We start from the raw sequence: 49987 nt of genomic DNA, 5'->3' as shown, positions 1-49987 counted from the left end.
GCAGTCCACCCAAGCTCTAACAACTCCAACGCATACTCACGCACAGCCGAACCAGACCACCTACCACCCAAGAGCGCAACTCCCTTCCAAAAAAACGTTGCACTCATCATCTGACACCGCATATATGGCAGTGCGGGCCGTTTTCTCCTGGGTTAGGACTCGTAATCTAGAACCCCGCGCCCAGAACCCGTACCTACCGCGTAGAGGGGCGCTCCGGATTCGACACGTCCACAACCTTCACGCCTTGCACCGTGAACAACAGCTTCGCGACCTGGGCTTTCTCTACAGAATCCTTGGAGTTCCCCCAAATCAGCTCCCTCCCGTCGCGCATCGCGAAGGTCAACTGCGCGGCATCTTGGGAGGTGACGGCCTCGATTTCGGCGCGCAGCTCTCCGGGCATGTCCCCCAGCGCACTCAACGCCGCAACCACGAGTTTCTCGGTTTTCCCGCCGAGCTTTTCCACGTCCACATCCACTCTAGGCAGCCCGTCCACATCTCCGGGAGCGACCTCCAAGATGACCGAGTCTCGGTCAATGCCGACGACTTTCCCGTTTTGCCTCACGGTGGCAACCGGAACTCGCTCCACGACCTTGAGATCGATGCCTTGGAGCCAACTGCGACTCATTTTCACGTCCTGCAGGGCCGGAACCGCTTTCAAAACGGCTTTCTCGACCGGACCTGCCGCCAAGCGCGTCAAAGGCGTGCCTTCAAAACCCGCCGTCGCCTGGCAAATCGCCGCTACATCCGTTGTCTTCGCCCCGTTCACGACGCATTTGTCTAGGTGGTAGGCAAAAAGCGGGGAGAAAAACACCACGAAAGAAACCACCCCTACCCCAAGGAGGATTCCGACCAAAGTTGCCACCCGAATGTGACGAGCGTGGCGGCGCAGGAACTCCCGTTCCTCCAGACGATCCATGAGTTCTGTGTTTACCTTCGAGCTAGTGCCGGTATAGATATCGGCACCAGCACTCGAGGACCCGAGAGCTTCCGAGGACTCCGAGGAACCTCCGGAGGCCAAGGCATCCGTAGCCCCAGAACCCTGAGAAATCGTCGTTTCACTAAGGGATTCTCCTGAGGCGGAAACCTTTGCTGCACTGTCAGTTGGCTCATCCCCCGCCTTCGCGCTGGGATCCTTCTTCACCGGCTCCTGGGTTTTCGGATCCACCACGGGACGGCGACGCTTTGAGCGATGTGCCCCTGATTCCGCGTCGCTGCGGTTTTCTGGTCTCCCGACATGGGGCCTGGTGGGTGGCTTCAAGCGCAATCACCTTCTCCGAGTCCCGCGGCGAGTTTATGAGCGACGTGAGTGATTGAACCCGCCCCCAAGAACAGCAGGAGATCCCCGGGTTGAGCCGCTGCGAAAGCCACGTCTCCGGCCGCAAACATGTCTTCCACAAAACGCGCCCGAGCACCCATCTTTTCCGAGATAGTATTCCCGTTCACTCCCGGCAGGGGGGCTTCCCGCGCCGCATAGACTCCGCAAATCACCACTTCATCGGCGAGAGACAAAGCCTTCGCAAACTCGTCTTGGAAGGTAAAGGTGCGTGAATAGAGATGCGGTTGGAAACAGACCAGCAAGCGTCCTTCTCCGGCCAGTGCGCGAGCCGCTTCTAAGGTGGCTTCAATCTCGGTGGGGTGGTGGCCATAATCGTCATAGATTCGCACCCCTTCGACCTCACCCACAAATTGCATCCGCCGGTTCGCGCCGGAGAATTTCCCTAGCGCCGCCGCGAATTGTCCAAGATCGAGCCCCAGAGCGCTTGCCACCCCGAGGGCCCCGGCAGCGTTGAGGAGCATGTGTTTTCCCCCCACGGCGAGGCGCAGTTCCCCCGAATAGACGATTTCACCGGTTTCACCAGCGGCATGGTCTTCCCCAATCTGGCCCGAATTGGCTCCGTGGCCTTTGCTGACCTCTACCGGTGCCACAGCAATCCCCGCGCCCAGACTCGGCTCCCCCAACTTCACCACCAAATCCGCTCCCGGAAGCCCCGACCCGAAGCCGTAGGAAATCCGCCTGGCCGCGGGATTAAACCGCCCCCATAACCGCTGCACTCCCGGGTCATCCCCGCAGGCCACGACAGTGCCACCGTCCCGCAACCTCTCGGTGAACTCCACGAAAGCCGCATCAAACGCCGCTTCGCTCCCCCAATGATCCAAGTGGTCGGCCTCAATATTCGTCAAAACCTCCACTAGCGGCGCATAGTTCAAAAACGACCCGTCCGATTCATCGGCCTCAATCACAAAAGCGTTTCCCTTGCCGAGCCGCGCGCCCGTTCCGAGAGCGGCAATCACTCCCCCGATTGCGAAACTCGGATCCGCGTCGCTGGCGAGTAAAGCCGCCGCAATCATCGCGGAAGTCGTGGTTTTCCCATGCGCGCCGGCCACCGCCACGAGGTCGTGGGAGCGAGTGCAGAAGTCGAGGGCTTGGGAGCGGTGCCAAATCTCCAACCCGAGCTCTTCGGCGCGCACTACCTCCGGATTGTCTTCACGAACTGCCGAAGTCACTACGAGAATCGCCCCCGCGGGAACCTGTTCGGCGCGGTGTCCCACGTAGACCTTCACCCCGAGCTCCCGCAACTCCGGCAGAGTGTCCGCCTCTTGCCGGTCAGATCCGGAAACCGCATATCCCATGTCTTGCAGCAAATGCGCCACGACGCTCATGCCGGCTCCGCCGATTCCCACCAGGTGAAACGCCTGGTGGGCCGGGACCTCGTGGGCTGAAGTCACATTGGAAAGATTTGAAGAACTGTCTTTCACAGTACCTCCTTGATGAGTTCGGCCAAGTTGGCGGCGCCCCTAGTCGTCCCCGCCACCGCGGCCGAGGCTCGCATCGCGGCGTTGCGTTCGGGGTCAAGCATGGCAGCGACACTTTCCGCCACGGCAGTCGGGTCGGCTTTCTTCTGGTTCAACAAGAAGGCTCCGGAAGCTTCTACCACACCGCGAGCATTCAGCGCCTGTTCCCCGTTCCCGACCGGGAGCGGAACATAGAGGGCCGGAATTCCGAGAGCAGAGTTCTCCGCAACCGTCGCGGCTCCGGCGCGGCACACGACTGCGTCAGCCAGGGCTAGTGCATGGTGCATCTCGGTGAGATAATCCAAGACTTTATAGCGGTCTCCCAGCCCTGACTCCGTGACAAAGTCGCTTACTTCCGCGGCTTTACCTTTTCCGGTGAGGTGGACGACCTGGAGGTCGGGTACGGTTTCGGAAACTTTCAACAAGGCGCTGGGGAGGGTCTGGTTCAAGAAGAGAGCCCCCAGGGAGCCTCCGGTAACCAGGACCGTGGGACGCCCCGCGTCCAACCCGAAAAATTCCGCGGCAGCCGCGCGAGCCAAAACCCGAGCTTCCGAGTCTCCCAGCCGTGCGGCGAGGTCCAAGATCTCCGGACGCAGCGGCAAACCGGTCACTTCCGTTTTCCCATGCAAAGCCTTTAGCGGGGTGCCGGGGAAGGTCAGAGCCACGGTGTTTGCCCAGCGGGCGCCGAGCTTGTTGGCCATCCCCGGGCGGGCATTTTGTTCGTGGACGAGGAACGGAATTTTCAAGCGTCTGGCTGCCATGTAGGCGGGAGTCGAAACGTATCCGCCGAAACCAACCAGGGCTTTGACTCCGCGTTCGGCAAAAAGCTCTTCGAGGTCTTTTACAGTGCGGCGCAGCCGGACGGGAAGTCTCACCAAATCGGGGGAAGGACGGCGCGGCATCGGCAGCCGCGGAATGGTCAAGAATTCCAAACCGGCGGCGGGAACCAGCTCGGACTCCAGGCCTTCTTTGGTGCCGAGAACCAAGGGAACGAACTCCAAACCGGTGTTTTTGAGCGCCGCGACGGTGGAAAGAAGCGGATTGACGTGGCCGGCGGTGCCGCCGCCAGCGAAAACTACAGCCGGTTGGTTCACGATTCTAAGCCTAACGGTTTTTCTTGCGGGTCTTGGGAGTGCTGGGGCGAGAGGAGGATAAAACTGCGAGGGAACGCTTGAGGGGGCGACGCCGAGCCTGCCAGGCCGCTTGGGCTCCCGGCTCGTGACGGGCGAAACACAGCGCCAAACCGACGGCCCCCATGATGGACAAGAGGGAGGAGCCACCCGAAGAAATGAGTGGCAGGGGCACCCCGATAATCGGGAGGAGCCCCACTACGGCGCCAATGTTGATCAGGGTTTGGGAGAAAATCCAGCCGATGATTCCCCCCACGACGATGGTCTGGAATTCGGAACCGGAGCGTTGCATGATACGGATAAACGTCAAACACAGCACGGCGAACAGCCCCAATACGAGGAAGGTTCCCATGAGGCCGAATTCTTCACCCAGAATCGCGAAGATATAGTCTGTGTCGGCCTCGGGAAGATAGGACCATTTTTCGCGGCTCGCTCCCGGCCCGACTCCGGTCAGGCCGCCGGTCGCGAGGCTCCACAAGCCGTGTTGACGCTGGTAGCCGATACCGGTGGGGTCGGTGGTGGAAGCATCCATGAAGCCAAAAACGCGGCGACGGCGGTTTGGTGAACTCATCACCGCCACCGCGGCACCGAAAGCCCCCACCAGGACAATCCCCAGAAAATAGCGCATGGGGATTCCCGCCACAAACAGTGCTACTAAAATGAGCGAGGCCATCACCATGGCGGTTCCGAGGTCACGACCGGCCATCACCAGACCGAGCGAAGCCAGCACCGGCAGGCCGACCATTATGAACCACTGTTTTTTATCCCCCGCGCGGCGCAGGTCGGGGTCAGAAAGCATTCTTCCGAGGAATACGACCAGAGCGAGTTTCATAAACTCAGAGGGTTGAATCGAAAAGCCGGTTCCGGGGATGACCAGCCAGTTCGTGTTGCCCCCCGCGGCCGCGCCGTGAAAACCGGGAAGGAAAACCAGGGTTTGCAAAACCCAAGAGGCGATGAGAAACACCCAGGCGAGCCGCTTATAGAATCTCGGTTTGAGACGAGACGCCACAAACATCACGACCAGCGACGCCACGTAGATTAGCGAGCGTTTCCCGAAAGAGAGAAACGGATCCGCGTTATTATCCAACGCAGCAATGGTCGAGGCGGAAAAAACCAGAATTAGACCGATGATGAACAACAGCAGGGTTGTCACCAGCAAAAGGTAATAACTCAAAACCGGCTGGTTTTTCATCTCCGCCAAAAAATCTTCGAGACGCGAGGATTTTTCGGTTTTTTCTAGTGGCGGCGCGCTGTCAGTCTTTGCGGAATTTGTGGGGGCGGAACTGGAAGGGAAGGCGATAAGTTTCGCTGGACGCGTTTGCGCCGCAGTATCACCCGAGATGCTCCTCGCCATGTTGTCCCTCCGCTAACTGCCTCGCGGCGCGGGCAAAAAGTTCGCCGCGCTCCCCGTAGTTTTTGAACTGGTCCCAAGAGGCACAAGCCGGAGCGAGCAAAACCACATCCCCCGGAACCGCCAAGGCGGCAGCCGCTTGAACCGTTCTCTCCATAAGATTGTCCCCCGGATTGATGCGTTTCAGCGGAATTTCGGGGGCGTTTTGGGCAAATGCTTCCTCAAAAGGCTCCGGGTCGAGTCCGATGAGGACCGCCGCCTTCACTTTCGAGGCCACGACCTCGACGAGAGAATGGAAATCTTGGCCTTTCGGGTCTCCCCCGACAATCCACACGGCGTGTTTTTCCGCCACGTCGCGCAGGGAGGCTGCGGCCGCATGGGTGTTGGTGGCTTTGGAGTCATCAATATAGGTCACCCCGTTAACAACTCCCACCACGGCGCGGCGGTGCTTTTCGAGTTCGAACTCCTGGATGCCGCGCCGCACCCACTCCGGCTGGAGCCCGTAGGCTCTAGCCAAACCGGCAGCCGCCAGCGTGTCTTGGAGAATCGCGGATGTTGGGGTCTCTTGGCCGGTAAGGTGCTGGAGGTCAGTGAAACTTGCCAACTCCAGCGCCTGTTTTTCGGGATTTTCCCCAAAGGCACGGTCAACAATCAGGTCCTCAATCACTCCGAGGAAGCCAGGAGCGGGAATCCCAGGCGTGAGTCCAATCATGATTTTCGGGTCGAGACCGGACTGGGCGAGAACCTTGGTCGGGAGCTCTTCGGTGGCGGGATAGAGCGCGGCGCGCTGAACTCCCTTATAGATCTTTGACTTGTCCCAAGCATAGTCATCAGCCGAACCGTGCCAATCAATGTGGTCAGGAGCGAAATTCAGCCACACGCTCGCCCAGGGCGCCAGTGTATACGTCGAGTGCAGTTGCGCACTGGAAAGCTCCACCGCCAGCGCATCGACCGCACCTTCGGCGGCCACCTCAACAATCGGAGTCCCGTAGTTTCCGACTGCCGTCGCGACCACGCCTCCGGTGATGAGCATTTGCGCGAGCATCCCGGTCGTGGTGGTTTTCCCGTTGGTGCCGGTGATACAAAGCCACTTGCAATCCCGATTCGGCCCTTCGGCTTGGATTTGCCACGCAAGTTCCACTTCGGACCACAGCGGCGCGGCGGTTTCGGGGAGACGGTAGAGTGGGTTGCGCGGGGGGATGCCGGGGGAAACGATAAAGAGTTTGTGGTCACCTCCCGCGGCTTGCTCGGCTTGGGCTTCTTCCCCTTTCGCGGGGCAATACGCGGCGCGATCACCAAGAGCCTCCCGTGCCCTCACGAGTGCCTCTTCGGAGGCGTCATAGCAGGTCACCTTGGCGCGGAGGGAACTCAGAACCTCGGCCGCAGCAATCCCAGATTTGCCGAGGCCAAGCACCCCAATCGAAGCGCCAGCAAATTGTGAAGTCATTAGAGTCTCGCCACCCAATCGAAATAGAACAGGCCCACTCCCGCCGCGGCCATGATGCCGGCAATAATCCAGAAGCGAATCACGACCGTAATCTCTTTCCATCCCAACAGTTCAAAGTGGTGGTGGATGGGAGCCATCTTGAAGACGCGTCGATGCGTGGCTTTGAAGAAACTGACTTGGATGATGTCGGACAGGACTTCCACCACGAAAAGCCCGCCAATGATCACGGCGAGAAACTCGGTGTGAGTGAAAATCGAGATCCCGGCGAGCGCTCCGCCGAGAGCCAGCGAGCCGGTGTCCCCCATGAAGATTCTTGCCGGAGAAGCATTCCACCAGAGGAAACCGATGAGTGCCCCCACAATCGCGGCGCAAACAATCGCAATGCCAAGCGGATCACGGGTCTCGGAGTAACACGCGCTCGCGACCGCGTCAGTGGCCTGGCAGGATTGGGAGGATTGCCAAAAGGACATGAGTCCGTAGGCTCCGAAAACGAAAATCGAGACCCCCGAAGCGAGCCCATCGAGCCCGTCCGTGAGGTTCACTGCGTTAGACCAGGCTGCTACCAGGAAGTTGGCCCAAATCAGGAACAGCACCACCCCGAGCCCGATTCCGGCAAAAGCCAAGTCGATTCGCGTGTCGCGAATGACGGAAATGTGGGTGGAGGCCGGCGTAAGCCCGCGTTCATTTTCGAAACCCAGGGCCAGGCCAGAAAAGACCGAGGCCACCACGAGTTGCCCCAAGAGTTTTCCCGTGGGATTTAGTCCGAGAGAACGATGTTTCGAAATTTTAATCCAGTCATCGAGCCAACCGATAAAACCCAGTCCCACGAGGAGAAACAGAAGCAGAATCTCGGAGGCGGAGGGCCCGCGGTGGGTCTGGATTCCGATTTGGAGATGCGCCGCTCCCCAGCCGAGAACCACCGCGGCTATAATCATGACCCCGCCCATGGTCGGGGTGCCGCGCTTGGTAAAGTGGGCGGTAGGTCCGTCTTGACGAATGAACTGGCCGAATTGCTTCTTGACGAGCCAGTTGGCGTAAGCCGGAGTGGCGAACAAAGTCACGAGGAGCGAAACCATGCCGGCAAGGAGGACGGCAGTCATCGCACGCGGCCCCTTTCCTCAATTGCCTGGGCCAGTTTCCAAAGATTCGAATCATTGGAGCCTTTGATGAGAATCAAGTCGCGGGGGCGAACCACTTCTTGGAGCAGCCTCCCCGCCGCGACTTCATCCAAAGTGTGGTGGTGTTCCCCGTCGCGACGCAGCGCCGAATAAGCCGATTCAATATTTTTCGCCAAGGGCCCGACCCCAATCAGGACGGGAATCCCAATCGAAGCGCAGTAACGTCCGATTTCTCCGTGCAGTTGCGGAGCAATCGGGCCGAGTTCCAGCATGTCACCGAGAACTGCCACAACGCGACGCTGCGAAGCATATTTGGCTAGAACATCCAGGGCGGCCTTTACTGAATCCGGATTCGCGTTATAGGCATCATCAATAAGATCCACTCCGTCTGCCAGGTGCATCAGGTGCATCCGGTGTTCAGACTGGGGGGTGGCCTCGTTCAAAACCGCAGCAATCTCGGTGGCGTTCATTCCCGCAAGATGGGCAATCGCTGCCGCCGCAAGCGCATTAGAAATATGGTGGGCACCAATGAGTTTCAACGCTACCGGCGCCTCTCCGGTGGGTGTCGTCAAAGTGAAAGCCCCGCGAGATTCCTCGTCCACTTTGACATTGGTGGCGCGAATCGGGGTGGCTTTCCGGTTGGAGAAATACATAAGTCTCCCAGACGTTCTCCCACTCATCGCCTCGACTCTCGAGTCATCGGCGTTCAAAACGGCGACTCCGCTCGGGCCCAGGCTTGCCACAATCTGGGATTTTTCCGCAGCCAAGGCTTCCACCGAATCGTAGGACTCCAGGTGGGCGGTGCCGACCATCAAGACGGCAGCCACATCGAGGGTCGCAATATTGGTCAAATATTCGATGTCACCGGGCTGAGAGGCTCCCATCTCCAAAACGAGATATTCCGTGTCGGGGTCGGCTTTCAGAACCGTCAAAGGCAGACCGACTTCGTTATTGAAAGAAGCCTGCGGAGCCACGGTGTTGCCTTTGGTGGACAGAAGCTGTTTCGTGAGGTCTTTCGTAGTGGTCTTGCCTGCCGAGCCGGTGATTCCGACTACAAGTTTGAGTTTGCCGTTTCCGTTGCGGGTTCGGCGGCGCAACTGGTCGAGGTGGGCTTTGGCGATTTCGCCCAGCGCAAGTTGGGTATCAGGCACTTGAATCAGCGTCAGCTCGCTCAATTCCTCCGCAGTAGCCCAGCCAGCCTCCACGATTTCTTCGGGAGGAGTCGTGATGAAAGCAACTTTCCCGCCGCGGCGTGCTACTGAACCGAGGAAGTGGTGGCCATCCGTGTTTTCTCCCGGCAGGGCGACAAAGACATCACCGGCCCCCACCAGGCGAGAATCCGTGAAGACCCCGCCTTGCACTCGCGTCGAATTTGTGCCCGGCTCGAGCCCCACGATTTCTCGCAGGGCATCAATCGTCATGTCGATCAAGGGTGGGCTCCTTCAAAAAAATTTTTTTGCAAATAACGCCTTTTATCTTATCCCAAGTCTCGCTGGGCCAGAGCTTTGCGGGCCACCACGCGGTCATCCAGGTCATATTGCCCGTCGGGGGTGAACATGATTGGTTCTTGGCCGCGTCCCGCAAGCACGACCGTGTCTTCCGGTTTTGCTTCGAGAATTGCCTGTTCAATGGCCTTTTCACGGGGTGCGACTTCCACGAATTTTTCTTCAAAACCCTTGAATCCGGCAATGACATCGCGGCGGATTCCTCGCGGTTCTTCTTCGTGAATATCCCCGTCCGTCACGTAGGTAAAATCGGCCAGCTCCGCCGCAATCCGCCCGAGAATCGGACGCTTGCCTTGATCCCGCTCGCCATCAGCGCCCATCACCAAGAGCAATCGTCCCTTGGTGGAGGTTCGTAAAGTCTCCAACAGCACCTGGGTAGACCCCGGGTTGTGGGCAAAATCCACAATCACTCGCGGAGAATCCGCCAGCAGCTCCATTCGCCCGGGAACCTCAAGTCGGATCGGGTTCGCAGTGAGGTGGCGCAACATGTTGCCATCCACCTGGCGAGGACTCGGGGACAGACCCGTGACGACCATGACTATGGCCAACGCCGAGTTGATGGCATTGAAAGTCCCCGGCATCAAGACCTGGACTTTTGCCTCTTTCCCGTCAAAACACTTCAGGTGGAGCTCGGTGAAACCGCCGTCGAGTTGCTGAATGTCCGCCCGCCAATCTGCGGGGGTGCCATTGGTTGACAAGGTGACGAATTCGTGTTGGCCCTGACGATCCAGTTGTTCTGCGAGGCGCTTGCCCCAATCGTCATCAATGATGATGACCTGACGATCCGAGCGTTTTTCCGAGAACAGCGAGGCCTTCGTCTGGAAATAGTCCTCCATCGTGACGTGATAGTCCAAGTGGTCTTGAGACAGGTTGGTGAAACCGACACAAGCAAAACGCAGCGGATCCACCCGCCCCATGGCGAGCGCGTGGGAAGACACCTCCACCACCATGTGATCCACATTCTCTTGGACGGTGGAAGCCGCAAATGCCTGGAGTTGCGGAGCTTGCGGGGTGGTGATGAACGCCGGAGAAGTCTTCTTGCCGATAGCGGCCTCCACCGTTCCGACCAGGGAAGACAGCTTGCCGACCCGATGCAACATGTGGCGAACGAGATAGGTGGTGGTGGTTTTCCCGTTCGTTCCCGTCACGCCCCAGGTCTTGAGGCTATCTGCGGGATTCCCGAAGGCGATAGCGGCGGCTCGTCCCGCCGCGTGTCCCACGTCCGGAACCACGATAACCGGAAGGTTCAGTCCCTCCAGGAGGGCCAATCCCGCGGCATCGGTGAGAATCGCCTGGGCACCGCGCTTAGCCGCATCGACCCCGAATTTGGCGCCGTGAACGTGGAACCCGGGCATGGCTACAAAGAGCTCTCCGCCTCGAACCGCTCGGTTATCTACCACTGCGCCGCGAACTTTTCCATTGGTTCCGTGGAGAGTCCCCCCCACTGCGCTCGCAATCTCGAAGGTATCTACCCAGTTCAGGCGCTCCAAATCGGGCGCATAGGGATCAAAGGCTACATCCAGAGCCATATTATTTATTCTCCAATCGGATACAACTGCGGAACTTCATTAGTGGGTGGAATACCCAGCTCTCTAATCGTAGCGTTAGCGATGTCTTTAAACGCAGGAACCGCGACTACCGAACCGTAGATTGAGGAAGTCGGGCGGTAGACAACCACCGTGATTACCACCCGCGGGTTGTCTGCCGGAAGGACGCCGGTAAATGATCCAATGTTGCCGGTTTGTTGGCCGTTCGCGGCAATAATCTGGGTCGTTCCGGTCTTGCCCGCGATGGGGTATCCCTCGATTTTTGCGTTCGGGGCGCCACCTTTTTCGGAGATGACCCCTTCCATCATGGTGAGGATTTCACGGGAGGTCTCCTTGGTGTAGACGCGTTTACCGGCATCAACCGGTTTCTTTTCGACCGTTCCGTCCGGCTTCGTCCACGACTCGATGAGATGCGGTTGGGTACTCACTCCCCCGTTGGCAATCGTGGCAATACCGTTGGTGACCTGGACAATCGTGGCAGCAATACCTTGTCCGAACATGATGGTGTAGCGTTGCCGCCCGTCCCAATCCTGATAGTTGGCGAGCAGGCCGGAGGACTCTCCCGGGAGCTCGATACCGGTGGGTTTCCCGAATCCGACCTGGCGGAGCTTGTCGTAGCGCTCCGAGTCTTTCACCAAATCCCCCACCTGAACAATGCCAACATTGGAAGATTGCGCGATGATTCCTGCCGCAGTCAGTCCCTGGGTGCCGTGCGGGGTAGAGTCACGGAAAGTCTGCCCGTTTGACATCGTGATCTGGGAAGGCACCGTGAAGGCGCTGGTGGGCTCGAGTTTACCAGCTTCCAAAGCCGTAGCCATGGTGTGTACTTTGAGGGTCGAACCGGGCTCATAGACGGTGGATACTGCCTTGGAGCCACGGTCGCTGTCCTTCGATTTGGATGGCTCGGCGGGATTAACCGTGTTGGTCTCGCACAGGGCAAAAACCTTGCCGGTGCCGACCTCCTGAACTTCGGCCAGGACGACCTGGGCCCCCATCTGTGCTTTCGTGTTTTCCACCACTTGCTGACAGGTGTTTTGCAAATCGAGGCGGATGGTGGTCTGAATCGACTGACCCGGAATTGCCTCCTTCTTGTAGTTGTCTTCCACCGGAATGGTTTGGCCTTTTCGCCCAATCTCCGTCAGGGCTTTTCCGTCAACTCCCGCGAGTTTAGAGTCCTGAGATAGTTCCAGACCCGCGAGACCCACCCCGTCAATATTGGTGAAACCCACAATATTTCCGGCCACATTTCCGTTGGGATAGATGCGTTTCGTGATCTCTTCCGGCTCAATTCCGGGGATGCCGAGTTTTTGAATCTCCCGCCACACTTCCGGAGTGACTTCTTTGGCGATGTAGACAAAGGTGGATGCCTCTTTATCCGGAGCCGCCACGAGTTTCCCGCCAAGTTCTGCCGGATCTGCCTTCAGCAGCGGAGCCAGTTTCTTCGCTGCCGCCGCCGGCCCGAAAGCCTTCACTTTTTCGCGTCCGTATTCGTCCCGCTCCGCAACCTGCTTGCCGTCTTTCGAAGTCATCACGGGTTCGAAGTAGGTGTTGATCTTCACCTGGTTCACCCCGATGTTGTAGCGCTTTACCGAGGTCGCCAAGGGCTTTCCCGAAGCGTCCACGATATCGCCCCGCTGCGCCTTGATGACATACGAACGGGAACGCTGTTCTTGCGCGGCTTGCGCCAAGGCCGGCCCCTCCACCAACTGCACCACCACGAGACGCACCGCAAACACGGCTAGGGCAAGAATAATGAACCCAGCCAAAAGATTTTTCCGAAGACGACTCACGATTCCAGTTTGCCTTTACTGACCCGAAAATCCGCGACCCCACGCCGCGATACCTCCCCCTCTCCCCTGTAACTCGTGAAATTTTGGGGCTCTCTGCCATAGTTGGCAGCAATGGTCGAATTTGCACGAGTTACAGAGCCAAGGTCAACTAGCTACAGATTATTTCGCCGGCTCGCCAGCGGTTATGGTTCCCGCTTCGATACTGATATACCCCGGATTTCCGGCCGGAACCAGCCCGAGTTCTTTCGCCTTTTCGGCGAGTTTCTGGGGGGATTGCGCCTCGCGGGCGCGAGTGACCAGGTCGGCGTGATAATCCTGAAGCTGGGATAACTCCTGCTGGTCGGCATACATTTCGTAAGAAGTAACCGCCATCTGCGTGTTGATGACTACCGGAATAACCAACGCCGCCACCAGCATAGTTGCGATAGCCATCCACATGGGCCAAGCAAAGTGGCGGCGTTTCGCGACTGCCGGCACCACTTGGAGCCGAGGTCGGGGAGAACTGGCGCCTGTGGTCTGGGGACGCCAGGTAGTCTGGGGTTTTCGTAAAGCGAGGCTGGGTTGGACGCTCACGGGTTCCTCCTGGTTTTCTCGGGTTCAACAAGGGTTTTCGGGTCAAAGTGGGTTTCTTCGCGCAGGCGAGCCAAAGTTGGGAATTCTTGGCTGATTCGGTGAGCGCGGTCTTCGGTTTGTGGAGTCTTCTCCGGTTCGCGGAGTTTTTCGACAGCGCGCAACCGAACCGACTGGGAACGCGGGTTACGAGCGATTTCGCCGTCATCAGCCAGCTCGGCTCCCCGAGTGAGATCCCCCAACCAGGACTCAGCCCAAGGAGGAACGACTGGAAGCCCTTTGGGGACCTCGGGTTGTATTCCGGGCGAAAAAGCCGCTTTCACCAGGCGGTCTTCCAACGATTGGTAGCTTTCTATCACGAGACGGCCGCCCACCTTGAGCGCGCGGAGAGCTGCGGCAAGGAAGTTCTCCAGATCGTGCAGCTCGTCATTTATCGCCACCCGCAAGGCTTGGAAAGTGCGTTTAGACGGGTTGCCGCCGTGGCGTCTCGCGGGAGCAGGGATGGTGGCCTTGATGAGGTCGGCAAGTTCTCCGGTAGTCACCAACGGCGCAGTGGCGCGGGTTTTGACGATATTCTTCGCAATCTGCCAAGCAAATTTTTCCTCGCCGTAGGTTCGCAACACCGCGGCGATTTCTTCCGGACTCGCCAGGGCCAAGAAATCTGCGACAGTGAAACCGTGGGCTTGGTCCATGCGCATATCGAGCGGCGCTTCGGGAGAAGAATAAGCGAAGCCGCGTTCCGGGTCGTCCAATTGTAAAGACGATACTCCGAGGTCAGCGAGAATTCCGTCGATCTTTGTCAGCCCGCGAGCGGCCAGGATTTCTTCGAGTTCTCCATAGGTTGCCCCCACGATTTCAAGTCGATCTTTGAACGGCTCGAGGCGTTTAGCAGCCACCGTGCGAGCATCCTTATCGCGGTCAATGCCGATAATTTTCAAGTTTGGGAAGCGCTGAAGCAATAGTTCGGAGTGTCCCCCCATCCCCAAAGTGGCATCCACTAGAACCGGACGCTCTACAGGGACAAGCGCGGGTTCCAGGAGTTCCACGCAGCGATCCGCCAGCACCGGCTGGTGGATTTGCGTGACATCGTGAATGACACTCATGGGGTGGGGGTCTCCTTTTGTTGCGATTTGAGGAAATTTAGTTATTCGGTTGTTATTCGGTTGTGGCCACCCCAGCAGGCGGGTTTTACTGAAGTCAGTCATGGCCTCGAGTAGAGACCGTCAGGTTTCCCACCGAGGTCTGCCTGCGGGGAAGCACATTCAGAATTCGGGGGGACACCTCACGGGCGCGACTTCGGGTTCTATAGCAGTCCGGGCACGATTTCCTCCGCAACTTCAGCAAAAGCGTCTTCGCTTTCGGCTAGGTAGTTATTCCAGGTCTTGGCATCCCAAATTTCCATGCGCGCTCCGGCCCCAATCACTGTGAGGTCTTTACCGAGGCCGGCATATTGACGGAGATTGGCGGGGATATTGATGCGGCCCTGTTTGTCGGGGATTTGGTCAGAGGCTCCGGAGAGCATGACGCGGGAGAAACTGCGGGCTTGCTTGTGGGTCAGGGGGGCCTGACGCATTTCTTCGTAGATGTTTTCAAACTCGGAGGTCGGGAAGGCATAGATACAGCGTTCCTGGCCGGGAGTGAGGACAATGCCGGACGCGAGCTGGTCGCGGAAGCGCGCCGGAAGAATCAGGCGCCCCTTCTCGTCGAGTTTTGGCTCGTAAGTTCCCAGGAACATGTCCCCTCCTTCCCCAGTTTTCCGCCACCGGACTCCGCGCAGAATCCGGATTCTCGTCACCTTCCTCCACTTTACTCCACTTTCATCCACAAATTAACCATTTTTCGATTAATAAACATAATTTAACAAAATTATCCTTGAAACTATAAGGATTTAATAGTGGAGGGAAAAATTCGTTTCTGCGTTTTGCGGGCGCCCGAGAGGAATGCCCGCAGCTGAAGCAGCTGAACTCGAGTGAAATGAAAGAAAGGGTTTTTGCTGGAAGCAAAAACCCTTAGCGCGAGAAACCTGTATTAGAGTTCGGGACGCTGACGGCGTTCCCATTTTTCTTGTTGGCGATCCATGAAGCTCCCGCCACTACGCGCCGCGGCGGGACGCCGAGACTCTGGAGCAGCCTTGGGCTTTGTCCCGATACCGAAAATCTGGAGGACGCCGAGAACGACGATGACGAAGCCAATCACTCCGACGAGGGTTCCGACGAATTGGAAATTTTGGAGATATGGCGTCGCAATCAACCCCGCAACCAACACTACGATGCCGATAAGCATGAGCACCACGCCGAAAGCAACCCGCCGCGGGCGCGAACCCAAACCGGTAATCTTGGCGCTTTCACGCATTTGATCCACCAACTTTGGATCCTGGTCGGATAGTTGCGCTTCCATCTGCGCCAAGACCTGTTTTTCATAATCAGAGAGCGGCATGGCTCCTCCTTTCGGCGCAGATATTCACCCCAACGAATCAAGTCTGTGGCAATATTCTATCTATTTACCTCTTCCAATGCCACACCGGCCGCCTCGGGACGCCGCGTCCTCCTGCAGGAAACCGGCCGCGAAGGGAAAGATAAGACAAAGTCTCGAATCAGGCTAGCCTTAGTTCCAAACCCCTCAAATCCTTATCTGGAACTGGTTTAATGAAGGTATGCAGTTGTTTTTGGTGGCAATGTGGTGGGTAATTGCCCTCGTGTTGGCAATCGCCCTCGTGGTGAGCGCTCGCCCCCGTCGCCTCTCCACCAGATTCCACACCCACGTTTATGTCAAAGACGTGGAAGCTCTTAGCCCCGATGACGTCCGGCGCACTCACCCCTACGAAGTCACGGTGCTGATCCCCGCTTGGGAAAACTCCCACCTCGGCGAATTCCACGAACTCACTTTGAACCCCAAGGATCTCAACCCGGGGCGCGCCCGCGACGCCCTGCGATTCCGCCGGCCTCTCGGAGCCTGGGTTTCGAGCCTCGATCCGCGAGATCTCGTCTTCACGAAGCAGGAATCATGGAACACGAATCGCGTTATCAACGCCGTCCTAGTTTTGGTCGCGCAGTTTGTGGCTACCGGGGCCTCGCTTTTACACCTGGAGCTCATCTCGACAGCAGACCCCTGGTTCGTGGTGATGTTCCCCCTCATCATAGGCGGTTTTACCTATCTCATGGGTCTGGGATTCATTCATTTCATCCGCGCCCTAGTGGTCTGGGTGAGGCTTTCTTCACAGCCCGTCACAGTTCCGGCACGAATCACCGGAGTTCGCCAGGCGGTAGGTCATCAAGGTGGCTTCGAGGTATCTCTCCTGTGGGCGCCGCTGGGGATGCCGACCCAGTACAGCACCATCCGCGTTCCCTCGACCAGGCGTCGCACCTTGCTCTTGTTGCAAAAGCTCATCAACAACCAGCTCGAGGAAGAAGCTGCGGGACACTTCCGGGTGCAAGTCGAACGACCCGAAACCCCGCCGCAAACTGCCGTGTCAATGCTACAAACTCCCCAGGGACCCGCCACTATCAAGATTACGGCTCTGCCTTCGAGTGATCCTCGCAGCGACCCGCGACCCCCGAAAGCGCGGGCGGCTGCCGAAAAAGCGCGCGCCAAACGGGAAGCTGAGCTCTTGGCCCAACGCGAGGCTTTTGAGAAATCCACGGCGAAGGCTCGCATTGAGGCTGCCAGTCAGGCCGAGCTGGGTTCGCCTTCTCTGGGTCTTGATGAACTCGCCGCGGAGGGACCCCAGGCTTGGTACTATCCGCTCAACCCGGGGAGGGTTAATCTGGTCGGTTTCAACACGGGAGCAAGCCAGCGCGGGAGACTCGCCGGTGTGGCTTTCCTGTGGTTCCTCGTGGCTCTCGGAGCGGGAGCAGCCGTAGCCTATTTGGGATTTATCCATCCAGAAACCCTCTTCCCCGTTTATGTGCATCCGAATCCGGACTACGAGCCGCTCGGGAAGTGGGAATAGGACGAGACTGCGCCGGTTAGTTCACCCCCACCGGCTACGCTCTCAATCCTCCACGTCACGGCGGTGACGACCGCGACGGGGACGCAATTTATCGATATTGCGTCTCTCGTAGGGGGTATCACGCAGCGAAGACAAGCCGGAATTGGCGTTCTTGCCAAAATCACGGTCGAGATTCTTCAACTGGAATCCCTTGGTGAGCCGGTCGGTCCGCTCCAAGAATTCCTCCAGCCTCGCCCCGAGCTCATCTGCCGTCGGTAGGGGTTCCGGCTCGGTTTCGATAATCGCGTTCGGTTTCGCCTCGTCAAAGTTTCGTTCCAGCAGCTCCACAATGGTTTGCGCCTCGGGAGCCTGCTCCACCATTTGGTTAATCTGTCCCAAGGTGACCGTCGCCGCCGCCTCTACGTCCCCTACCGGAAGCGCCAATCCGGTCTGGGCCACAATGGCCTGCATCAAAGCCGCGGCCGCCGGTGGATAATCGCCTTCCGCCAAGTAGTACGGCACCGCCGCAATAATCCCCGAAGTCTCAATCCCCGCTTCCCCCAAGGCGTATTCCAGAAGCTGATCCATCCCCGCGGGGATCATCATTTCTCCCTGCATCTTCGGTTGCATCGGGAGGGAATCGGGACGAGATCCGTGCATATGAACCGGAGTCGGGCGGGTGTGCGGGACACCGGCGGGCATACCGGTTATCCCCACGGTTTTTTTCACGCCCAGCTTCTTGATGATCTCCATAATCGCTCCCACAAAGGAGTTCCATTTCGCATCGGGTTCCGGCCCGTGGAGAACCAAGAAGTTGGTGTCATTGTCATCAGACAAAAGGTCGAGGCGAATTTCTGGCATTTCGAGATCCGAAAAATGCCACTTCTCAAAGTGCAGCCACGGACGATGGGAACGAAAATCAATCAGCAGGTCCGAGTTGAAGATAGCAATGTTTTTGACCGGCAAGGTTTCCACCAGGTGCTCGATGAGACCGCGACCGGAATGACCGGCATCCATGGCGCCGTGCAGGTGGTGCAGCATCACCTCCGCGTGTACGTCCAGATTTGCACCGGGAAGAATTAAAGAATCTGTCTGGTTCATTTTTCTCCTTGCCTTTCTTAATAGGTTACCGCTTTGGGACGCATTTTCGCTTGGGCAAGGGTTTTGGGTAATAATTGAATACCCGATTTTACTTAGGGAGCGATCATGGGCGAACCGCAACAAGACGATAACCTGCGACAAAGCGAGATAGCTAAGGAACAGCGCTTTGTTGACAAAGCATATGAAGCTCTCGATGCTTGGCGCGAACTCTACCGCGACCAACAAGCCAAGATTGCTGCCCAGATTTCCGCCAATCCCTCCGCCAGAGCTGACCGAGACGCCCTCGCTGCCCACTACGGAGACGAGGCCGCGCGGCTAGAAAGCGTGGAGAATCACCTCGTCTTTGGACGCCTCGACATGGAAAACGGCGCTAAATTCCACATCGGAAGGGTGGGGTTGCGCGAAAACGAGGAGGCTCACCCCGAAAAATCCCCGAATGCTTCCGAGCTTGACGATGCGCTGTCCCACCAGCTCCTCATTGATTGGCGCGCCAAAGCCTCCAGGCCTTTCTACCAGGCCACCGCGATAGAGCCGATGGGGGTGGCGAAACGGCGCCACCTGGGAACGGAACTGCGCCAAGTCGTTTCGGTCGAAGACGAGCTCCTCAATGTTGACGCCGCTGATGAGACCACTTTGCAAGGTGAGGGTGCTTTGATGGCGGCGCTGTCCAAGGCGCGCGGCGGGCGGATGCACGACATTGTTTCCACCATCCAGGCCGAACAGGATCGCGTCATCCGCACGGATCTCAACGCTTTCCTGGTGGTACAAGGCGGACCCGGAACCGGCAAAACCGCGGTCGCACTGCACCGCGCAGCCTACCTTCTCTATGCCCACCGCGACCTGCTGGATTCCCAGGGAGTCCTCGTTATCGGGCCGAGCAAGACTTTCTTGCGCTACATCGAGCGGGTGCTGCCGGCTTTGGGCGAGACCGGGGTCGTGAGTGAAACCATCGGGGAAAGTTTCCCCGGGGTGAAAACCGTCGCGGAACGCCCGAGTTTGCGGGTTCTCAAAGGCGATACCCGCTGGATTAAGGTCGCGGCCGCCGCAGTGGCAGATCTGAAACGTCCTCCCACCGAGACCCAGGAACTAATCCTCGACCACGTACACCTGACCCTGCCCGTCAGTTTGGTCAAAGAGGCGATGGAGGCCGGTTCCCACGCCGGTTCGACGCACAACCAGCACTGGGCGGCTTACGCCAAATTCCTGGTGCGGGAACTTACGACCCTCTACGGGGGTGAAAATGCGCGAGCGGAAGATCTTGGCTGGATGACCGAGGAAATCCGCACTTCTCCGGTAGTTAGGCACGTCATCAACCAGATGTTCCTCCCCGCTTCGGCTCCGGAACTGTTGGAACGCCTCTATGCCTATCCACAGTATTTGGAGCGCATAGTGAAGAAATCGGGGGTGGAATTCCACGAGAGCGAGCTCCAGGCCTTGGCTCGCCCGAAAGGTTCACCGTTTACTGACTCGGATGTCCCGATTTTAGATGAACTCGCCGAGTTACTGGGCCCGCTGCCGGGATTGACGGAAGACGCCGCGGCTTCGCGGGCTCGCTCCGCTCGGGAAGTGGAGCGCGCCCGCGAGGCTATCGAAGCCATGGATCTCGGGGGCGGTTTGGTGAACGCCAAAATGCTGGCCGCCGCTGCTCGCGGAGTCACCAACTTGTCTCCCCTAGCGGAGCGGGCTCGCAAGGATCGAACCTGGGCTTATGGTCACGTGGTGGTAGACGAGGCCCAAGAATTGACCCCGATGGATTGGCACCTGTTGTTGCGCCGTTGTCCCTCACGATCTTTCACGGTGGTGGGAGACCTCAATCAGGCTCGGGATGCGGGTGGGGCCGAAAGTTGGGAGGAGTTGCTCGGTCCCGCGGCGCGGGCCAATCCGGTTTTGGCGGCGCTCACCATCAACTATCGCACGCCGGAACGCATCATGACTTTGGCCGAAAGTGTGCTGTCGGCCTATGGACATAGGATGCTGGTGCCTTCTACTTCGGCGCGCGATTTGGAAGATTGCTTAGAGGTAACAACTCTCGAAGTCGGCGCTGGCCTCGAGAAGCTCGTGGACAAGACTCAAGAAATTCTACGCCAAGAGCTCGCGCTTTTAGAAGCGGAAGTGGGTGATGGCGCAGGCAAGGTGGCGGTGATAACGAATCTTGGCGCCGAGTTTGCCCGCGGTTTGGGGCTGGAAGGGAAGGATCCGCTTGATGACCAGTCGGCCTGTTTGAGTCCCCAAGCCGCCAAAGGCCTCGAGTTTGATGTGGTCATTTTGGTCGAGCCCGCCCAGGTCGCCCGCGTGTCCCTTGGTGACCTCTACGTGGCGATGACCCGCCCCACCAGGCGACTCCACATAGTGAAATCCGAGATTCTTCCAGGCCTCGACGCTGACGTATAGTTGAGCTATGAAGAAGATACTATTACTCGAAGGCCCTCATGCTGTTGCCGATAAGGTGTTTGCGGATGCAAATATCCAGGTTGATCGCGTAGAGGGTTCTCTCGCAGAGGATGATTTGATCAAGGCCCTGCAGGGCTATGAAATGGTGGGAATCCGTTCCAAGACGAAACTCACCAAGCGCGTGTTCGAAGAGTGCCCCGACCTGATTTGTGCCGGCACCTACACCATCGGCACGAACCAGATTGATGTCCAGGCGGCAGCTCAACACGGGGTGGCTGCGTTCAATGCCCCCTATTCCAATACCCGCTCGGTAGCGGAACTGGCGATTTCGGAGATTATCGCCCTGGCGCGTCAACTGCCGGTTCGCAACTCGCATCTACAGCAAGCCGATTGGCAGAAATCCGCTAAAGGCTCCCACGAGGTGCGCGGCAAGACGCTCGGCATCATTGGTTATTCTTCGACCGGAACCCAGCTTTCCATTCTGGCCGAAGCCATGGGGATGCGGGTTCAGTTCTATGATTTGGCGAAAAAACTCCCGATTGGGAACGCGAAACAGTGCAATTCGATGGAAGAAGCGCTCGAAGGCGCCGATTTCGTGAGTCTGCACGTTGATGGGCGTCCTTCTAACGAGAAAATGTTTGGCGCCAAAGAGATTGCGATGATGAAGCCCGGGTCGAAACTGTTGAACCTCTCCCGTGGTTTTGTCGTTGACGTGGAGGCTTTGGCTTACGCTCTGGATTCGGGGCATCTCGGCGGTTGCGCCGTGGATGTTTTCCCCGAAGAACCCCTGAAGAACGGCGATCCTTTCGAGAGCCCCTTGATCGGGAAAGAAAACACCATTTTGACTCCCCACATTGGCGGGTCAACCCTCGAAGCTCAGGAAGACATCGGCTGGTTCGTTTCCGGAAAAATCTGTAACTACATGGCAAACGGTGAAACCGTCATGAGCATAAATATGCCGAACCTGTCGCTAGAACCGACTGACTCGACTCGGTACCGGATGAGTGTGATTCACAAGAACATCCCCGGCGTGATGGGCCATATTAACCAGCTCATGGCTGAGGCAAATATCAACGTGGAAGGCCAGATTCTTGGCACCAATGGCCAGGTTGGCTACGTGATTGCCGATATTTCTTCGGAGCTACCTGAGTCAGCGGTCGATGAAATCCGGGCGATGGAGCCTACTATCCGTTGCCGCGTGATGCCGCTGCAGGAGATAGAACGCGACGAAGAAACCACTGTGAACTAAGGTTTTTCGAACCATTAATGTGTTGCCGCCAGTCGGGTCAACTAGCCCCACTGGCGGCAACACATTAAACTGAACATATTGCTGACTCATTTTTTGGAGGAAACCGTTTTGACTGAACCCGTTGACCTGCGAGGACTTGCTCCCGCTGCCGGAATCCAGCTCCCGAGATACGTTCATACTCCACCCGAAAACGAGTCAGAACTCACTAAACGGATGCGCGAACTGTACGACCCGAAAGTTCCCCATCAGATTCCCGTCACCGACGAGCTGTTGATTGACATGCTCCGTCAGATTTCCAATAAATATCCGCGCCGGATTGCCCTGGATTTTTTCGGAGCTACCACCACCTACCGGGAACTGGTCGAACGGGTGCAGCGCACCGCCGCCATGTTGCGCGCTCAAGGCGTTGAGAAAGGCGATCGGGTTTCGATTGTGGCGCCGAACTGTCCGCAGTTTATCTATGTTCTCTACGCTTGTCTCCAGCTCGGGGCGGTTTGTGTCCTCCACAACCCTTTGGCGACCCCCATCGAGCTCAAATGGCAGTTTGAGAATGCCGAACCGAAAATCGTTTTCATGTGGCAAAAGGCTGCCGCAGCCGCCACGCCCATAGTCGAGGAGGTCGGTGCCTCCCTTATTTCCATCGACATGTCTCGTGCCCTTCCAAATCATTTGCGCCTTGCCTTGAAGTTGCCGGTAAAGGCGGCGCGAGAAATGCGAGAGCAGATGTGTGATCCGGAGGCTCACGAGATTCCCGATTTCGATAAACTCTTGGCTCACTATCGCCCTTTCAACCGCATCACGCGGGTGGATCCCGATATTCCCGCGATGCTGCTCCACACCGGCGGAACTACCGGTAAACCGAAGGCCGTTATCCTCACCAATCGCAACCTCATCACCAATCTCAAAGCGAATGCAGTGTGGGTAACGAAGTTGCGGGAAGGCAAAGAGACCTGGTTCTGTGTTCTGCCGTTCTTCCACGCTTACGGGCTAACCCTGTCTTTGAATGGGAATCTCGCCATGGGTGGAACTGCGGTTTTGTTCCCGAAGTTTGATGTCAAAGCGATTTTGAAGGCCCAAAAGCGGCGCCGAGGAACCTTCATCGTGGGGGTTCCCCCGATTTTTGACCGCCTGGCTAAAGCGGCCGAGAAAGACCCGAAAGTCGATTTGACCTCGTTTTCCTACGCAATCTCGGGGGCAATGCCACTTACCGAAGAAGTGGCTCAGAGATGGGAAAAAACCACCGGCGGCTACATTATTGAAGGCTACGGGATGACCGAGACTTCCCCGACGGTTCTAGGCTCCCCCATGAGCCCCCAGCGCCGCCTCGGATATATGGGCATTGTGTTTCCCTCCATCCAGGTTCGCGTCATCGATCCCGAAACTTTTGGAGATGTTACCCCGGGAGAAATCGGCGAACTTGTCGTCAAAGGCCCCGGCTGCTCCCCCGGATATTGGCGTGACCAGGTCGAGACGAATGTTTTATTCACTCCCGATGGCTGGCTTCGCACCGGAGACCTCGTGGAGGAAAACGAGGGCTTTTTGAAGATGTCTGATCGGCGCAAAGAGCTCATCATTATTTCCGGATTCAATGTTTACCCCTCAGTTGTGGAGGCCGCGATTGCGTCTATGCCTCAGGTACAAGAAGTGGCGGCGGTGGGAATCCCTGACCAGAAAGACCCCGCCCGTGGCGAGCAGGTTCACGCCGCGATTGTCCTGAAATCGGGAGCCTCCCTGGATTTGGAGAAAGTGCGGGCTTGGGTGGCTGATACCTTACCTCGCTATGCCATGCCGCGTTCGGTGTCTTTCCCGGACAGCCTCGAAAAGAACCAGCTCGGCAAGATCCAACGCCGCAAGGTTCGCGAGTCCGTAGTGTCACGGCTTTCGGAAGGCGTCCAGATTTAACTACTTTAAAATCACTGACGAGGGAAATGTTTCTTGAGGAAATTCTTGGGCGTGATTGCCTGAACCGAGGAACCTTTGAAGTCACGCGTATTCCGGGTGATGATGTAGTCGCAGTTTGCCGCCTTGGCCGCCGCGGCGAGTACCCCGTCCTCAAAGTCTGACAGATGTTCCACGTAAGCTTCTCCGATTTCACGGTGGGTAACGTCGGCAACTTTGAGTAAATTCAGAGTTCTCCCCAAAGCGCATGTGTTGCCGTCCCCTCACGTCGGCGCGGCTCCGAGAGCTCCGCAACCACGTGACCGTTCTTGGTGATCAGGACGCTCTCTTTTTGCGCCAGGCTCAAGTATTTCCCGAAATTCTGCTTCACTTCAGTAGCTGTGGCGTACATGACTTCCCCCTTTGATTTACATGTCTTATCCGAAATTTTAGGCGATTTAAGGTGCGCAATCAGGAGAATTTGTGCGATTTCTAACTTGACTATTGAAAATTCGCACGAATTACTTTACATCATCGCGATAATGTATTTTGCGATATTGCAAATGTATGCTCCTACGCAGGAGAGTCGAGGATTTAGTGCGGGGCCTTGAGGGAGGAGATGGCGGCTTCGAAGTCTTCGATGGAGTTGAAGTCAGAATAGACCGAGGCGAAGCGAAGATAGGCCACTTCATCAAGGGACTTCAGGGGCTCAAGAATCGCTTTCCCCACATCTTCGGAGTTCACAATGGCAGTGCCTTTTTGCCGCAGAGCCTCTTCCACCCCTTGAGCTAGCAAAGCCAGCTGGGCCTCAGTAATGGGTCTTCCTTGAGTAGCCTTAGCCATACCGGAAATTACCTTGTCCCGAGAAAAAGGCTCGGTGACACCGGAGCGTTTTTTCACGAGCAGCAAGGTGGTCTCCAGAGTCGTAAAGCGCCGTCCACAGTTAGGGCATTCGCGACGTCGGCGAATCGCGGTGCCATCATCCGAGGTGCGCGAATCAATGACACGAGAGTCGTCGTTATGGCAAAACGGGCAATGCACGGAAAGGCCTTCCTCGAGCTGGTTCCTGGTGCTTTCACCGTAAGGCCAAATCGAGTTTTTCGCAACCCTAGGCGCTAAAGCCAGAGCCATGACTTTTCCCGCCTAGAACACTGGAATCAAAATCTCTTGACCCGCGGTTAGGACCGAGGCGGCATCGAGATGGTTTGCGTTCATGATTTGAGCCACCATCTCGTCAGTCGAAAGAGCCCCAGCATTGGCGGCGGCGAGATTCCAGAGGTTATCCCCGGGAACAACCGTATGGGAGAAGTAGTCAACAGGAACCATCCCGAAACTCGAGTCAAGGCCGATTCCTACCAGGGAACCGAGAACCACCGCCGCCACCAATGCCAAGATGAAGAAGGCAGCGCGCCAAGCCAGCGCCTGCCAGGACAGAGAAAGCGCTGGGGCAGGCTCCGTCGTGGACACCAAGCGCAAGGGAGTGACAGCTCGTTTGGAGCGCACCGCCGGATGATTCGGGGCCAAAACTGAATAGTCGAATGCGTAAGCTTCTTCCTCCAAAGCCGGAGCCAATAATGCCGTCATCTCAATCCTCCATCCACTCGAACACTTGTCCGTTCGAACATCTGTACGTATAATATAGAACATTGTCGGCGAGTTGTCGAGTCAAAATCGAACATTTGTGCGAATATTGATTTCTGAAAGCGAAAATCCGTCGACAAAACAAGTCTCCCAGGAGGCTCAAAACGAAAATCCCGCTTCGACAAACTGCCACTTTTGGTCGCTATTACAACAGAAAGTTGGGTTTGAGAAAGAAAACATGACACAAAGAGAAGCGGAAAGGAAAGGATGAGACGTGAGTGATTTGACGAAACGCCAGCAGGAAGTGCTGGCGACTTTGTACCGGCTGAGTCGCGAGTTGAGCTATCCGCCTTCCGTGCGTGAGTTAGCCCACGAAATGGGGCTGTCATCCCCCTCATCTGTCCAGCACCACCTCGATGTTTTGATTGAAAAAGGTTATCTGCGCCGCGTCCCGAACCAGCCTCGCGCTCTTGAATTCGTGAAGCTTCCCGAAGCGTTGGAGGCGAAATATTCCCCTGATTCCAAGGGACACGCCGAGGACACGCCGCGAACCACCGTCACCACGATTCCGGTTGGTATTGCCGATACCGAGGCGTCGAACGCGGTTCCCCTCGTGGGTCGCATCGCCGCTGGAACGCCCATCACCGCCGAAGAAATGGTGGAAGACACCTTTGCCCTGCCCCGGCGTTTCACCGGCTCCGGAGAACTATTCATGCTGGAGGTCCAGGGCGAATCCATGCGAGACGCTGCGATTATGGACGGAGACTGGGTGGTGGTTCGCGCACAAAACGAGGCTCGCAACGGGGATATTGTGGCGGCCATGTTGGACGGGGAGGCTACGGTGAAGGAATTTTCCCGCGACGGTAAACACGTCTGGCTCCTGCCCCACAACCCTAGTTTTGACCCGATTCCCGGCGATATGGCTACAGTTCTCGGTAAAGTCGTCACCGTGATTCGCTCCCTTTAGGGTTTTCCCCGAGGACACCGCAGCTTTGCTCCGGCTAGGCCTTCACCAAGTCACAATCGTCCGCGAAGGTTCTCACTCAAATATGCTCTTTGCGAGACGGCGCAGCGCCGCGAGAATCAAGTCCGCATCTGTTGTCGGCCACAACGGCGGCATAGAGGCAACGAGGAATTTCCCATAGTTCTTGTAGGCCACCCGTGAATCCAGCACGGCCACCACGCCACGATCCTCATGGGATCTCAACAGTCTCCCCGCGCCCTGAGCCATCAAGAGCGCCGCATGAGTGACAGAGACCTCCATAAAGGGATTACGCCCCGCCAACTGGGCGGCTTCGGAGCGTGCCTGAACCATCGGGTCACTCGGCACGGGGAACGGCACTCGATCAATAATCACCAAGCGGCAGGTATCGCCCGGAAGATCCACCCCCTGCCACAGCGACAAGGTTCCCATCAGGCAAGCCTCCGCGTCTTCCCGCATCTCTTTCACCAACGAAGCCATCGAGTCCTCGCCTTGCACCAAGATCGGAAAATCGGTTCTTTCTCGCAAGACTTCCCCTGCCATTTCTGCCATTTTCCGTGACGAGAACAGGCCCAAGGCTCCCCCGCGCGAAGCCTGCACCAAGTCCACGAGACGCTCCCAAAACACTTCCGGATGTTCCCCTCGCCCCGGGGCAGGAAGGTCTTTCGCCAGGTAGAGAATCCCCTGTTTCTCCGGACTAAACGGCGTCCCGACATCAAGGGTTTTTGTCGTGGGCAGCCCCAAATCGAGACCAATCGTGTGGAGGACCGGTGAAAAACTGCCTCCGAGCTTTAGCGTGGCGGAGGTCACGACTACGGCCGTCTCGTCCCAGATTCGAGCCGACAACTTATCTGCCACATTCAGCGGGGCAACATAGAGTCGCGGTTCTTGATCCGCTTCTTTCCCGCGACCTCGAGACAGCCACAACACGTTTTCCCCGGACTCCACGCTTGCGGGATTCATGGCCTCCAACGTGTCCAACAGGCCTGAGAGGGCACCTTTTGCTACTGCCACCTGCGCGTCTTCTTTAGAGTTCCCTTCCTCGTCGGAGCGACTACTGAGTTCCAACAGCCCCTGCTTCAAAGCAGGAATCAGCAAGGTTTGACACTCTTGAATTTCGGTAGGCACTGACTGGTAGCGTTTGGCCTCCAAACCGTTCAGAAAGAGATCAATCACCAAGGCCTGGTCATTGATCCGTTCCGTACAGTCAAGCCCAAGTCGACCGGACACTTTCCCTACTGAAGCCACCATCGCCCCACTCAACTCCGAAGTGGCCTGGGACCGGACCCGCTCAGCGAGTTCATGGGCTTCATCAACCACCAGCGCCTCAAACTCAGGCAGGGGCGTGGGGCGTCCCGCGGCCGCGAGGCCTAGCATGGCGTGATTCGTCACCACAACCTCGGCTTCCGTAGCTTTTTCACGGGCATGAACCTGGAAACATTCGCCTCGGAAGGGGCATTTCTCCCCCACACATTCGAGGCTGGAAAGGGAAACCTGACGCCACGCCCGCGCGGAAATCCCGCTGGGAGCCTCGTCGCGATCCCCAGTCTGGGTCTCGCGAGCCCACTCATAGAGACGCTTGGTTTGAGCCACATAGCCGCGGGGCGCCCGAGGTCGTTTCGTCCCACTGTCGGAGGAGTCAATCTCGTTTCCAACTCCCGCAGAGTTTTCCGCTGCGGTGAACAGATCCTCTCCGGTTCCCTCATATCCACCGTTGAGTTTATGCAGGCAAACATAGTTTTGCCATCCCTTCAACACTTCCACTCGCGGGGAGACCCCCACGACGTTTCGCAAAGCCTGCAAGGCAATCGGAGCATCCTTATTGATGATTTGGTGTTGGAGCGCCAAAGTCGCGGTCGAAACCACTACTCGCGCGTCGTTGTTGACCGCGTGGAGGAGGGCTGGCACCAGGTAGCCCAAAGACTTTCCGGTTCCGGTTCCTGCCTGGACCGCAAGGCGACCCTCTTCCTGGAAGGTTTGAGAAACAGCCCGCGCCATCTCCACCTGGCCGCAGCGTTCACTTCCGCCGAGCAGAGCCACGGCTTCGGCCAGTACGCTTTCACATTGGGCCCCAAAATCACTCATCTAATCCCCCATTTTGTGTGTGTTCACCAAATTGCGGTCCTTCGACACGCGCCGGACTTTCCAAGGCCTGATCCAGTAGTTTTGCCCCCAAAGCGGGAGGAACCCAGGCATCCACAAAGGTTCCGTCCTCGCGGGTTTCTCGACTCTCCAAGCGCCCCTCGCGGTAGATTCGCTCCAATAAGCCCAGGTTTTCCCACTTCACGAGAACTCGCACGTGTTGTGCGGGTGAGGGCAGGCGCTCTTCAATAATCGCCTTCAGCTCTTCGATTCCCGCCCCGCTTGCCGCGGAGATCTCCACTCCGTTTGGAATCAGGCGTCGCAACAGGGCGAGAGTCGGCGCGAGAGCTGCATCAATCTTATTGATGACCATCACCACCGGAATTTTTCGGATTCCCTCGATGGCATCGAGAGTCTCATTCACCGCCTCGATTTCACCCGAAGGATCCGGATTCGTGGCATCCACCACGTGAAGAATCAGGTCAGCCATCGCGGTTTCTTCCAAGGTGGAACGGAAAGCCTCCACAAGTTCAGTGGGAAGACGGCGCACGAAACCTACCGTATCCGCCAAGGTATAGGCTCTCCCCGAAGGGGTGAGCGTCTTGCGGACACTCGGGTCCAAAGTCGCGAACAGGGCGTTATGAACCAAAACATCCGCGCCGGTCAACCGGTTTAGCAAAGAGGATTTCCCCGCGTTCGTATAGCCCACAATCGCCACGGCCGGAATCCCACCGGAACGCCTGGCGGCGCGTTTCGCCTCGCGGCTGGGAGCCATCTCTTTCAACAAGCGTCGCAGCCGTGCCATGCGGGTTCGAATCCGGCGTCGATCCAGTTCAATCTTGGTTTCGCCCGGACCCCTCGAGCCGATTCCTTCGCCTCCCGCGGCGCGTCCCCCCGCTTGGCGGCTCATGGATTCACCCCAGCCGCGCAGCCGCGGCAACAAATATTCGAGCTGGGCTAGCTCCACCTGGGCTTTTCCTTCCCGAGAGGTAGCGTGAGTGGCGAAAATATCCAAAATCACGGCTGTGCGATCAATGACTTTTACTTTCACTACGTCTTCCAAAGCGCGACGCTGGGAAGGCGCCAATTCGTCGTCAACGATAACCGTGTCCGCTTCCAAGGTAGCGACTTCCGCGCGCAGCTCTCGGGCTTTTCCGGCTCCAAGGAAAGTCGCTGAGTCCGGTTTATCGCGCCGTTGAGTCAAACCGGCCAGTACTTGAGCCCCTGCAGTTTCCGCTAAGGCAGCCAGCTCGCGCAACGAACGCTCGGCCTCGTCGCGGTCACTTTGATAGATTCCCACCAAAATGACTCTTTCGAGGCGCACCTCGCGGTATTCCACTTCGGAAATGTCATCAACTTTTGAGCCCAGAGATTCCACGCGTCCCAAGGCATAGCGGTCTTCCCAGCGAGCAGCCTGCTCTCCGGTGACGCCTAAATTGGGAGAATCAGTCTCATTTAGCCCCAAGTTAGTTCCCTTCCGTTAAAATTCATCTATACCGACCGAGAGGTGCAATGGCTTTGAGTTTTAAGGATAACGCGAACCCTACCCCCGAAAATGGTGCTAACTCGACACCGCAGCGAGGACGCCGCGCCGCCTTCGGTCAGTCCCTGCCGCGCACCGCCCCAATTCCCAGTGATGCCAAGGAATATCGGAAGCGCCGCGAAAAGGCCTTGTTCAATGTCCCCGATTGGAGACCGGAGGAGGAAATTATCCTCGAGGCCGCTAGTCGCGACCCGAAAATCAAACTGCCCGAGCGGCTCAGACCAAAAGATCCGAAAGTCATCGAGGGACGGGTTCGAAAGCACGAACCTCCTCGCTCTAAAGCTAAGCCTCTCCCCGAATCTCCTGATAGGGCGGCGATTGAGCCTCCCGTGGAAGAAACCCGCTACGCTTCTCCCCCAGTAAAGCCCCCGCTGAGGGAAGAACCGCCCGCAGGGTCTGGCTCTCCCTTGTTGAATCCACCTGATCCTCACCCGAGCGGAAGACCTGCGCCCGCCGCGCCACGGTCAACCACCCCGACCCCGCCGCCCCCCGCAGCCGCACCATCCCAGTTGAACCAGGTGGAAACCGCGGCCCGGATTATTGGAAATCTCGCCGCTCTCATCGTCCCCACCCTGTGCGTTTTACTCCTTTCCGGATGGGGACCGACCGAAATTGCGGTGGTTTTCGAAGATTTTTGGCCCTACCTCGGACTCGCCTCGTTGATTACCATCGTCTTGGTCGTCCTAGACCAAGTAGCGCAAGCCCTGGCCGGTATGATGCGCCTGGCTAAACCCGCGGCTTGGATTATGGAGTTCGTGTTTTCGGCCCTCGGAGCTGGACTGTGTCTACATTTTTTCACCCACTCCGTTCTCGGAGCCTTCTTCCTGGCCCTGGTCATGAGCGTGTTGACCTCGCTTTTTTCCATGATTGTGGCGAAACTGTTTTAATGAATTCAACAAAGGAACTCCGCTAATGACCCCCAACTCTCACGTATCCCCTGGTGAACAGTATTTCACCGCCGCGCCTTCCTCCGCCGAACGCCCGAAAGAACTCGCGGTGGAACTCGCGGGAATGTCCTTCCAGGTACACACTGCAGCGGGAGTTTTTTCCGGTGACAGACTCGATAAAGGCACGTCGGTCCTCCTGCGTAAGGTTCCAGAACTTCCCGAGAGCGGGATCTTTGTAGATGTGGGTTGCGGGTGGGGACCGCTCACGCTGGTGATGGCGCGGTTGCGGCCCGAAGCTGAGATTCTGGCGGTGGATGTGAATGCGCGCGCCCGCGAGCTCACGGCAATAAATGCTAAGGCCAATGGGCTACCCAACGTGCGGGTCCTTGATGAGGCCGGAGCCTTCGCGGAGCTTTCTGCGGCATCGATTGATGTCATTTGGTCAAATCCGCCGGTAAGAATCGGAAAAACCGCACTTCACAACCTGTGGGACGCCTGGCGTGAAAAACTGAAGATCGGCGGCGAGGCGTATCTCGTAATGGGGAAGAATCTAGGCTCTGACCCTTTCTTGGATTGGGCGCTTAATAACGGCTGGAACGGCGAAAAAATCGCTTCCTCAAAGGGTTTTCGAGTCTTGAAACTTCTCCGAAAACTCTAATTTTTTGGAACTTCCGGATTTTACTTCCGCGGTTTCGGCCCTATTTTCTCGCTATCCAACTAACATTTAGCTATGCCGCAGTTGACCGCACAACGTCCGAAAGTGGTCACGCTAGATCGCATCTGTGATGCTTTAGACAGCACTGGCCGCAACTATGTCGTGGACGTTTACAATTCGATGCGCACGGTAATGGTACCGGGCGAGACCGCCACCAGCTACATAGACCTGGTGACGGGGGTTTTGCGGGTTCGCAGCGTGTGGCGCGGGGTCATTGACGCCCACCAGCAAGCAGAGCTTTTCCCCTATATTTCCCACCACAACCGCGAAGCCGTCGGCCCGCGAGCAGTGGTTAATGACCACGGGGATCACTTTCACATCTGTACCCAAACCGGTCTGCAAGTGGCCGCCGGGATGGGAAATCAACAGTTGGAGGCGAGCCTCCTGCTATCGCTGATTATGTTGGAGCGTTTCACGTCTAGGCTGGAGTCGGATTTCGCTTGGACTCCCCCGCCGAACAAATACTTCTTCCACCAAAATTTGCTTAAAAAACAGCACGTCCTCCAGATGCCGGTCGGTTTTTCTGATAACTCCACCACTCATCCGGTGGATGCCGATTTTGTAGAGGCGGCCTGCGGGCGTCTGCAACTTCGCGTGCAACGTGACGGTACCGTCTTCCGTCTCCTGGACAGTTCACAAGGAACGGTATTGCGACTCTTCGGAGAGGATACCTGGATGTCCGTCTCCACTTTGGTGGAGTTGCCGCGTCCGGCATCCGCAGAGGATTTGTTCCTCGCGGTCAACGGCTCTAACTGGTATAACTGCCTCGGAACGACCAGCATTATGGGAATGCGAAACCACCCGTACCTGCGGTTTGACTACCTGATTTCCACCGGTGAGGGCCTGTCGGAACGCCAGTTGGATACCCAGATCCTCGTCGGGATGGGTGTCGGGGCGGATTTGTTCTCCCACTTCGTCAATAAGCATCCCCGTTTGTTTGGGTAATCAAGTTCTGCTCTCGCGTGACTCCAGAGTCACAATGTCTTCCATGATTGTTTCTCGGTTCAGTCCCACCTCGGGATGCAAGGAAACGAGGCGTTTGTCACGGCGGAACCATTTGATTTGGCGCCGCGACAGCTGTCGGGTTGAAAGCGCTGTGGACTCGACCGCCTCAGGAACGGTCATGTCTCCGCGCAATACCGCAATGGCCTCGCGGTAACCCGTCGCTTTTGCCGCAGTCACCCCCAAGGGATGGGCTTGGTCTGCGAGGAGTTTTTCAGTTTCATCAAGGAGCCCGCCGACAAACATGGCTTTCGCGCGGGCGTTAATCCGCTCATCAAGAACTTGCGGGTCTGGGATCAAATAGAACTGGCGAGTGTCTTTCTGCCAGTAGGTACCATCAGGCAAAGTGGCGGTGAAAGGCTTCCCCGTGAGTTCAATCACTTCGAGAGCGCGCACCAGTCTCCGCGTATTTTTTGGCTCGATTTGAGCGGCCGCCTGCGGGTCGCAGGCCTCCAGCATTTCGTGGAGTTTCTCCCCTCCCTCGCGGTCGGCAAGTTGCTGAAAGTGGGCTCGCACCTCCGGATCGGTCGGAGGAAATTCCAAGTTATCAGTAAGCGCCCGCACATAAAGCCCGCTACCCCCCACCACTAGCGGCAAAGCCTGACGGTTTTGGATAGCGAGGACATCCTCACGGGCGTGGCGCTGGTAAGCCGCCACCGAGGCCTCCGTATCGGGCCACAGCACATCAATCTGGTGGTGAGGGATGCCACGGCGCTCTTCGGGCGGAGTTTTCGCCGTGCCGATATCCATTCCCCTATAGAGCTGGAAGGCATCGGCGCCAACGATTTCGACCCCGCCAGGGAAGCGCTTGGTGAACGCAGCCTCGGCCAGGAGAGCCTCAGCGAGATCCAGCGCTAAATCGCTTTTTCCACTCGCCGTCGGCCCCACAATCGTCACAAGCATTAAGGTTCATTCCTTCCTGTCGGGCTTGCGTCGCGCGGGAGGGGCTCTTGCAGCCAGCGAGGGAGTTTTTATTAGGTGCTTCGCGGACGACGGCTAATTGCCGTCGTTTGATCCGCTCCGCCAGTTACGCGGCGGCTCACTCGCGCTCCGCGCGATGCCACCGCGCCCACATTGTGTCGGCGTCGCTTCGCTCCCCACCACAATAGGACCCTTTCTCAAACGGTGCTTCGCCGGAAACGCTTTCGCGTTTCTTATTCGGCTCCGCCGTTTTACGCGGCGGCTCGTGTTGCCGCCGCGCCCCGCTGCTGCGAGCCCTCCCGAACGCTCCGCGTCGCACTCGTGCTTCTCCTACCTTACGTTAATAGCTCAGGACTGTAATATGGGTAATCCTAGAAGGGTGCCTGTGGGAGCCGGAGAATGTGTCGCCTCCCAGAGGTCGCCGGCGCGCGTTCGCCGCACCTCGAAAAGACCGTCCGGCTCGAGAGCGGAATCAGCGACGAGATGATGCGGGGCACCATGAGTGACCTGGACGGTCACGAAATCGCCGGGCCGCGGCGCGGAGGCGCTACCGTCAGCGGGGAGCGCAAAATGCACGAGTCGGTTGTCCCGCGCCCGCCCGCTCATCCGGCCGGTGGCCTGATCTTTAGTGCCTTCCGCGCCGACGAGAACCTCGATGGTTTTGCCTTCCTGAGCCTCGTTTTCCTCGGTCGAGATGCGTTCTTGCAGGTCAAGTAGGCGACGGTAGCGTTCGCTGATGACTTCCGGGTCTACCTGGTCTTCGCGGTCCGCAGCGGGCGTTCCGGGACGCCGTGAATAGATGAAAGTGAAGGCCGCCGCGAAACGGGCTTCTTCTAAAACGTCGAGAGTCGCTTGAAAATCCTCCTCGGTTTCCCCGGGGAAACCCACAATGACGTCGGTCGTTATGGCTGCCTCGGGAATCGCCTCGCGCACGTCTCTAAGAATCCGTAAGAATCGCTCCACCCGATAGGAACGCCGCATTTGACGCAAAACCCTGTCAGATCCGGATTGGAGCGGGAAATGCAGTGAAGGCATGACGGTGGGTGTTTCGGCCATTGCCTCGATGACATCTTCGGTGAAGGCGGCCGGATGCGGGGAAGTAAAGCGCAAACGTTCCAGGCCCGTCACCGCGCCGACTCCCCGCAAGAGCTCCGCGAAAGCCCCGCGTCTGCCAAATCCTGCCCCGTAAGAGTTCACATTTTGGCCGAGCAAAGTCACTTCTTGCGCTCCGGCATCCACCACCGCTTTGACCTCCTCCAAAATCTCCGCGGGTTCTCGGTCGCGTTCACGCCCGCGCAGGCTCGGGACGATACAAAACGTGCAAGTGTTGTTGCAGCCGACGCTGATTGATACCCAGGCAGAGGCCGGAGAAACGCGGTGGGCGGGAAGCACAGAAGGAAATACTTTCAGGGTTTCTTCGAGTTCAACCGCGGCCTCCTGGTTGTGGGCGGCACGCTTCAAAAGCACCGGCAGGACGTCGATATTGTGGGTTCCGAAAATGGCGTCCACCCAGGGGGCTCGCTTTAAAATCGCGTTGCCCTCTTGCTGAGCGAAACATCCCCCCACCGCAATCATCATGCCGGGCCGGTTCCGTTTCACGTCCGCCAATTGGCCGAGATGACCGTAGAGCTTTGTTGCCGCGTTTTCCCTGACGGAACAGGTGTTCAAAACCACCACATCGGCTCCCCCGTCACCCGCGTTCGTCGCCCGCGCGGCCTTTTCAGGAACGTTCGCCACCGGCACCATGCCTTCGGCGTCCAACAATCCCGCCATCCGCTCCGAGTCGTGTTCATTCATCTGACATCCGAGCGTCACGACGTGATAGGTGCGCGGCAAGTCTGGGGTTGTCGTTTCTAGGCTGGAGACGGAAAAATCTTGGGAAATGGCTGGATTAGTCACCGAGATATTCTAAGCCGTAAGCCCCGATACCACCAATGTGAAGCAATCAACTGGCTTCGCGGGATTCCTCACCGGCTTCGTCTCCCGACCCCTCTCCGCGGGATTCCAGGTGGTCGGCGGCGTCGTGGCTCATCTGCATACGGGCCAACGCAGTCAGCATCCGGATCTCCGGAGCGAGGCGCGACACGGAAGGAAAGTTCGTCTGTTCCAGTCCCCCCAACAACAGCAGCGCGTCAAAGCCCTGGTCGCATTCCAGCAGGGCGCGCGCCCGCAAAAGTCTAGCCAAGAACCTGGCATCCCCCTCGTTTCCGGCGAGGAGAATCCCGTCTGGTAGAGGCTCGAAATCGAGTAACCCGAGGGAAACAGACACTTCTACTGTCCCGTTGCGCTCATCAAAACGGCTGGCCAAACCACTAAGCGCTTCTCCCAAGAGGTCTCTGGCCTCCCGAACGGTCGGTCTGACCAGGGCCGGAAGTTCATGAAAACGCGAGGAACCCGCTAGGGAAACCTTCAACTGATAGCCGCCGTATCCGTTCAAATCCAAGGACTCCAGAGCCCCCACAATTCCCCGTATCCCACAGAGTAAATCCCACGGATCATGCGCATGGCGAATCAAAGACAGGTGACGTTCCAACACGAGAGCCAGACGCCGCCACATTCCCGTAACTGCCAGGAAACGAAAATGCTCCGCCAAATCGGTAAGCCTTCCACTGTCCCGATCGTATTCATAAGAAATCAGATGAGCCTCCCACGCTACCTGCCAAGCCTTCTCAGCAACCAACCCGGGAAGCATGACCCGCAAGAGGCGGGCTTTCTGGGCGGCAGGAATCTCGTGGGTTAACATCCGCCAGGAGACTTCCAGTGCCATCTCGGGGTGGGCCCCTATCGCCATCTCAATCTGGGTGATGTCAATAGCGCGCTGCAAGGAATGAGAATCAGCCGGACTAATGCGGTCTATCGCGTGGTCAAGGTAGGTGCGGTCCGCAATGCTCCGGCCGAGAGCCAGCCGCACTTGGTGGCGCAGATAATCCGAGGCTGCCGGCGTAGGCGCGAGAGTTTCTTGGAAAGCCTCTAGTCCCACCAGGAGATGGTTGATGAGCGACAGAGGAACATCCGGATGATGACAGGCACTCACTATCACGGCGGGGAAAAATCTCCCCAGTTGGGAGATTTCTCGAAAATCGTAGAGCTCGGGGCGGTAGAGCAGCCTGGTGAGGGTCGAAGAAAAAGCCTCCAGCGCTTTACCGGAGTTGCGTCCTTCTAGGTAGCACCCGATGAGCTCCAGCTCCGCTTGGGCCAACAGATCGTCGAATCCGGCCTCTTTAGCTGCATTGACCACGTCGAGGGTTGCTTTGGTGCGGGGAATTCCCGGGGGAATCGAACTGGCGTTCATGAGCTGTGTGGCTAGAACCGCGGCAGAATATGATTCCATCAAGACCCCCTCCCCTGCTTTCCAAGGCTACCTTATCGGGGCTGGCCCCATTTTGGGCTGTGACGCGCCGCGACACCCCCGCGAGTTTTTAGGACAGAGCAAAAACTCACTCTAGGATTAGGAAAGTGAGCTTTTTCGAGACCCAAGGTTTTGTTCCCGGAGTGGATCCGGAACTCTTGGCTGCCCAAATTCAAAATGAGATGGCCGAAACCCTGGGTGAGCCCTTGGGTGAGGAACGGCTTCGTCATCTCTTGGATTTGGCTCGGCTCGCCTCCAAACACGGCCTGGAAGACATGGAGATCTCCGTGCGCCTCGAAATCGTGTGGGATTCCTTGGAGTCGGGAGACACGGAGTATGCCCTGGCCACGTTTTCGTGGATTCTTGACGAAATCGCCCACGGGGAAGTGAACCCGAATGAGGAACAGGCCCTGACCCTGGCGACCCAGATGCTCCAAATTCCGGTTCTGGCAGCGCGTCACCCGAAAGTTCCGGCGGAAATCATCAATAACCTCTTGTTTTGGACCGAGCATTACGCCGTGGACGCGGGAATCGGCTTGCATTCTCGCCAAATGACGCGCCACCAGGTTGAACTGGGTCTCGGCCACCGCCTCGCGGCGCGAGAGTCCCTCGATATTGTCGCCGAGCTGGAGGAAATTCCTCGAGTGGTGAACGACGAAATCGACTGTCCTCTCCACCATTTTCGTTCCCGCATTGCTTGGGCCGTGAATTCTTCCGAATATGCCCACGCCCTGGCTCTCTACCGTGACGCTTTGGAACGCACTGCGGAGGCCGGCTGGCAATGCTTGCGACCCGATGACATCAATACCCTTTTGATGCTCCCGCTGGCTTGGGCTGCGGAAGGAGATGCCGCGTGGCGGGCTCACGAGCGGAGTTACCGTCAGCAAAGCGAAACCTCCCAATATCTCGGCGACATTGCCGCTCACCTGCGGTATTGCGCCGCAACCTGGAACCTGTCGGAGGGATTGGAGATGCTCGGCACCCACGCGCATTGGTTTTCCAACCCGGAAGATCCCTGGGATTTACTGGTCTCTACCCGAGCGGGAGCGACTTTCCTGAAACGAGCGGTAGGTGCCTATATCGGCACCGGCGCCCCCATCCCCACGCTGGGTTTCACGATTAGTGGAGAAAACCAGTGGCTGCCCTTCGAGACGATTCAGCCCAGCGACACTCTCGCCACCGCCCAGGTTCGCCTGGAACGGGTGGCGCGACGCCTGTCGCTGGCATTTGATGCCCGCAACGCTAATAACACCGTCTCCACTCGCACTGCGGAGAGTCTGCGCGAGCCGCCCATGTGCGACTTCAGCAAGGTGAAGCCCCTGATAGAGGCGCACCTTGCGGTGGAGGAACTCCTCACTGAACTGGGACTTGACCAAACGAGCACCACGTGGCTCCTGCCGCCCCTTGATGATCCGGCTTGGACCCAGAAACCCGTCCCAGAATTTCACCTCTTGGATTTCACCAAGGGCCAAGCGGCGCTCCAGCGTTTCGGTAAGGCCACGGCCAGCTTCGATTTCGATTCTCTGCCTCCGGAAATTTCGGGGAAGAAGGAACGGCTCCTGTTTGGCGCCAACCAGGTGGCCATTCTCGGGATGACCGGCAAGTGGGATGACCTCATCGACTCGGCTCTGCCCTTGCTGGAAGTGGGAGAGCAGCTTGATGAACACCGTCAATCCCTGCGTCTAGCCAGTTATCTCGTACAGGCCTATTGGCAGGTGGGGGAACTCACCCAGGCCCGCAATTGGCTCATCCGCGCCGACGCTTTCGTCGACGGAACGATTCCCGCCTCCTCTCGCGCGCTGCTGGAAAATTTAGCCCTGATAGCAGGATAAACTTAGAGCCATGTCCCAGCGTATTACCCTCCCGCCCCTCCCGCAGACGCTGGACGAATTGTGTGAGGCCTATGCCACCGCCACCGGCTCTTTCGCGTGGCGGCTCGCGGATCGGATGCTTCGCTTTTTCCCCAACGCCCCGCTGAGCGCGGTAAAACCAGCGAATTCCATTGCTTTTCTAAGACTGCGGGCTACCTTGCTCGACACTTTGGGGGATGTTAACGCCTGCCGCGCTATCTACAAGTTCGCCGCCACCCAAGCCGCCGGCATGGGAGATGTGGTATCTCAAGCAGCTGCTTTGGCGCAGCTCCACGTGGACCGGTCTTTTCGCCTCGATGATGACACAGAGCATGGCTCCCCCTTTGTCGGCTCGATTCGAGATGATTTGAGGGACATTGCGGGACTCCTCGAGTCACACCCCACGGCCCTGAGTCAAAACCCCGATCTCGCTACTGCAACGCTGGTCCATCTCACCCACGGTTTCGCGCTGATTGGCGCCAACGATGATGGACGCGAGACCCTCGCCCAAGCCCGCATCATTTGTCCCGATAAGGAGTCTTTACGTGCCAGCCTTGACTTGGCGGATGCGGTTTTACTGGCGTGCAATGGGGAGATCGATGAGGCTCTCGAGTTCGGGGAGCTCATTTTGGGGCGCGATTCGGAAGATCCCCTCGCCCTCCAAGTCGAGGTGAGACAGTTTTTGGGAACCTGGTATCGCGCTGTGGGACGCCACGCAGACGCCGCCAACCATCTGCGTATCGTGACGGATTTGTGTCGCGACTATGAGCTTCCCTACCTCGCGGTGGTCTCCGCCATGGAACAGGTCTCTTCCCTCGTGGAGTTGGGCAAGTCAGAAATCGTGGTGGATTTAGCGTCTTGGGCTTTGGATCAAGCTCACGAAATCGGGGTCAACAATGAGGTGGTGCGAACCCTAGATATTGTTCTGGTAGAGACTCTCTCCAGCCTCGACAAACACCTCCAGGCGCTCAATTGCGCCGAAATCGCAGGAACCCGCGCCCGCGAACACGGGGATGTGGCTTCTGCCATTCTCCTCTACGAGATGGGAGCCAAGGCGGCTCGCAAGGTTGGAGACCAGGCTCGAGCCGCGAATCTCTACGGGTTTTGCGCTGAGCTCTCCGTCGGATCGGTGGCCATCCAGGCGCGTTTTCTGAGAAAAGAAGCCGAGGCTGTCATCGAGACCGTCGGCCTGCAACCCCCGCAAGCCCTTGTTGAACCAGACTCCCCCGGGGACGAAACCACAGCGAGCCTGGAGGAAGCTTTCTACCCCACACCCGCAAAACCAACCGATTTGAGCGCCATCGAAGTCCGAACTGCCTTATCCTTAGCTGAAGATCTCCTGAACAAGGCCTTAGCTCTGCTAGTGTCTACTCCAGAGGGAGACCTCGACCGCGGCGCCGCCGAGTTAGCGAGATGGAACACGCTTCGAGAGTGGCTCAGCGGTCTTTCCGGGGAAAGCTCGGTAAAAACAAAAGTGAAGGAAGATTCATAATGGCGAGGCGACTGGAGAACACCCTGCTACTGCCGGATATTGCCGCGCAATATGTTTCCGCCAGCCATTCAGTAAGCCTGCGTTTACTGGCCTACGCTTTGCAGGCTTTTCCCCTAGCCAATCCGTTTAAAGGCTCCGAGACCCGCTCGCTAGCGGAAAATCTCAATGTGATGCGACTGTGGGCGGACATGCTGGTGGCTCGCGGCGAGAACGAGGCCGCAGCCACCGCTTGGCGGCAGGTTGCCCTGTGGTCGCACGGAGCTCGCGACCAGGTAGGCGCCACTTTGGCTCTCGCTCAAGCCTTGCGGCTGCTGTTGGAGAAGATGGATCCGCAGGAGGCCACCGCCACCGCCACCGGCTTGATAAAAATGCTCGGCCCACTGCCCCTTTCGAAAACGAAGTCAGAGGCCATGGTGGTGCTTTCGGAGTGCCTACTGTGGCTCGGGGATATTAAGGCCGCGAAGATTTTGCAACAGGAGGCCTCTCGGGAAACCGAGAGCCTGCGGTTGGATACCACCTTATTGGCGGCCCAGATTTATCTCGCCGAGGGGCAAGAGTCTCAGGCCATTTTCCTCCTGGATGATTCGGAAAGTAACCTCGGGATTTTCAAAGATGCCCAAGGAGCGCGAATGGCTTTGGGGATGATGCGGCTCCAGATTGAGAAAGACGCCGGGGACTATGGGGCGGCTTTTACCCTCGTCGAGGAGCTCATCAGGGTCGCCAAGTCGGAGGGGTTGCTACTGCAAGAGGCCATGTTGGAGGCGACCCGCACTGAACTCGATGCAGCTATCTACGCAGATATCGATGTGATTACCCACGGGATTCAGGCTCTGAAACTCTTCGACCGGCTGAACCTTGGACAAGCGCGGCGCGTAGGGGTGAAGTCGATTTTAGCCCAGGCCCTAAACCGCATGGGACGAGCCAAGAAAGGGATCGAATATGCCGAAGAGGTCGCGACTTATGCGCACCGGATCCATGATTTGGGCCTCGAACAGGAGTTCACCGTAATCGCCGCGGATTTGGCCGCTCGCGACCTGCAAGGCATTCGGGCCGCCGGCCTCTACGGGTCCGCGGCCGATTTGTATAGTGAACAGCCGTTGCTGCGGGCTCGTTATCTCCGGAAATGCGCGGTGCAGCTCATGGCCTCGGCGGGCTCTGACCGTGAGAAAACCACCAATTGGGCGCTGGCGCTCATGCGAGAGGCCGGGGATTTATTGCATGCTTTGGACCGTGATCGGGAGGTTGCCGGAGAGCTATCGGCTTGGGCCTTTGACCGTTTGTGGATCAAGACTCGACGTTGAAGGCGCGCTACGTGTACGGGGGTGGCCTAGAGCCACCAGAGCCACCATTTTTTCCGGATGAACACGAGTTGCGGCTAAACTCTTTAGGTGATTACTGCCACCGGATTGACGCTGCGGATTGCTGACCGCGTACTGTTGCATGACGCATCTTTCCAGGTAAACAAGGGAATGCGGATTGGTTTGGTGGGGCGAAACGGGGCGGGAAAAACCACGTTGATGCGACTCCTGTCCGGAACCGGACTTCCCGACGCCATCCAGGTGGAGGGTAGCGTCTCTCGAACCAGCACCCCCGGGTATCTCCCCCAAGACCCCGGAGAGGTAGACCCCGACCAGATTGTTCGCGACCATATTCTTTCGGTTAGGGGTCTTGACAAGATTGAGGCGCGAATCCGGAAAGCCGAGATGGCGATGAGTGCTGAAACCGGAGAAAAACAGCAAAAGGCGATGGAAAAATATGTTCGCCTCGACCAGGAATTCCATGTCTCCGGCGGTTATGCTGCCGCCTCTGAGGCCGCCCAGATTGCCGCCAACCTCGGCATCGACAATAAGACCATGGCCCAAAAACTCGGGACTCTATCCGGCGGACAGCGCCGCCGCGTGGAGCTGGCTCGCGTCCTGTTTTCCGGAGCCGACACACTGCTCCTAGATGAACCCACGAACCACCTTGATCACGATTCGATAATGTGGCTGCGCGGCTTTTTACGTTCATTTTCCGGCGGCTTCTTGGTGATTTCCCACAATGTGAAACTCCTTGACGAGACGGTGAATCAGGTCATGTTTCTGGATGCCCTGCGCGGACAGGTAGACACCTATCACCTCGGGTGGAAGGCGTATTTGAAGGCTCGCGCCGAAGACGAAGCGCGTCGGAAACGCGAGCGGGCCGTGGCGGAAAAGAAAGCCGCTTCCCTGCGTGAACAGGGAGAACGCCTCCATGCCAAAGCCACCAAGGCCGTTGCCGCCCAGCAAATGCTGCGCCGCGCGGAGGCATTGCTCGAAAACACCCAAGCCGAAGGACCTCGTGAAAAGGTCGCGAAACTCGCGTTTCCCAAGCCCGCGCCTTGCGGAAAAGTTCCTCTCACTGCCGAAGGCTTGTCTAAATCCTACGGTTCCTTAGAGGTCTTTACCGACCTGTCTTTAGCGGTGGATCGCGGAGCCAAGGTTGTGGTTTTGGGGTTCAACGGCGCGGGCAAGACGACGCTCCTGCGGCTCTTGGCAGGTCTCGAAGAGCCCGACACTGGAGAAGTCATCGCTGGCCACGGGCTCAAACTCGGCTATTATGCCCAGGAGCACGAAACTCTCGATAACGCGTTAACGGTCGTGGAAAATCTCCAGGCGGTCGCGCCGGGGTTGAATGATACCGAACTGCGCTCTCTCCTTGGCCAGTTCTTGTTTTCCGGGTCGGATGCGGATAAACCGACCGGGGTCTTGTCAGGCGGGGAGAAAACCCGACTTGCTTTAGCGACCCTGGTGATGAGCGGGGCCAATGTGCTGCTCCTTGATGAACCGACCAATAACCTCGACCCGGCCTCGCGGGAAGAAATCTTGAAGTCTTTGGCGAGCTACGAGGGTGCGGTGGTTCTCGTCACCCACGACCCTGGCGCGGTGCAGGCGCTTTCCCCCGAGAGGGTGCTACTGCTGCCAGATGGGGATGAGGATTTGTGGGACGATGACGAGTACCTGGAACTCGTGGAAGCCGACTAAGCCGCTAGACTGGGAGAATCGGTTTCGGATAAGAATTCGGACAAGAACTCGGATAAGTAAAGGAAGAGGATGAAAACCACTCGCGTATTGACCGGGGGTGCGGCCTTGCTGATGGCCGCCTCGGCACTGGCTGGTTGTGGGACCAAGGCAACTTCGGCTGACCCGATGGGACAATATGAGGCCAAGAAGGGCGAGATTCCCTCGATGGTGAAGAATTTTTCAGGTCCGAATCTCGGGGTGCTGTTGAGCGGAGCCGAGATTGGCGGATTGAGCCCGAAAGTCATCGATGCCGAGACCGTGGGGACGATGCGACTGGCTGACCAGCAGGGCACGGAGTTGATCCAGGCCGCTACCTTTGATCCCGCGAACTGTCAACAAAAGCTTCTGGAAACCTATAAGGACAACTCGGAACTTCCCGCGGCTTTCTCTCAAGGGGTTTCCGCAGGCAATGCCACCACAATTCGGGTCCAGTTGCGCTCTCATCCCGCAGTGGAGGAGGCTGGAGAACCCAGCCAGACCCAGCAAGCCCTAGCCGAGACTTGCCCCAGTTACACTGTGACGGTTCCGGGAACTGACGGCAAGGCCGGTGAAGTCACCCAATTCAAGATGAGTGCCAAAGCCTTCCCGCTTGAAGGCGCCACTGATGGTCTCATGACTACCTTGACGGCTTCCCCCAGCGGTGGCTCGAGTTTTACAGAGGTTGGAATTTTCCAGCGGGTTGGCAACCTTGACCTGCGCGTTTACTTCGATGGGAAGGAGCCAGAGAAGGACGCTGCTGCCGCGAAGGCGGATTTACAGAATCTCGTGACTCACCTTGGTCAAGCCTTGGTCGCCAAAGGCTAGGGGCCTCCGTTTTTCTCAACGTCACGCCGGGGTCGGGGTCCAAACCCATGAGAATTTGGCTCGCACTGCCACTACGGGCGATATTCTCCTGGGTTAGGGACGGGAGCTTCGCCTCGCGGCGCGAAGTCTCAGATTCTCGGGGTGCCCCGAGTGTAAGGTTCCGGAACCGGCGCCTCGTCGCCCAGCCGCGTCGCCCAAGCCAGCGGTAAGGACGGATCAGTCAATAAAGGCCGGCCGACTTCGACAACGCTGGCTCCTCCGGTGACGAGAATCTGTTCCGCTTGAGCGGGCTCGGTAATCATCCCGACGGCGGAAACCGGTAGCGGCCCGCGGTTTTGGATTTCAGAAGCATATTTGACCTGGTAGCCAGGGGCTTCCGGAACTGTCACCCCGTCGACAAGGCCGCCGGTGGAAACGTCTATAAAGTCCACCCCGAGTCTCGCCAGTTCGGTCACGATTTTTCCCCAGTCCTCCAAGGTCACATCGCGGCGCATTTCGAACTGCGCTTGGGGAAGCCAGTTTGTCGCGGAAATCCGCATCAGCAGGGGAAACTTATTGCCCAATTCCCCGCGAATCATGACGACGATTTCTTTCCAAAACCGGAAGCGTCCCTCAAGGTCTCCCCCATACTCGTCCACGCGGTGGTTGGTCAGGGGAGAAAGGAATTGGTGCAGCAAATAACCGTGAGCGCCGTGGAGCTCCACAAACTCGAATCCCGCATCGAGGGCACGACGAGTGGCTTCTATAAACTGGGTTTGGATTTTTTTGATTTCGGCAAGGGTTAGCTCGCGTGGAGGCTCGTGGCGAGGCGTGAATGGCAGGGGGCTCGGAGCCACGGTCTGCCAGCCAATCCCACCGAGAGTCGAATTTTCCGGAGCCAACGGGGTGCCGGAGGGGGAGGCGGAGGCTTTGCGTCCCGCGTGAGAGATTTGGATTCCGGCAACCGCCCCGCCTTCTTTAATGAGATTTGCCAGTCGCGCGAAACCGGGAATCTTTTCATCCCGATCCAGCATCAAGTCGAAAGGGCTGATACGCCCTTCAGGACTCACTGCGGTGGCCTCAACGATGACAGCCCCGACACCTCCGGCAGCGCGAGCCCCGTAGTGAACCTCATGCCAATCATTGGGCCAGCCAGCGCTCGGACCTTCCGAAGAGGCTGTGAACTGGCACATTGGCGGCATCCACAGGCGGTTGCGGAATTTCACCCCGTGCAGCTCATACGGTTCAAACAGTCGCGACATACCTTCAATTCTACTTGGGTTTCAGGAATTTCATCCTCACTTTGGGGTGATTGCTTGCACGAATGTACGGTGTAATGGTGATTTTCTCCTGGCGCCAAATTTGCTTTGGATGAATTGCCTGCTCAAAGCGTTTTCATTTTTTTCATAACGAGTCCGCGGTCTTCACGCCGTACATTCGTGCACGCGTGATTCTCTTTTTGGGGGATTCAATGCACAAAATGCCATTCACGCCCTCTTCCGCTTGCGTTTCACTCCAAGCGAACAGGATTCACTTCTGAAACTGTCTCTTCGTAAGACCAATAATTGTGTTCAAGCTGCGAGGAGTTGGGCCACGCGCTGGTGGGACAGACCGAGCACTGCCCCGATTTCCCGCGTGGAAAGACCGGCGCATTTCATGGTGTTGACAGCCTTGAGAGTGAGGTCCTGGGCGCGAGTTTCGGCAGCGCTGGCTTGGGAACGAGCCTCCAGGGCAAGGGACGGCGCGTCGGAACCGTCGACGAGAATCTCGCCAATCACGACGTCGAACTTATCTGGTTTGGTTTCGCTAACAAGGGAAATATATTCCTGAGCCATCGTCTCGACTTCTGCAAAGTTGCGGGCTTGGGTGAGTCCAGAGATCTCCGGAACAGAAACCAGCCAGAAATCGCCTTCGCGCTTCACATTCAGTCGGTAGGTTTTCTTTTTCATTGCCCACTCCCCTCCATTACTTTCAACAGCTCTCGGTAAACTCCTGCGCTGATTGTTTTGTGCCCATCTGCCAGGGTAAATTTCACCCCAGTGGGAGATTCCCAGGTCGTATGCGAACCCGCGTGCCGGATTGGCTTCCAACCCGCTTTACGCAGCAACTTCACAACACGGCGAGTGTCTTGCGCAGCGACCATTTTAATCCTAATCTATTTGACACAATAAGGCAACAGAACTAGACAGAAAGTGTCACTCATAGTGGCCTTTGTCGCGGTCGTGGATGAGGGTTCGCAAAACCAGGGCGATGGCGCCGCGGGTAAAGGCTTCGCGAATTTCTTGGCGGGTGCGCTCCCCCGGAACGGTTATGGGCCAAACCTGCATGGTGTAAGGGGTAGCACAACCAAGAAAACCGGTTCCGGCAGGCACGCCCAAGTCAGATTCCGGCCCGGCTACCCCCGTGGAGGAAACTGCCACATCGGCATCAAAAAGCTGCAAGGCACCGGCCGCCATTGACATGGCGCACTCTGGCGAATAAGCCGTTTTTTCGTCCAATAAGTCCGCGTCTACGCCGAGCACCTTGGTTTTCATCGCATCGGCATAGGTCACGACCCCGCCATTCAGTACGTCAGAAGCGCCCGGTACCCCGACCAGGGTCGAGGCAATCATGCCACCGGTGAGAGATTCCGCACAGGCAAGCCTCAAGCCGAGCTCACGCATCCAGTCAATCAGCAAAGGCGCGGATTTTTCTGTCTCAAAACGACCCAAGGAGCCTCCACTTTCAGAATGCGCCCGCTCGGAGGAAAGTAAAGTATCAATATTGCGGGCGCTCCCCTCCCCGCTCATCGCCGCAGCATATGGATTATTCATCAGTTTTCGCTTTCAAGTTCTTTCAGTTCTTCCATAGTTTCGCGAACCAGCATTCCCACCAGACCCGAATCAAAGCCGCGGGAGGCGAGATAACGCCAGAGTTTCGCCTGTAATTTAGCCCGTCCCTCGCGCGAGCCAATATCAAGGCCACGGCGCGCCGAGGTGAGTTTTCCAGCCAGCAAAGCCCGCGCGTTAGCCGTTTCCCAGTCGGGCGACTCTTCGTCGAGCGCCCTCAACGCAGCCTCCACGGTCCCAGTCTCGAGCCCCCGTTTTTCCATGTCGGCGCGGAGCTTCGCCCGCGACAATCCGGCTTTTCCCGCCCGCTGCCGGACGAGTTCAGTAGCGTAATCGTGGTCATCTAACCACCCCCGAGCTCCGAAGAGCGTCACGGCTTCTTCCACTGCTTCGGAAGTGAACCCTTTTTCCGCGAGGTACTCCCGCATCTGCGATTCGGTCACGGCACGGCGGTCTAAGAGATTTAGCCCCGCCTCGGCAGCCTCATTGGCTGCCGAGGCGACTAAATGTAGGCTCATGAGGCTTTCCGCATCTTCTTCGCAGTACTAGCGCTCTCGTTTTCCGTCTCATCCATAACGACAGCAATCTTGGCTTCGCCAGTTTCATCGGCTGCGCTCTCGGTCGCGTCATCCCCGGCGGTATCCTCCGCCGAAGCGTTGGGATCTTCACGAATTCCCATGGCAATAAGAATCTTGTTTTCAATCTCATCGGCGAGTTCAGGGTTATCCTTCAAGAACTTCCGGACATTTTCTTTCCCCTGCCCCAGTTGAAGTTCCCCGTAGGTGAACCAGGCTCCGGACTTCGTAATCACGTCAGACTCCACCCCGAGGTCAATCAGGCTTCCTTCACGGGAGATACCCTCACCGTAGACGATATCGAATTCTGCCTGACGGAAAGGCGGAGCCATCTTGTTCTTGACAATCTTGGCACGAGTTCGGTTCCCTACCGCATCGGTACCGTTCTTCAAAGTTTCAATCCGTCGCACATCGATTCGCACCGAAGCATAGAATTTGAGCGCTTTACCGCCGGTGGTTGTCTCCGGAGAGCCGAAGAAGACACCAATCTTTTCGCGCAGTTGGTTGATGAAAATCGCAGTGGTTCCCGTCGCGGACAAGGCGCCGGTGAGCTTACGCAAAGCCTGACTCATCAAACGCGCCTGCAAGCCGACATGAGAATCCCCCATGTCGCCCTCGATTTCCGCCTTCGGAACGAGAGCCGCCACAGAGTCAATGACGATAATGTCGAGCCCGCCCGAGCGAATCAGCATATCCGCGATTTCGAGAGCCTGTTCACCGGTGTCGGGTTGGCTCACGAGCAAGTTATCAATATCCACCCCGAGATTTTGGGCATACACCGGATCGAGGGCGTGTTCCGCATCAATAAATGCCGCATTGCCGCCGGCCTTTTGCGCACTCGCCACCGCATGGAGCGCCACCGTAGTCTTACCCGAAGACTCCGGACCGTAAATTTCTACAATACGTCCGCGCGGTAAACCACCGATTCCCAGCGCCACATCCAGCGCAATAGAACCGGTCGGAATCACCGAAATGCTCTTGTTGACCGCGGAATCCCCCAGTCGCATCACGGAGCCTTTACCGAATTGCTTGTCGATCTGACCGAGGGCCGTTTCCAGAGCCTTCGCCCGTTCGTTTTTCGCCATTATTTTGCCTTTCTTGTCCGCAGCTCGCCGCTGCCCGATTATCCAGGTTGTCTGCTCCAGCCCCTCTCCGAGGCCTTCAAGATGAGACTACGCGCAACCTCCCGCGTGAAAAATCGGCTATCTTGCACCATGTGGAAAACGCCAATTTTCGTCACCTGTGGAAAACATTATATCGAACACGCGTTCGAATCTTGCGACACGCCGCACGCCTCCAAAAATCCCTAGAAAACCGCCACTAAGTCACAGGCGCGCTCGCCACCAAAGCCTAAGAATCCGCGAAAATTTTCAAAAGAATTACCTAGCTTATGTATTTTCTTTACCCTCCGTTAACTCCTAAAATCCTCTCTTCCCTTGCCGAATTAAACGAATGTCGCGAGGAAAACGACACAAGAAGTCCAGGGAGGGAAGATGAGCCTCAGCGTCGGTTTGACGAGCTACGGGATGTACCGTGACATCTCGCAAACTGGCGCGACCCAAAAATCCTCCGCCTCCGAATCCTTCTCCGAAGACGAAACGAAGACCATTGCGATTTCAGTCCCCTCGGCTGACGGCGCCTCCATTGTTTCTTCCTCGGTTCAGTCGCGTCGCCCCACAACTTCCGCCGAAGCCGCGGCGCTGGCGGTAGGATTTGAGGCTCAGGCCGCACAGTATCTTGAACAAGCGCGCGCTGCGGAAAGCACCCAGAACGGCAACCCTCAGCAGTTGCGCGCCAAAGCAGCCCAAGCTCGCCAGCAGGCTCAGGCCATGCGCGGGATTGAAATGTCTTTAGCGGCTAAGGAAGCCCGCGAGGCCCAAGCGGAGGCCCAGCGCTTGGCTCAGACTGCGAAAGAAGAAAAAGCAGAACAAGTTGAGAAAGCGGAGAAAACCAAGACTGCCATCGCGCCGACCCCACCTTATGCCATCGAAAACGACAACACCGCCACTCCTCTCGGTGCCGCACCGACGGATTCCCAAACCGCCGAGGAATCCAGGAAGATCGAAGCTAAACAGGATGAGGCGGAATCTCGTCTCGTGAGGCTACAAATGGCTCAGGCCATCTTCTGGACCCAACAGCTCCAAGAAGTTCAGTAATCCTACTATTTTGGCTCTCCTTGCCGAAGTAAATGAGTGTTGCCAGGATGGCGACATAGTCTCACAGCCACGGAGGGCGAAATGGGCATCACTTTTGGCACGTCTGTGCTCGGGATGAGTACTCACCTCACCCTGGGGGTCCAGCAGCGTGCGTCCATTCGCTCTTTTGCTCGCTCCGCTGGCACCCTCACTAAAAGGGGCGAAGAAACTCTCAATGCTCTCGACACTTTCGACCGTAACCAGGCGTTGAACCAAGAACTTAAGAAGCAAAACGATGCCGCGGCGAGAAAGGCAAAGCGCGAATCCAGCGCCCTGGAGTCTTTCAAAGGCGCTGGCTCTGCCGGAAGTTCCCGCCACGCCGCCTCCACGGCCGGAGCATATGAAAGCCAAGCCCTAGCCTAT

Annotated in this window: 44 protein-coding genes (1 of these 44 running past the window's edge); 15 read left to right on the top strand and 29 right to left on the bottom strand. The window is 57.6% G+C overall.

The features are described 5' to 3' along the window. Window positions 1-193: 193 nt before the first annotated feature. From FYJ63_RS06370 to FYJ63_RS06310, 13 genes are all read right to left on the bottom strand, one after another. On the bottom strand, window positions 194-1264 hold the full coding sequence (locus FYJ63_RS06370; protein ID WP_229770021.1) for a cell division protein FtsQ/DivIB: 1071 nt from the start codon (window positions 1262-1264) through the stop codon (window positions 194-196). After that, entirely contained in the window at window positions 1255-2757 is a 1503-nt protein-coding gene (locus tag FYJ63_RS06365; protein ID WP_277028384.1) for a UDP-N-acetylmuramate--L-alanine ligase, read from the bottom strand. The genes FYJ63_RS06370 and FYJ63_RS06365 overlap by 10 nt, the downstream gene beginning before the upstream one ends. Beyond that, entirely contained in the window at window positions 2754-3887 is a 1134-nt protein-coding gene (gene murG / locus FYJ63_RS06360) for an undecaprenyldiphospho-muramoylpentapeptide beta-N-acetylglucosaminyltransferase (protein WP_277028385.1), read from the bottom strand. The genes FYJ63_RS06365 and murG overlap by 4 nt, the downstream gene beginning before the upstream one ends. A 10-nt stretch (window positions 3888-3897) precedes the next feature. Then, window positions 3898-5277 (bottom strand): putative lipid II flippase FtsW, encoded by a 1380-nt coding sequence (ftsW, locus tag FYJ63_RS06355; protein WP_154544888.1) that lies wholly within the window; start codon window positions 5275-5277, stop codon window positions 3898-3900. Further along, window positions 5255-6721 (bottom strand): UDP-N-acetylmuramoyl-L-alanine--D-glutamate ligase, encoded by a 1467-nt coding sequence (gene murD / locus FYJ63_RS06350; RefSeq protein WP_154544886.1) that lies wholly within the window; start codon window positions 6719-6721, stop codon window positions 5255-5257. Before murD ends, ftsW begins: the two co-directional genes overlap by 23 nt. Next, window positions 6721-7821, bottom strand: a complete 1101-nt coding sequence (gene mraY / locus FYJ63_RS06345; protein WP_154544884.1) for a phospho-N-acetylmuramoyl-pentapeptide-transferase — start codon at window positions 7819-7821, stop codon at window positions 6721-6723. The genes murD and mraY overlap by 1 nt, the downstream gene beginning before the upstream one ends. After that, on the bottom strand, window positions 7818-9260 hold the full coding sequence (locus FYJ63_RS06340; RefSeq protein WP_229770024.1) for a UDP-N-acetylmuramoyl-tripeptide--D-alanyl-D-alanine ligase: 1443 nt from the start codon (window positions 9258-9260) through the stop codon (window positions 7818-7820). Before FYJ63_RS06340 ends, mraY begins: the two co-directional genes overlap by 4 nt. A gap of 56 nt (window positions 9261-9316) precedes the next feature. Beyond that, the gene (locus tag FYJ63_RS06335; protein ID WP_154544880.1) at window positions 9317-10873 is read right to left on the bottom strand and encodes a Mur ligase family protein; all 1557 of its coding nucleotides are present in this window, start codon (window positions 10871-10873) and stop codon (window positions 9317-9319) included. A gap of 5 nt (window positions 10874-10878) precedes the next feature. Continuing rightward, window positions 10879-12681 carry a peptidoglycan D,D-transpeptidase FtsI family protein gene (locus tag FYJ63_RS06330; protein WP_338106855.1) on the bottom strand — a complete coding sequence of 601 codons (1803 nt, stop codon included), beginning with the start codon at window positions 12679-12681 and terminating at the stop codon, window positions 10879-10881. A 159-nt stretch (window positions 12682-12840) separates the two neighbouring features. Next, on the bottom strand, window positions 12841-13254 hold the full coding sequence (gene ftsL / locus FYJ63_RS06325; protein WP_229770020.1) for a cell division protein FtsL: 414 nt from the start codon (window positions 13252-13254) through the stop codon (window positions 12841-12843). Next, complete coding sequence (gene rsmH / locus FYJ63_RS06320; protein WP_154544878.1) at window positions 13251-14354, bottom strand: 16S rRNA (cytosine(1402)-N(4))-methyltransferase RsmH; 1104 nt, start codon at window positions 14352-14354, stop codon at window positions 13251-13253. The genes ftsL and rsmH overlap by 4 nt, the downstream gene beginning before the upstream one ends. 200 nt (window positions 14355-14554) lie before the next feature. Further along, window positions 14555-14986 carry a division/cell wall cluster transcriptional repressor MraZ gene (mraZ, locus tag FYJ63_RS06315; RefSeq protein ID WP_154544876.1) on the bottom strand — a complete coding sequence of 144 codons (432 nt, stop codon included), beginning with the start codon at window positions 14984-14986 and terminating at the stop codon, window positions 14555-14557. A gap of 293 nt (window positions 14987-15279) precedes the next feature. Beyond that, window positions 15280-15687 carry a DUF3040 domain-containing protein gene (locus tag FYJ63_RS06310; RefSeq protein ID WP_154544874.1) on the bottom strand — a complete coding sequence of 136 codons (408 nt, stop codon included), beginning with the start codon at window positions 15685-15687 and terminating at the stop codon, window positions 15280-15282. Window positions 15688-15904: 217 nt separating this feature from the next. Here FYJ63_RS06310 and FYJ63_RS06305 point away from each other — a divergent pair, with 217 nt between their 5' ends. Then, complete coding sequence (locus tag FYJ63_RS06305) at window positions 15905-17200, top strand: hypothetical protein (protein WP_154544872.1); 1296 nt, start codon at window positions 15905-15907, stop codon at window positions 17198-17200. A 42-nt stretch (window positions 17201-17242) separates the two neighbouring features. Here FYJ63_RS06305 and FYJ63_RS06300 read toward each other — a convergent pair whose 3' ends face one another. Continuing rightward, on the bottom strand, window positions 17243-18280 hold the full coding sequence (locus FYJ63_RS06300) for a PAC2 family protein (protein WP_154544870.1): 1038 nt from the start codon (window positions 18278-18280) through the stop codon (window positions 17243-17245). Between the two features lie 105 nt (window positions 18281-18385). Between FYJ63_RS06300 and FYJ63_RS06295 the strand changes: the two genes are divergently transcribed. The 3 genes from FYJ63_RS06295 (at window position 18386) to FYJ63_RS06285 (ending at window position 23822) form a co-directional block, all read left to right on the top strand. Next, window positions 18386-20671, top strand: a complete 2286-nt coding sequence (locus FYJ63_RS06295) for a HelD family protein (protein ID WP_154544868.1) — start codon at window positions 18386-18388, stop codon at window positions 20669-20671. Window positions 20672-20678: 7 nt separating this feature from the next. After that, window positions 20679-21920, top strand: coding sequence for a phosphoglycerate dehydrogenase (serA, locus tag FYJ63_RS06290; RefSeq protein ID WP_154544866.1), 1242 nt, complete (start codon window positions 20679-20681; stop codon window positions 21918-21920). Window positions 21921-22028: 108 nt separating this feature from the next. Continuing rightward, entirely contained in the window at window positions 22029-23822 is a 1794-nt protein-coding gene (locus tag FYJ63_RS06285; protein ID WP_154544918.1) for an AMP-binding protein, read from the top strand. 11 nt (window positions 23823-23833) lie between these two features. Here FYJ63_RS06285 and FYJ63_RS06280 read toward each other — a convergent pair whose 3' ends face one another. The 4 genes from FYJ63_RS06280 to FYJ63_RS06265 form a co-directional block, all read right to left on the bottom strand. Next, window positions 23834-23995 (bottom strand): PIN domain-containing protein, encoded by a 162-nt coding sequence (locus tag FYJ63_RS06280; protein ID WP_154544864.1) that lies wholly within the window; start codon window positions 23993-23995, stop codon window positions 23834-23836. 50 nt (window positions 23996-24045) lie between these two features. Beyond that, a complete protein-coding gene (locus FYJ63_RS06275; protein ID WP_154544862.1) occupies window positions 24046-24210 on the bottom strand; it encodes a type II toxin-antitoxin system Phd/YefM family antitoxin in 165 nt (54 codons plus the stop codon). 182 nt (window positions 24211-24392) lie between these two features. Then, window positions 24393-24929 (bottom strand): transcriptional regulator NrdR, encoded by a 537-nt coding sequence (gene nrdR / locus FYJ63_RS06270; protein ID WP_195839351.1) that lies wholly within the window; start codon window positions 24927-24929, stop codon window positions 24393-24395. Between the two features lie 12 nt (window positions 24930-24941). Then, window positions 24942-25382 (bottom strand): LysM peptidoglycan-binding domain-containing protein, encoded by a 441-nt coding sequence (locus FYJ63_RS06265; RefSeq protein WP_154544860.1) that lies wholly within the window; start codon window positions 25380-25382, stop codon window positions 24942-24944. 271 nt (window positions 25383-25653) lie between these two features. Between FYJ63_RS06265 and lexA the strand changes: the two genes are divergently transcribed. Beyond that, window positions 25654-26346: a transcriptional repressor LexA gene (gene lexA, locus FYJ63_RS06260; protein ID WP_277028395.1), complete on the top strand. Its 693-nt coding sequence runs from the start codon at window positions 25654-25656 to the stop codon at window positions 26344-26346. 72 nt (window positions 26347-26418) lie between these two features. On the opposite strand, the gene FYJ63_RS06255 is transcribed toward lexA, so the two are convergent. Both FYJ63_RS06255 and hflX read right to left on the bottom strand, forming a co-directional pair. Continuing rightward, window positions 26419-28446 carry an ATP-dependent DNA helicase gene (locus FYJ63_RS06255; RefSeq protein ID WP_154544858.1) on the bottom strand — a complete coding sequence of 676 codons (2028 nt, stop codon included), beginning with the start codon at window positions 28444-28446 and terminating at the stop codon, window positions 26419-26421. Next, the gene (gene hflX / locus FYJ63_RS06250; protein WP_154544856.1) at window positions 28439-29908 is read right to left on the bottom strand and encodes a GTPase HflX; all 1470 of its coding nucleotides are present in this window, start codon (window positions 29906-29908) and stop codon (window positions 28439-28441) included. The genes FYJ63_RS06255 and hflX overlap by 8 nt, the downstream gene beginning before the upstream one ends. Window positions 29909-29955: 47 nt before the next feature. On the opposite strand from hflX, the gene FYJ63_RS06245 reads away from it, so the two are divergent. The 3 genes from FYJ63_RS06245 to FYJ63_RS06235 all read left to right on the top strand — a co-directional run bounded on the left by FYJ63_RS06245 (window position 29956) and on the right by FYJ63_RS06235 (window position 32533). Further along, complete coding sequence (locus tag FYJ63_RS06245; protein ID WP_229770019.1) at window positions 29956-30873, top strand: hypothetical protein; 918 nt, start codon at window positions 29956-29958, stop codon at window positions 30871-30873. 25 nt (window positions 30874-30898) lie between these two features. Continuing rightward, window positions 30899-31531: a class I SAM-dependent methyltransferase gene (locus tag FYJ63_RS06240; protein ID WP_154544854.1), complete on the top strand. Its 633-nt coding sequence runs from the start codon at window positions 30899-30901 to the stop codon at window positions 31529-31531. Between the two features lie 72 nt (window positions 31532-31603). Then, entirely contained in the window at window positions 31604-32533 is a 930-nt protein-coding gene (locus FYJ63_RS06235; protein ID WP_229770018.1) for a hypothetical protein, read from the top strand. Here the strand turns inward: FYJ63_RS06235 and miaA are convergent, their stop codons facing one another. The 3 genes from miaA to FYJ63_RS06215 form a co-directional block, all read right to left on the bottom strand. Beyond that, window positions 32534-33493 (bottom strand): tRNA (adenosine(37)-N6)-dimethylallyltransferase MiaA, encoded by a 960-nt coding sequence (miaA, locus tag FYJ63_RS06230; RefSeq protein WP_154544852.1) that lies wholly within the window; start codon window positions 33491-33493, stop codon window positions 32534-32536. Window positions 33494-33859: 366 nt separating this feature from the next. Continuing rightward, the gene (gene miaB / locus FYJ63_RS06220) at window positions 33860-35395 is read right to left on the bottom strand and encodes a tRNA (N6-isopentenyl adenosine(37)-C2)-methylthiotransferase MiaB (protein ID WP_338106856.1); all 1536 of its coding nucleotides are present in this window, start codon (window positions 35393-35395) and stop codon (window positions 33860-33862) included. 61 nt (window positions 35396-35456) lie between these two features. Further along, window positions 35457-36842, bottom strand: coding sequence for a hypothetical protein (locus FYJ63_RS06215; protein WP_229770017.1), 1386 nt, complete (start codon window positions 36840-36842; stop codon window positions 35457-35459). A 125-nt stretch (window positions 36843-36967) separates the two neighbouring features. Here FYJ63_RS06215 and FYJ63_RS06210 point away from each other — a divergent pair, with 125 nt between their 5' ends. From FYJ63_RS06210 to FYJ63_RS06190, 5 genes are all read left to right on the top strand, one after another. Beyond that, entirely contained in the window at window positions 36968-38692 is a 1725-nt protein-coding gene (locus FYJ63_RS06210; protein ID WP_338106854.1) for a hypothetical protein, read from the top strand. A gap of 10 nt (window positions 38693-38702) precedes the next feature. Continuing rightward, window positions 38703-40202, top strand: coding sequence for a hypothetical protein (locus FYJ63_RS06205; protein WP_154544848.1), 1500 nt, complete (start codon window positions 38703-38705; stop codon window positions 40200-40202). Continuing rightward, complete coding sequence (locus FYJ63_RS06200) at window positions 40202-41503, top strand: exopolyphosphatase (protein ID WP_154544846.1); 1302 nt, start codon at window positions 40202-40204, stop codon at window positions 41501-41503. Before FYJ63_RS06205 ends, FYJ63_RS06200 begins: the two co-directional genes overlap by 1 nt. Window positions 41504-41590: 87 nt before the next feature. Next, window positions 41591-43204 (top strand): ABC-F family ATP-binding cassette domain-containing protein, encoded by a 1614-nt coding sequence (locus tag FYJ63_RS06195; protein ID WP_287847073.1) that lies wholly within the window; start codon window positions 41591-41593, stop codon window positions 43202-43204. A 69-nt stretch (window positions 43205-43273) separates the two neighbouring features. Then, entirely contained in the window at window positions 43274-44047 is a 774-nt protein-coding gene (locus tag FYJ63_RS06190; protein ID WP_154544844.1) for a hypothetical protein, read from the top strand. A gap of 128 nt (window positions 44048-44175) precedes the next feature. Here the strand turns inward: FYJ63_RS06190 and FYJ63_RS06185 are convergent, their stop codons facing one another. The 6 genes from FYJ63_RS06185 to recA form a co-directional block, all read right to left on the bottom strand. Further along, window positions 44176-45288: an oxidoreductase gene (locus tag FYJ63_RS06185; protein WP_154544842.1), complete on the bottom strand. Its 1113-nt coding sequence runs from the start codon at window positions 45286-45288 to the stop codon at window positions 44176-44178. A 309-nt stretch (window positions 45289-45597) separates the two neighbouring features. Beyond that, complete coding sequence (locus tag FYJ63_RS06180) at window positions 45598-45975, bottom strand: HicB family toxin-antitoxin system (RefSeq protein ID WP_154544840.1); 378 nt, start codon at window positions 45973-45975, stop codon at window positions 45598-45600. After that, the gene (locus tag FYJ63_RS11495; RefSeq protein WP_154544838.1) at window positions 45972-46169 is read right to left on the bottom strand and encodes a type II toxin-antitoxin system HicA family toxin; all 198 of its coding nucleotides are present in this window, start codon (window positions 46167-46169) and stop codon (window positions 45972-45974) included. The genes FYJ63_RS06180 and FYJ63_RS11495 overlap by 4 nt, the downstream gene beginning before the upstream one ends. A 52-nt stretch (window positions 46170-46221) precedes the next feature. Further along, window positions 46222-46839, bottom strand: a complete 618-nt coding sequence (locus FYJ63_RS06170; protein ID WP_154544836.1) for a CinA family protein — start codon at window positions 46837-46839, stop codon at window positions 46222-46224. Next, window positions 46839-47372 carry a regulatory protein RecX gene (locus tag FYJ63_RS06165; RefSeq protein WP_154544825.1) on the bottom strand — a complete coding sequence of 178 codons (534 nt, stop codon included), beginning with the start codon at window positions 47370-47372 and terminating at the stop codon, window positions 46839-46841. The genes FYJ63_RS06170 and FYJ63_RS06165 overlap by 1 nt, the downstream gene beginning before the upstream one ends. Continuing rightward, complete coding sequence (recA, locus tag FYJ63_RS06160; protein WP_154544823.1) at window positions 47369-48514, bottom strand: recombinase RecA; 1146 nt, start codon at window positions 48512-48514, stop codon at window positions 47369-47371. The genes FYJ63_RS06165 and recA overlap by 4 nt, the downstream gene beginning before the upstream one ends. Window positions 48515-48922: 408 nt before the next feature. Here recA and FYJ63_RS06155 point away from each other — a divergent pair, with 408 nt between their 5' ends. Then, entirely contained in the window at window positions 48923-49585 is a 663-nt protein-coding gene (locus tag FYJ63_RS06155; RefSeq protein WP_154544821.1) for a hypothetical protein, read from the top strand. Window positions 49586-49666: 81 nt separating this feature from the next. Then, a protein-coding gene (locus tag FYJ63_RS06150) for a hypothetical protein (protein WP_154544819.1) crosses the window boundary here: on the top strand, window positions 49667-49987 show its start. 510 nt of this gene lie beyond the right edge of the window; 321 of the gene's 831 nt are visible here — the first part of the coding sequence; its start codon is at window positions 49667-49669; the stop codon falls past the right edge of the window.

Source organism: Mobiluncus porci (assembly GCF_009695935.1).
Taxonomy (GTDB): domain Bacteria; phylum Actinomycetota; class Actinomycetes; order Actinomycetales; family Actinomycetaceae; genus Mobiluncus; species Mobiluncus porci.
Note: the sequence above shows the minus strand (reverse complement) of the source record. Positions and strands in the feature narration are given on the sequence as shown.

Coding starts and splice junctions, on each gene's coding strand:
- mraY (WP_154544884.1), bottom strand. CDS start 7,821: ATGACTGCCGTCCTCCTTGCCGGCATGGTTTCGCTCCTCGTGACTTTG.
- FYJ63_RS06190 (WP_154544844.1), top strand. CDS start 43,274: ATGAAAACCACTCGCGTATTGACCGGGGGTGCGGCCTTGCTGATGGCC.
- FYJ63_RS06235 (WP_229770018.1), top strand. CDS start 31,604: ATGCCGCAGTTGACCGCACAACGTCCGAAAGTGGTCACGCTAGATCGC.
- FYJ63_RS06275 (WP_154544862.1), bottom strand. CDS start 24,210: ATGTACGCCACAGCTACTGAAGTGAAGCAGAATTTCGGGAAATACTTG.
- FYJ63_RS06165 (WP_154544825.1), bottom strand. CDS start 47,372: ATGAGCCTACATTTAGTCGCCTCGGCAGCCAATGAGGCTGCCGAGGCG.
- FYJ63_RS06215 (WP_229770017.1), bottom strand. CDS start 36,842: ATGGAATCATATTCTGCCGCGGTTCTAGCCACACAGCTCATGAACGCC.
- mraZ (WP_154544876.1), bottom strand. CDS start 14,986: ATGTTCCTGGGAACTTACGAGCCAAAACTCGACGAGAAGGGGCGCCTG.
- serA (WP_154544866.1), top strand. CDS start 20,679: ATGAAGAAGATACTATTACTCGAAGGCCCTCATGCTGTTGCCGATAAG.
- FYJ63_RS06170 (WP_154544836.1), bottom strand. CDS start 46,839: ATGAATAATCCATATGCTGCGGCGATGAGCGGGGAGGGGAGCGCCCGC.
- FYJ63_RS06240 (WP_154544854.1), top strand. CDS start 30,899: ATGACCCCCAACTCTCACGTATCCCCTGGTGAACAGTATTTCACCGCC.
- FYJ63_RS06305 (WP_154544872.1), top strand. CDS start 15,905: ATGCAGTTGTTTTTGGTGGCAATGTGGTGGGTAATTGCCCTCGTGTTG.
- recA (WP_154544823.1), bottom strand. CDS start 48,514: ATGGCGAAAAACGAACGGGCGAAGGCTCTGGAAACGGCCCTCGGTCAG.
- rsmH (WP_154544878.1), bottom strand. CDS start 14,354: ATGAGTGTCATTCACGATGTCACGCAAATCCACCAGCCGGTGCTGGCG.
- FYJ63_RS06295 (WP_154544868.1), top strand. CDS start 18,386: ATGGGCGAACCGCAACAAGACGATAACCTGCGACAAAGCGAGATAGCT.
- FYJ63_RS11495 (WP_154544838.1), bottom strand. CDS start 46,169: ATGGTCGCTGCGCAAGACACTCGCCGTGTTGTGAAGTTGCTGCGTAAA.
- FYJ63_RS06205 (WP_154544848.1), top strand. CDS start 38,703: ATGTCCCAGCGTATTACCCTCCCGCCCCTCCCGCAGACGCTGGACGAA.
- FYJ63_RS06310 (WP_154544874.1), bottom strand. CDS start 15,687: ATGCCGCTCTCTGATTATGAAAAACAGGTCTTGGCGCAGATGGAAGCG.
- FYJ63_RS06155 (WP_154544821.1), top strand. CDS start 48,923: ATGAGCCTCAGCGTCGGTTTGACGAGCTACGGGATGTACCGTGACATC.
- miaA (WP_154544852.1), bottom strand. CDS start 33,493: ATGCTTGTGACGATTGTGGGGCCGACGGCGAGTGGAAAAAGCGATTTA.
- murD (WP_154544886.1), bottom strand. CDS start 6,721: ATGACTTCACAATTTGCTGGCGCTTCGATTGGGGTGCTTGGCCTCGGC.
- ftsW (WP_154544888.1), bottom strand. CDS start 5,277: ATGGCGAGGAGCATCTCGGGTGATACTGCGGCGCAAACGCGTCCAGCG.
- nrdR (WP_195839351.1), bottom strand. CDS start 24,929: ATGGCTCTGGCTTTAGCGCCTAGGGTTGCGAAAAACTCGATTTGGCCT.
- FYJ63_RS06245 (WP_229770019.1), top strand. CDS start 29,956: ATGGCTTTGAGTTTTAAGGATAACGCGAACCCTACCCCCGAAAATGGT.
- FYJ63_RS06255 (WP_154544858.1), bottom strand. CDS start 28,446: ATGAGTGATTTTGGGGCCCAATGTGAAAGCGTACTGGCCGAAGCCGTG.
- FYJ63_RS06200 (WP_154544846.1), top strand. CDS start 40,202: ATGGCGAGGCGACTGGAGAACACCCTGCTACTGCCGGATATTGCCGCG.
- FYJ63_RS06340 (WP_229770024.1), bottom strand. CDS start 9,260: ATGACGATTGATGCCCTGCGAGAAATCGTGGGGCTCGAGCCGGGCACA.
- FYJ63_RS06335 (WP_154544880.1), bottom strand. CDS start 10,873: ATGGCTCTGGATGTAGCCTTTGATCCCTATGCGCCCGATTTGGAGCGC.
- FYJ63_RS06265 (WP_154544860.1), bottom strand. CDS start 25,382: ATGACGGCATTATTGGCTCCGGCTTTGGAGGAAGAAGCTTACGCATTC.
- FYJ63_RS06180 (WP_154544840.1), bottom strand. CDS start 45,975: ATGAAAAAGAAAACCTACCGACTGAATGTGAAGCGCGAAGGCGATTTC.
- FYJ63_RS06300 (WP_154544870.1), bottom strand. CDS start 18,280: ATGAACCAGACAGATTCTTTAATTCTTCCCGGTGCAAATCTGGACGTA.
- FYJ63_RS06185 (WP_154544842.1), bottom strand. CDS start 45,288: ATGTCGCGACTGTTTGAACCGTATGAGCTGCACGGGGTGAAATTCCGC.